General features: G+C 66.2%; 51 protein-coding genes (1 of these 51 running past the window's edge). 25 read left to right on the top strand and 26 right to left on the bottom strand.

The features are described 5' to 3' along the window. The 6 genes from TF1_RS00245 to TF1_RS00220 form a co-directional block, all read left to right on the top strand. A protein-coding gene (locus tag TF1_RS00245) for a taurine ABC transporter substrate-binding protein (RefSeq protein ID WP_011291935.1) crosses the window boundary here: on the top strand, positions 1 to 678 show its 3' portion. It extends 372 nt beyond the left edge of the window; 678 of the gene's 1050 nt are visible here — the last part of the coding sequence; its start codon lies beyond the left edge, outside the window; it ends in the stop codon at positions 676 to 678. Beyond that, complete coding sequence (locus TF1_RS00240) at positions 662 to 1450, top strand: ABC transporter ATP-binding protein (protein WP_011291936.1); 789 nt, start codon at positions 662 to 664, stop codon at positions 1448 to 1450. Before TF1_RS00245 ends, TF1_RS00240 begins: the two co-directional genes overlap by 17 nt. 108 nt (positions 1451 to 1558) lie before the next feature. After that, complete coding sequence (locus TF1_RS00235) at positions 1559 to 2107, top strand: RNA polymerase sigma factor (RefSeq protein ID WP_227480866.1); 549 nt, start codon at positions 1559 to 1561, stop codon at positions 2105 to 2107. Next, positions 2100 to 2882, top strand: coding sequence for a methylated-DNA--[protein]-cysteine S-methyltransferase (locus tag TF1_RS00230; protein ID WP_011291938.1), 783 nt, complete (start codon positions 2100 to 2102; stop codon positions 2880 to 2882). Before TF1_RS00235 ends, TF1_RS00230 begins: the two co-directional genes overlap by 8 nt. Before the next feature lie 393 nt (positions 2883 to 3275). Next, a complete protein-coding gene (locus TF1_RS00225) occupies positions 3276 to 4532 on the top strand; it encodes an MFS transporter (protein WP_011291939.1) in 1257 nt (418 codons plus the stop codon). Positions 4533 to 4612: 80 nt separating this feature from the next. Then, positions 4613 to 5221 carry a phosphatase PAP2 family protein gene (locus TF1_RS00220; RefSeq protein ID WP_011291940.1) on the top strand — a complete coding sequence of 203 codons (609 nt, stop codon included), beginning with the start codon at positions 4613 to 4615 and terminating at the stop codon, positions 5219 to 5221. Positions 5222 to 5255: 34 nt separating this feature from the next. Here the strand turns inward: TF1_RS00220 and TF1_RS00215 are convergent, their stop codons facing one another. From TF1_RS00215 to TF1_RS00200, 4 genes are all read right to left on the bottom strand, one after another. Continuing rightward, on the bottom strand, positions 5256 to 6005 hold the full coding sequence (locus tag TF1_RS00215) for an HAD family hydrolase (RefSeq protein WP_011291941.1): 750 nt from the start codon (positions 6003 to 6005) through the stop codon (positions 5256 to 5258). Between the two features lie 102 nt (positions 6006 to 6107). After that, positions 6108 to 6644, bottom strand: coding sequence for a MerR family transcriptional regulator (locus TF1_RS00210; protein ID WP_011291942.1), 537 nt, complete (start codon positions 6642 to 6644; stop codon positions 6108 to 6110). Positions 6645 to 6771: 127 nt separating this feature from the next. Next, complete coding sequence (locus tag TF1_RS00205) at positions 6772 to 7920, bottom strand: acyl-CoA dehydrogenase family protein (RefSeq protein WP_011291943.1); 1149 nt, start codon at positions 7918 to 7920, stop codon at positions 6772 to 6774. 214 nt (positions 7921 to 8134) lie between these two features. Beyond that, positions 8135 to 8383, bottom strand: coding sequence for an acetyl-CoA carboxylase (locus TF1_RS00200; RefSeq protein WP_016188681.1), 249 nt, complete (start codon positions 8381 to 8383; stop codon positions 8135 to 8137). A gap of 228 nt (positions 8384 to 8611) precedes the next feature. On the opposite strand from TF1_RS00200, the gene TF1_RS00195 reads away from it, so the two are divergent. Further along, a complete protein-coding gene (locus tag TF1_RS00195) occupies positions 8612 to 10129 on the top strand; it encodes a serine/threonine-protein kinase (RefSeq protein ID WP_016188682.1) in 1518 nt (505 codons plus the stop codon). A gap of 47 nt (positions 10130 to 10176) precedes the next feature. Here TF1_RS00195 and TF1_RS00190 read toward each other — a convergent pair whose 3' ends face one another. Then, positions 10177 to 10482 (bottom strand): protease inhibitor I42 family protein, encoded by a 306-nt coding sequence (locus tag TF1_RS00190; protein ID WP_011291946.1) that lies wholly within the window; start codon positions 10480 to 10482, stop codon positions 10177 to 10179. A gap of 285 nt (positions 10483 to 10767) precedes the next feature. Then, positions 10768 to 11202, bottom strand: a complete 435-nt coding sequence (locus TF1_RS00185; protein ID WP_227480867.1) for a hypothetical protein — start codon at positions 11200 to 11202, stop codon at positions 10768 to 10770. Between the two features lie 294 nt (positions 11203 to 11496). On the opposite strand from TF1_RS00185, the gene TF1_RS00180 reads away from it, so the two are divergent. Beyond that, complete coding sequence (locus TF1_RS00180; protein ID WP_011291948.1) at positions 11497 to 11853, top strand: hypothetical protein; 357 nt, start codon at positions 11497 to 11499, stop codon at positions 11851 to 11853. A gap of 255 nt (positions 11854 to 12108) precedes the next feature. Here the strand turns inward: TF1_RS00180 and TF1_RS00175 are convergent, their stop codons facing one another. The 3 genes from TF1_RS00175 to TF1_RS16055 all read right to left on the bottom strand — a co-directional run bounded on the left by TF1_RS00175 (position 12109) and on the right by TF1_RS16055 (position 14945). Beyond that, positions 12109 to 13515: a uracil-xanthine permease family protein gene (locus TF1_RS00175; protein WP_061783495.1), complete on the bottom strand. Its 1407-nt coding sequence runs from the start codon at positions 13513 to 13515 to the stop codon at positions 12109 to 12111. 444 nt (positions 13516 to 13959) lie between these two features. Then, the gene (locus tag TF1_RS00170; RefSeq protein ID WP_011291950.1) at positions 13960 to 14685 is read right to left on the bottom strand and encodes a Mut7-C RNAse domain-containing protein; all 726 of its coding nucleotides are present in this window, start codon (positions 14683 to 14685) and stop codon (positions 13960 to 13962) included. Next, a complete protein-coding gene (locus TF1_RS16055; RefSeq protein ID WP_152436243.1) occupies positions 14667 to 14945 on the bottom strand; it encodes a hypothetical protein in 279 nt (92 codons plus the stop codon). Before TF1_RS16055 ends, TF1_RS00170 begins: the two co-directional genes overlap by 19 nt. Positions 14946 to 15092: 147 nt before the next feature. On the opposite strand from TF1_RS16055, the gene TF1_RS00165 reads away from it, so the two are divergent. From TF1_RS00165 to TF1_RS00150, 4 genes are all read left to right on the top strand, one after another. Beyond that, a complete protein-coding gene (locus TF1_RS00165) occupies positions 15093 to 16274 on the top strand; it encodes a thiolase family protein (protein WP_011291951.1) in 1182 nt (393 codons plus the stop codon). A 98-nt stretch (positions 16275 to 16372) separates the two neighbouring features. Beyond that, positions 16373 to 16741, top strand: coding sequence for an ArsC/Spx/MgsR family protein (locus TF1_RS00160; RefSeq protein ID WP_218016121.1), 369 nt, complete (start codon positions 16373 to 16375; stop codon positions 16739 to 16741). Between the two features lie 98 nt (positions 16742 to 16839). Next, a complete protein-coding gene (locus tag TF1_RS00155) occupies positions 16840 to 17697 on the top strand; it encodes a cytochrome c biogenesis CcdA family protein (RefSeq protein WP_011291953.1) in 858 nt (285 codons plus the stop codon). A gap of 285 nt (positions 17698 to 17982) precedes the next feature. Beyond that, on the top strand, positions 17983 to 18726 hold the full coding sequence (locus TF1_RS00150; RefSeq protein WP_016188687.1) for a DsbA family protein: 744 nt from the start codon (positions 17983 to 17985) through the stop codon (positions 18724 to 18726). An 11-nt stretch (positions 18727 to 18737) separates the two neighbouring features. Here TF1_RS00150 and TF1_RS00145 read toward each other — a convergent pair whose 3' ends face one another. Then, on the bottom strand, positions 18738 to 19073 hold the full coding sequence (locus tag TF1_RS00145; protein ID WP_011291955.1) for a hypothetical protein: 336 nt from the start codon (positions 19071 to 19073) through the stop codon (positions 18738 to 18740). A 649-nt stretch (positions 19074 to 19722) separates the two neighbouring features. On the opposite strand from TF1_RS00145, the gene TF1_RS00140 reads away from it, so the two are divergent. The 4 genes from TF1_RS00140 to TF1_RS00125 all read left to right on the top strand — a co-directional run bounded on the left by TF1_RS00140 (position 19723) and on the right by TF1_RS00125 (position 25642). Further along, positions 19723 to 20679, top strand: a complete 957-nt coding sequence (locus TF1_RS00140) for a ribonuclease Z (protein WP_011291957.1) — start codon at positions 19723 to 19725, stop codon at positions 20677 to 20679. Between the two features lie 106 nt (positions 20680 to 20785). Beyond that, positions 20786 to 21355 carry a septal ring lytic transglycosylase RlpA family protein gene (locus TF1_RS16410; RefSeq protein ID WP_255266118.1) on the top strand — a complete coding sequence of 190 codons (570 nt, stop codon included), beginning with the start codon at positions 20786 to 20788 and terminating at the stop codon, positions 21353 to 21355. 156 nt (positions 21356 to 21511) lie between these two features. Beyond that, a complete protein-coding gene (locus tag TF1_RS00130) occupies positions 21512 to 21973 on the top strand; it encodes an Hsp20/alpha crystallin family protein (protein WP_011291959.1) in 462 nt (153 codons plus the stop codon). A 141-nt stretch (positions 21974 to 22114) separates the two neighbouring features. Next, positions 22115 to 25642, top strand: a complete 3528-nt coding sequence (locus tag TF1_RS00125) for a TM0106 family RecB-like putative nuclease (protein ID WP_016188689.1) — start codon at positions 22115 to 22117, stop codon at positions 25640 to 25642. 139 nt (positions 25643 to 25781) lie between these two features. Here TF1_RS00125 and TF1_RS00120 read toward each other — a convergent pair whose 3' ends face one another. Together TF1_RS00120 and TF1_RS00115 are read right to left on the bottom strand one after the other, a co-directional pair. Further along, entirely contained in the window at positions 25782 to 31235 is a 5454-nt protein-coding gene (locus TF1_RS00120) for an ATP-binding protein (RefSeq protein WP_061783493.1), read from the bottom strand. 204 nt (positions 31236 to 31439) lie between these two features. Continuing rightward, positions 31440 to 31955: a hypothetical protein gene (locus TF1_RS00115; RefSeq protein WP_011291962.1), complete on the bottom strand. Its 516-nt coding sequence runs from the start codon at positions 31953 to 31955 to the stop codon at positions 31440 to 31442. A 206-nt stretch (positions 31956 to 32161) separates the two neighbouring features. Here TF1_RS00115 and TF1_RS00110 point away from each other — a divergent pair, with 206 nt between their 5' ends. Together TF1_RS00110 and TF1_RS00105 are read left to right on the top strand one after the other, a co-directional pair. Then, the gene (locus TF1_RS00110) at positions 32162 to 32602 is read left to right on the top strand and encodes a hypothetical protein (RefSeq protein WP_016188691.1); all 441 of its coding nucleotides are present in this window, start codon (positions 32162 to 32164) and stop codon (positions 32600 to 32602) included. Between the two features lie 230 nt (positions 32603 to 32832). After that, positions 32833 to 34332, top strand: coding sequence for a hypothetical protein (locus tag TF1_RS00105; RefSeq protein WP_061783492.1), 1500 nt, complete (start codon positions 32833 to 32835; stop codon positions 34330 to 34332). A gap of 84 nt (positions 34333 to 34416) precedes the next feature. Here TF1_RS00105 and TF1_RS00100 read toward each other — a convergent pair whose 3' ends face one another. Next, positions 34417 to 34950, bottom strand: coding sequence for a hypothetical protein (locus tag TF1_RS00100; protein ID WP_011291965.1), 534 nt, complete (start codon positions 34948 to 34950; stop codon positions 34417 to 34419). Between the two features lie 159 nt (positions 34951 to 35109). On the opposite strand from TF1_RS00100, the gene TF1_RS00095 reads away from it, so the two are divergent. Continuing rightward, positions 35110 to 35523 carry an ankyrin repeat domain-containing protein gene (locus TF1_RS00095; RefSeq protein ID WP_011291966.1) on the top strand — a complete coding sequence of 138 codons (414 nt, stop codon included), beginning with the start codon at positions 35110 to 35112 and terminating at the stop codon, positions 35521 to 35523. Positions 35524 to 35916: 393 nt separating this feature from the next. Beyond that, on the top strand, positions 35917 to 36798 hold the full coding sequence (locus TF1_RS00090; protein WP_061783491.1) for a hypothetical protein: 882 nt from the start codon (positions 35917 to 35919) through the stop codon (positions 36796 to 36798). Position 36799: 1 nt separating this feature from the next. On the opposite strand, the gene TF1_RS00085 is transcribed toward TF1_RS00090, so the two are convergent. The 6 genes from TF1_RS00085 to TF1_RS00060 all read right to left on the bottom strand — a co-directional run bounded on the left by TF1_RS00085 (position 36800) and on the right by TF1_RS00060 (position 41394). Next, entirely contained in the window at positions 36800 to 37288 is a 489-nt protein-coding gene (locus tag TF1_RS00085) for an NUDIX domain-containing protein (protein ID WP_011291968.1), read from the bottom strand. A 69-nt stretch (positions 37289 to 37357) separates the two neighbouring features. Next, a complete protein-coding gene (locus TF1_RS00080) occupies positions 37358 to 37618 on the bottom strand; it encodes a hypothetical protein (RefSeq protein ID WP_146088119.1) in 261 nt (86 codons plus the stop codon). Then, positions 37615 to 38262, bottom strand: a complete 648-nt coding sequence (locus TF1_RS00075; RefSeq protein ID WP_152436244.1) for an anthrax toxin lethal factor-related metalloendopeptidase — start codon at positions 38260 to 38262, stop codon at positions 37615 to 37617. Before TF1_RS00075 ends, TF1_RS00080 begins: the two co-directional genes overlap by 4 nt. 169 nt (positions 38263 to 38431) lie before the next feature. Further along, positions 38432 to 39178, bottom strand: a complete 747-nt coding sequence (locus TF1_RS00070) for an alpha/beta fold hydrolase (RefSeq protein ID WP_016188696.1) — start codon at positions 39176 to 39178, stop codon at positions 38432 to 38434. A gap of 105 nt (positions 39179 to 39283) precedes the next feature. Further along, complete coding sequence (locus TF1_RS00065) at positions 39284 to 40087, bottom strand: exodeoxyribonuclease III (protein ID WP_011291972.1); 804 nt, start codon at positions 40085 to 40087, stop codon at positions 39284 to 39286. 158 nt (positions 40088 to 40245) lie between these two features. After that, complete coding sequence (locus TF1_RS00060) at positions 40246 to 41394, bottom strand: DUF418 domain-containing protein (protein ID WP_016188698.1); 1149 nt, start codon at positions 41392 to 41394, stop codon at positions 40246 to 40248. Positions 41395 to 42304: 910 nt separating this feature from the next. On the opposite strand from TF1_RS00060, the gene TF1_RS00055 reads away from it, so the two are divergent. Together TF1_RS00055 and TF1_RS00050 are read left to right on the top strand one after the other, a co-directional pair. Continuing rightward, positions 42305 to 43171 (top strand): arginase family protein, encoded by an 867-nt coding sequence (locus tag TF1_RS00055; RefSeq protein WP_061783490.1) that lies wholly within the window; start codon positions 42305 to 42307, stop codon positions 43169 to 43171. Positions 43172 to 43351: 180 nt separating this feature from the next. Beyond that, complete coding sequence (locus TF1_RS00050; RefSeq protein WP_011291975.1) at positions 43352 to 44023, top strand: enoyl-CoA hydratase-related protein; 672 nt, start codon at positions 43352 to 43354, stop codon at positions 44021 to 44023. Positions 44024 to 44146: 123 nt separating this feature from the next. On the opposite strand, the gene TF1_RS00045 is transcribed toward TF1_RS00050, so the two are convergent. Beyond that, positions 44147 to 45121, bottom strand: coding sequence for an acyltransferase domain-containing protein (locus tag TF1_RS00045; RefSeq protein WP_011291976.1), 975 nt, complete (start codon positions 45119 to 45121; stop codon positions 44147 to 44149). Between the two features lie 177 nt (positions 45122 to 45298). On the opposite strand from TF1_RS00045, the gene TF1_RS00040 reads away from it, so the two are divergent. Beyond that, positions 45299 to 46831, top strand: a complete 1533-nt coding sequence (locus tag TF1_RS00040; protein ID WP_011291977.1) for an AMP-binding protein — start codon at positions 45299 to 45301, stop codon at positions 46829 to 46831. A 10-nt stretch (positions 46832 to 46841) separates the two neighbouring features. Here TF1_RS00040 and TF1_RS00035 read toward each other — a convergent pair whose 3' ends face one another. Beyond that, on the bottom strand, positions 46842 to 47126 hold the full coding sequence (locus TF1_RS00035; RefSeq protein ID WP_011291978.1) for a 4a-hydroxytetrahydrobiopterin dehydratase: 285 nt from the start codon (positions 47124 to 47126) through the stop codon (positions 46842 to 46844). 1001 nt (positions 47127 to 48127) lie between these two features. Here TF1_RS00035 and TF1_RS00030 point away from each other — a divergent pair. Beyond that, the gene (locus tag TF1_RS00030) at positions 48128 to 48544 is read left to right on the top strand and encodes a pentapeptide repeat-containing protein (RefSeq protein WP_016188700.1); all 417 of its coding nucleotides are present in this window, start codon (positions 48128 to 48130) and stop codon (positions 48542 to 48544) included. Positions 48545 to 48821: 277 nt separating this feature from the next. On the opposite strand, the gene TF1_RS16050 is transcribed toward TF1_RS00030, so the two are convergent. After that, a complete protein-coding gene (locus TF1_RS16050; RefSeq protein WP_156482476.1) occupies positions 48822 to 50006 on the bottom strand; it encodes a hypothetical protein in 1185 nt (394 codons plus the stop codon). A gap of 833 nt (positions 50007 to 50839) precedes the next feature. Between TF1_RS16050 and TF1_RS00020 the strand changes: the two genes are divergently transcribed. Next, entirely contained in the window at positions 50840 to 51154 is a 315-nt protein-coding gene (locus TF1_RS00020; protein WP_011291982.1) for a VOC family protein, read from the top strand. Between the two features lie 400 nt (positions 51155 to 51554). Here TF1_RS00020 and TF1_RS00015 read toward each other — a convergent pair whose 3' ends face one another. The 4 genes from TF1_RS00015 to TF1_RS00005 form a co-directional block, all read right to left on the bottom strand. Continuing rightward, a complete protein-coding gene (locus TF1_RS00015; protein ID WP_255266117.1) occupies positions 51555 to 53375 on the bottom strand; it encodes a SpoIIE family protein phosphatase in 1821 nt (606 codons plus the stop codon). A gap of 203 nt (positions 53376 to 53578) precedes the next feature. After that, positions 53579 to 54610, bottom strand: a complete 1032-nt coding sequence (locus TF1_RS15655) for a tyrosine-type recombinase/integrase (RefSeq protein WP_082797675.1) — start codon at positions 54608 to 54610, stop codon at positions 53579 to 53581. A 415-nt stretch (positions 54611 to 55025) separates the two neighbouring features. Then, a complete protein-coding gene (locus TF1_RS00010) occupies positions 55026 to 55673 on the bottom strand; it encodes an FMN-binding negative transcriptional regulator (protein ID WP_061783488.1) in 648 nt (215 codons plus the stop codon). A 180-nt stretch (positions 55674 to 55853) separates the two neighbouring features. Further along, on the bottom strand, positions 55854 to 56486 hold the full coding sequence (locus tag TF1_RS00005) for a hypothetical protein (RefSeq protein WP_061783487.1): 633 nt from the start codon (positions 56484 to 56486) through the stop codon (positions 55854 to 55856). Between the last annotated feature and the right edge of the window lie 1185 nt (positions 56487 to 57671).

The following is a 57671-nucleotide window of genomic DNA, read 5'->3' as shown; positions in this document are numbered from 1 at the left end:
AACGAAGCCCTCGTCGCCGTCGAAGGCATCACCGAGGTCGCCGATCTGGCCGGCACAACGGTCGCCGTCCCCTTCGCCAGCACTACCCACTACCACCTCATCGCCGCCCTCGACGAAGCCGGCCTCACCGTCGACGACGTCACACTCCTCGACCTGGAACCCCCAGACATCCTGGCTGCCTGGCAGCGCGGCGACATCGACGCGGCCTTCGTGTGGTACCCGGTGCTCGGGCAACTGCGCGCCGCGGGCGGCACGACCCTCATCACCAGCGGAGAACTCGCCGACCGCGGCAAGGTCACCGCAGACCTCGGCGTGGTCAGCACCGACTTCGCCACCGCCTACCCGGAAGCGCTCGCCACCTGGGTAGAGCAGCAGAACCGGGCCGTGGCCCTGATCCAGGAAGACAAGGCCGCCGCGGTCGAAGCCATCGCCGCCGAACTCAACCTGGACGCCGAGGAAGCCGAAAAGCAGATCGACCAGCTCATCTTCCTCAACGCCGCAGAACAAGCCTCCCCCGATTACCTCGGCACCCCCGACCACCCCGGCCGGCTGGCCGAATACCTCCGGCTGACCGCTGAGTTCCTCGCCGACCAAGGGGAGATCGACGCGGCACCCGCCTTGGCGGACTTCCAAACCGCCCTCGCGCCCCAAGGAGTCGCCCGTGTCCTGGAGCCCTAGCCCCACGACCGCCGCCCTGGAACTGCGAGAGGTCGGCCACGACTATCCGAGCCGCGACGGCACAGTCCCCGCACTCGACGGCATCACCCTCTCCCTCGACCAAGGACAGCACCTCGCTGTCGTGGGCCCCTCCGGGTCAGGGAAGAGCACCCTGCTACGCCTGATCGCCGGCTTCCAGCAACCCACCCGGGGCACGCTCACCGTCCACGGCACACCCGTGACCGGCCCCGGGCCTGATCGAGGCGTCGTCTTCCAACAGCCCACCCTGTTCCCCTGGCTGAGCGTGCTCGCCAACGTGGAGTTCGGCCTGCGCATGGCAGGCGTCCCGCGCAAAGAGCGCCGGGAGCGCGCCCTGCACCAGCTCGCACTGGTCGGGCTGGCCGACACTGCGCGGATGCGCCCCTACGAGCTGTCGGGCGGGATGCAGCAGCGGGTCGCCATCGCCCGCGCCCTCGCCCCGGACCCCGGCATCGTGCTCATGGACGAACCGTTCGGCGCACTCGACGCGCTCACCCGAGAACGCATGCAAGAAGAACTGCGCCTGCTGTGGCGGCACACCCGCAAAACCCTCGTGTTCATCACCCACGACGTGGAGGAGGCGGTCTTCCTCGGCACCCGGATCATCGTCCTCAGCGCCCGCCCCGGCCGGATCATCCTCGAGGAGAGCTCAGACCTGCCCTACGAGGAGAATCCCCGGGCAGCACCCGGTTTCGCGCGGCTAAGGGAACGCATCACCGAGGCGGTGCGCCACGCCGCCCACCAGGCCCACTGAACACCGACACGAGCAGAGAAAACACCCGCGCACCGGGGAGAGCGCACGACCGCGCCGGGAACCGATGTGCGGGTGCAACCTTTCCGGCGTGCCCGGGGTTACCAGAGTGTGAGCACCATCGCGGAGACCGCCGACGACGCCGACCGCTGGTTCATCGAGCTGTACGACCAGCATCGCAGTGCAGTGTTCTCGGCCGCGCTGCGGCTCTGCGCCCGCTGGGCGGATGCCGAGGACCTGGCTGCTGAGACATTCGTGCGGGCATACCGGGCTGCCGGAAGCTACGGCCCGGAACGCCGCTCCCAGATGCGACCCCGGGCCTGGTTGATGACCATCCTGTGGAACGTGTGGCGCAACCGGGCCCGCACTGCTGCCCGCAAACCCCCGCCAGCACCCCTCACCGACGACGTCGACCTCGCTGATCCCCGGCAGGACGTCGCTGAAATCGCCGAACACCACGAGACCAGCGGGGCGCTTGCCACACTGCTCAACCAGCTCTCCACCATGCAGCGGGAAGCGATCGTGCTGCGGTATGTGGCCGACCTGTCCCTGAGCGAGGTTGCCGCGGTCCTCGGTATCCCCGAGGGCACCGCGAAATCCCACATCTTTCGCGGGCTCGCCAAGCTCCGCGCACTCACCCGGGGAGGTAGCTATGCGTGAAGAACCATTGGAACAGCAGCTCGCAGACCTGGCCGTCGACGCCCCCGCCGACTTGATCGACCGGATCGTGGCCCGCTGGGTCACCGTGGAGAGCCCGATCGGGGAGCTTTTCGTCGCCTACACCGACCACGGCATCGCCTATGTCCGGCGGCACGGAGCCGAAGCAGCCGAAGAGTTCCGCCGCCGCTTCCAGCGGCCGCTGGTGCGCGCCCCCCGGCCCCCGGCTGGACTGGTGTCGGCGCTGCGGCGCGGACGCAGCAGCACGCTCACTTTTGACTTGCGGGGCCTGTCCGACTTCCAGGTTGCGGTGCTGCGCGCCACTCGGACCATCCCGCGGGGTGAAGTGCGCCCCTATGCCTGGATCGCCCAGAAGATCAACCGGCCTAGAGCAGTGCGCGCGGTGGGCACGGCGCTGGCCACCAATCCGGTCCCCGTGCTGATCCCCTGCCACCGTGTGGTCCGCTCCGACGGTTCCCCCGGCGAGTACATTTTCGGGGCTGAAGTCAAGCACCGCCTGCTGCACGACGAGGGCACCAATCTCGAGGAGCTGCATACGCTGGCCCGGCGCGGCATCTTCTACGTGGCTAGTGACACCACCGGAATCGTGTGCCATCCGACGTGCCGCCACGCCCGCCGAATCACCCCGCCCCACCGGAAAGGGTTCCGTACCTTCGCCGAGGCCGCTGCCGCGGGATACCGCCCTTGCCAGCACTGCCAGCCCGCTCCCACGGTAGCGACGCCAGCCCCAGGGCTGTCCCGCGACGAAGAGCGGTGACACGGCGGGAAGCGCTTCCGTTCCGGAGACCGACCTTGTTGGGGGAAGGGCGAACGGGAAGAACGGGGGATTTTCCACCGGGATCCACGCTGGCGGCGGGCGGAAAACGCGGGTGTTCCCGGTGAAGCCGACACAACAGACAGGAACGAACAGAATAGAACAGCGAATTGGTGGCCCTACCTCTCCTTGGTGTGGTAGAGCTGTGTCCCACGGGGATCCTGCTGAATGCTTTGCTGTCGCCGGTGAAGCACCCCTAGGCGTGGGAGCGCTCCCAAATAAGGGATCATCATTCGCCTAGGCCGTACGCCCCGACTACATCAGGACTGATTCCGGCCAGACCACCACCGGTCTGCCGCCGCAACAGAAGCCCGACCCGGGAACGGGGGAATTCGTGTGGGAATTGCGCGGGAAACATCCGGCATAGGCCGGCTCATCCTCGGTGTCTTCAACGCCGCTGCCTTCGCCGGCCTCTCCACGGTGGTCCTGCCACTACTGCTCGACCAGCGCGGCGCCACCAAACCAGAGATCGTCATCTTCTACGTGCTGTTCGCCCTCGCCGCCATGGCGGCCAGCCTCCTCGGAGGCGGATGGTGCCGCCGACACGGGCGGTACCGGACCGGGATCGCCCTCGGCGCCACCCTCGGCCTCGCCGGAACGGCCTTCCTCGCCGCCCCCACCCCCGGGTGGGCGATCTACCCTGCCGCCTGCGGCATCGCTGTCGGCAGCCTCATCTACCCGTCCTTCGTGGCGCTACTCGACAACGGAACCCGCTCCGAAGCCCGCGTCATGAGCCTGGTACGCACCGTATTCATCATCGGCTACATTGCCGGGCTCGGCCTCGCCTCCGCCATGTTCCTCGCCGAACAAACCCTGGGCCCGCTCTTCCACCCCATCTACGGAGGCATGGCCCTCTACGGGCTCATCCTGCTGATAAGCGTCACCCTCCCCGCGGTCGCCCACCCCAAGCCGACCACACCCGAAGACCCGGCAGCCCGCGGCCGCAAGAAAGAATGGTGGCTGGTGGCCCTGGCCGTGGCCGCGGTCTTCCTGCTCCGCGGCGCCGACAACCTTCGTCAGGTCTACCTGCCGCTCTACGCCCTGAGCGCAGGCATCGCGGAATCCGTCATCCCCAGCCTGTTCGCCCTCACCGCCTTCGTGGAGATCCTCGTCCTGGTCCCCCTCGCCACCGCCGCCGAAAGATACGGCAGCGTGCGCACCCTCGTCGGGGTCTGCGTGATCGGCACCCTGTCGTTCCTCCTCGTCGCGGTGGGCACCGGATACGGCGGACTCCTCACCGCCCAGGTGCTCTACGCCGTGTTCACCGCCGGATTCCAAAGCATCGCCGTGGTCATGCTTGGCCAGGTCACCCGTGCAGGCGTCTCCGGCGGAATCGGCGCATTCGTGGCCATCTTCCACCTCGGCTCCGTGATCGGTGTGACCGTGCCCCTCGTCGTCCCCGGCTACTCCGCGGCGATCTTCTGGATCGGCTGCGGACTGTGCCTCTTGGCGGCCGCAGCCGTGGTCGCAGTAGGCGGAGACCTCGACCCCGCCCACCGCGAAACCGCGAAACAGCCATCCCCCGCAGCGCACAGGAGCGTGGAGAAAACCGTCTCAGCGCCCGACTGGCACGATGGTCCTGCGACCCAGTGACACCGGCCCCAATGGCAGCACAATTGCGTCTAGGGTGCCCAGTGTCCCACCACCCCTGAACCACAAGAACAGGACCGAACGTGACCGGAATCACCCCAGCTCCGTTGCGCGCCTTGCGGCGCCGCGTAGCAGTACTCGTCGGCGAAGTACTCTCCCCTGGAGTTCTGGTCACGGTTGCCCTGCCCTTAGTCGGCTGGACCGGCACCCGCAGCCTCACCGGTGTCGGCTGGGGGCTCTTTGCTGCCCTCTGCTGCGTGGCCGTCCCCTACATCGTGCTGTTCCTCGGAGTCCGACGCGGCTACTGGCAGGACCACCACTTGAGAGACCGCCGGCAGCGCACGGTGCCGTTCCTCATCGCCACCGGCTGTGCCCTCACCGGCTGCGCCGTACTGCTCCTGCTGGACGCCCCCCGCATCGTCCTGGCCCTGGTCGTCGCCATCCTGGCCGGACTCGTCAGCACCAGTGTGGTGAACAGGTGGTGGAAGATCTCCGTGCACACGACAAGCGCTGCCGGGGTCGCCACTGCGCTCGCGTTCACCTACGGGCTCATGTGGGGAGTGGCCGCTCCCGCGGTCGCGCTCGTCGCCTGGTCGCGGGTCGAACTCGATCACCACACGGTCGCCCAAGTCGTTGCGGGCGCACTCCAAGGGGCGGTGGTGTGCGGCACAGTCTTCGCGCTCCTGCATTGACCACGAAATCCCGCAGCGCGCCTGTTCCCCCGGATCAAGGGAGCCGCAGCTCCCCGGTCCCGGTGAGAAGCCGGACGACCGCGGCCGTGTCCGTCAGGTCATCGAGCACGGCGTCCGCTCCCGCAGCAGCAAGATCAGCGCGGCTGCTGCGCCCGGTCGCCACCCCGACCGCCCGCACGCCCGCGTCGTGGGCGCCGCGGATGTCGTGCGGGGTGTCGCCGACCACCACCACGCTCGCAGAATCGAACGGCCCGTGCCGTTCCCCGGCCCGGGCCATCGCCCAACGCACCAGGTCCGCCCGGTCGACACTCTGGTCCCCGTAGCCGCCGAGAGACAAGTCGAGATACCCGGCCAAACCGAACGCAGCGAGCTTCGCTGCAGCCAGATCCCGGATATTGCCTGTGACCACCGTCTGCACAGCGCCAAGCCGGTGCAGGGCCTGAAGCGCCGCATCAGCACCAGGCAACGCACGTCCCACTTCGCGCATCCGCGGACGCAGTTTCTCCGCCGCCTGGACGAGCGCTGCAGAGAACCGGGAGACCAGGTCGGGGCACGGCCTGATCCCGTTGCGCTGCAGCGTCTCCGTGATGATGGCGAGCTCGGTGCGTCCCGCCATCTCCGCCACCGCCTCCGGGAAACGGCCCACGACGGAAGCGAAGGCGTGCGCATACAGCTCCTGACTGACCGTGCCCACGGTGAGGAGGGTGCGGTCGATATCCCACAGGACAAGACAAGGGGAGGGGATGGTGGTCACGGTGCCGATGGTCTCATACCGCCCCACCATGGCGGGGGAGAGGGCAGCCTACCCCCCACGTAGCCGCAGTGTCGGAGACGTTCCCCGCCCAGCTCTGGGCGCGGACCGCTCCCCATGCCTGAGGGAGCGGTATTAACGCTGACCCGTGGGGGAGGAGGCGGAACCGGCGGCCTGGGCTTCCTCTCCCAGCAGGCGCAGCAGCTCCGCGGCACCGCTGTTCGCCTCCCCGCCGCCTTCAGCGGCTGCGCGAATGAGGTCGTGCAACCGGGAGAGCAGCCGAATCCGCTGTTCCAGCACGGCCATCTTGGTGGCGAGCATGGCATGGGTGCGCGCGGAAGCCTCACCGGTGCGCTCCTGCGTCCCCTGGCACAGCTCCCGCACCTCTTCCAGGGAGAAACCCAACTCCTTGAGGAGCAGCGCCCCCTGGACATAGGAGAGGTACTCCGGCGGATATCGGCGGCTCCCACCGGCCGTGCGTTGGGGCGTGGGAAGGATCCCCAGCTCCTCGTAGTAGCGGATCGTGCGGGGAGAAACCTGGGCGCGCCGTGCGAGCTCGCCGATACTGAGCAGGCTCCGGGCAGTACCGGACGACGGCGCAGAAGCGTCCTGCTGCTCAGGAGACGCAGACGAGGACGTCCGCGCCGCCCCGGAGGAGATGCGCGTGGACATCGGTGGACTCCCAAACACTCAGAGAATTAACGGATCACGTCAAACACCGTCCAACTTAGCGGGAGCACAGCGGCCACACGGCGGATGGCAGGTCTCACGTGCGCGGAACGCCGGATGATTCCCAGACTCAAAAACCGAGATCACGGCCGATGATCTCTTTCATGATCTCCGTCGTCCCCCCGAAGATCGTGTGCACCCGGGCATCCCGCCACAACCGGGAAATCGGATACTCGTCCATGTATCCGTAGCCCCCGTGCAGTTGCAGACACGTGTCAGCGGTCCGCTTCAGCAACTCAGTGGTCCACCATTTGGCTTTGGCCGCATCCACAGGGCTCAGCCTGCCCGCGTTGTGGGCGAGGACCGCCCGGTCGACATAGGTCTGGGCGATATCCACCTCGGTGGCCATTTCCGCCAACTGGAACTTGTTGTGCTGAAAACGGCCGATCTCCTGGCCGAACGCTGTACGCTCCCGACAGTACCGGATCGTCCACTCCACAGCGGCGCGTGCCGCAGCGACCGCGATCACCGCGATCGACAGCCGCTCTTGCGGCAGATTACGCATCAGATAGCCGAACCCCTGGTTCTCCTCACCGAGAAGATTGGCCGCGGGAACCCGCACATCCTCGAAAACAAGTTCGGCAGTGTCCTGGGCGTGCAGCCCCACCTTGGCGAGGTTACGACCCCGGCGGAACCCCGGCATGCCGCGTTCCACCACCACAAGGCTGATGCCGCGGGCCTGGGCCGACGGATCAGTCTTCGCGACGACGATCACCAAATCCGCGTGGATCCCATTGGTGATGAACGTCTTCGTGCCGTTGAGCACATACGAATCGCCGTCCCGGACCGCGGTAGTGCGCACCGCTTTGAGGTCGCTGCCCGCCCCCGGCTCGGTCATCGCAATCGCGGTCACCAGGTCCCCGGAACACAGTCCGGGAAGCCAACGCTGCTTCTGCTCCTCGGAAGCCAGCGACAGCAGATAGGGGGTGACCACATCGTTGTGAACCCCGAAACCGGAGCTCAGCGAGAGCATCCCGGCACGCGCACACTCCTCGGTGAGAATCGCGTTGTAGCGGAAATCCGGTTCACCCCCGCCACCGTACGCGGCAGGGATAGCCGTCCCCAGAAAACCGGCACGACCCGCCTGCCGCCACAGCTCCCGGTCAACGATGCCTTCCGCCTCCCACCGTGCATAGTGGGGGACAGCGTGACGCCGGAGAAACTCCCGCACCGCATCCCGGAACTCGACGTGAGCGGGTTCGAAGAGTGTGCGTTCCATCGCAGCTTTCCCAGGCCGTGGACTACCGTCCGATCCATTCTTCCCTGCCCTCCTGCTGCGGACGGTCTCGCCCCACCCTTGGCCCAACCGCTACGCCCTTGAACGCTGCCGGCCGGTGCGGGCATGACCCGCCGACAGGGGAAGGGCTGTCCCGGCCCAGCACAACAGCCCAGCGCCCCCTGCTGGACGGACCAGCGCGGAGCCGGCTTAAACCCTACGGTTCAGCAATACGCGCGATAGTGTCCCCTTCCGCCAGCTTCTGGCGGTCATGCACCGCGAATTCAGCGAGTGTCCCGGAAGAAACCGACTTGACCTCAGTGAACTGCTTTGCTGCTTCCACCATTCCGATGGTCTGTCCAGCCTCAACCCGCTGGCCTTCCTCCACAAAGGGCGGCGCATCGGGCTTAGGGCGCCGGTAGAAGTGACCGGAGACCGGGGATGTGATCACCCGGGTCGCTGGCATGCCTGCTCCTTGCATCGACCGTCGGATGCCCGTTGCGCTACCCGGCCTGCCGGTACCCTGTCCGCCAGAGCCGTAAAATTTCCGCTCAACTACCCGTTCCCCGAAAAGCCCCATGAACCGGAACGGTTACGGCATTCCCGCATGGCGTTCTCCCAGAAAGAAACGTCCCGGTTTGTCGCATACGGTGTAACTTTGCCCCCAAGTACGGGCGTGCAGGAAGGTTGCGTGGTGGCGGAACAGACGGTCATCGACGACCGGTACGAACTGGAATCGATGCCGATCGGTGAAGGCGGAATGGGGGAGGTCTACCGCGCCCACGACCGAAGACTGGACCGCAAGGTCGCCGTCAAACTCATCCGCTTCCCCTTCGGCCAGCACGATGAGACGCTGGTGAAGCGTTTCCTCCACGAGTCGCGCATCATGGCCCGACTCGAACACCCAGGTGCACCCGCCATCCACGATGTCGGCGTCTTCGACGACCCCCGCGTCGGCTCTCGCCCGTTCATGGTGATGCAGTTCGTTGAAGGAATCTCCCTCGACTACATCATCGATGAACACGAAGACATCCCGGTCTCCTGGGTGGCATCCGCTGCCGCGCAAGTCGCCGCGGTACTCGCCGCAGCACACAAACGCGGCATCTTCCACCGCGACCTCAAACCGTCCAACCTCATGCTGTGCCACGACGGCACCATCAAAGTCCTGGACTTCGGGCTAGCGATGTTCCACGACCCGGACGTCTCACGCCTCACCCGGACTGGAACCCTCCTCGGCACCCCCTCCTACATGTCCCCCGAACAGGTCCAAGGAGCCACTCTCGGGCCGCAAAGCGACCTGTACACGCTCGGACTAGTCATGCACGAACTGCTCACCGGCCAGCGCCTGTTCGACGGGCGCACCGAGTACGAAGTCTTCCACCGCCAAGTCAACGAGCCTGCCCCGTCGGTGCGCACGACACGCCCCGAGGTGCCAGAGGAAATAGACCGGCTCGTGCTGCGTCTGCTGGAGAAACACCCCGCGGACCGGCCCGCAGACGCCGTCGAAGTATGCCGCGCCCTACTGCCGTTCACCCAGGGCGCAGGCTTCCTCCCCGGCACGGTGGCCGAAGGCAGCAACCCGATCCACCTCTACTCCGCCGTAGTCGGCTCTATGACCGACACGGTTGGCCCCACTATCCCGCGAAAGACCCGCGGCGGCCCCGTCGACTTGGACCAGGTCCGCCAAGTGGCCGTGGCGTTCGCTCACGAAGCGCGCTACAACCAAGCGGCGACACTGCTGGAAGCAGTGCTCTCCGCAGTGGTTCCCGCTCTCGCCCCAGACGACCCGCAGGTACTCACTCTGCGCGGGGAGCTTGCTGAAGTGCTGTTCAAAGACAGCGACTACCGCAAAGCAGCCCCCATATTCGCCGAACTCCACCAGGTTCTCGCGCACCACCGCGGTCCCGACGACGAACAGGTGCTGCACTACCGGCACAGAGAAGCCACTTGCCATGCCCTCATGGGACAGACCACAGAAGCGTTGCGCCTGCTCCGTGCACTGCTCGCCGACCAGCAGGCCAGCTACGGCCCCTACGACCAGCGCACCCTGAATCTGCGCCGCCAGATCGGACTCATGGAGCTCGGGGCAGGGGACACCGGGGGAGCCCGGCGTACACTCCTGGAGCTACTCGACGACCTGGAGCAGCACTACGGTCCGGACCACCCCGACACAGTGAAGGTGCGGGAAAGCCTGCAGCGGATCAGTGGATGAGCGCGGCCGCGGCGGTGCCCCTCGCAGGCACGCCCTAGCGGCGAAGCTCACGACACTTCGACCGTGATGCGCTTCTCCTCGGCCGGCCCCGCCTCCCAACCGCGGGCCAACTGCAGGTCGATATGCCACGTCCCCGGTTCTTCAGCCTGGACGCGCACCACATGCTCCCCGGGAGCACCACCGGAAAGGCTGCCCACGGGCGAGCCGCTGTCTTCTTCCAACAACAGTCCGTCCCCCAGGCTCGCCACTGACCAGACGTACCCCGTGGCGGCATTCTCCGGAAGCCGGACCACCACAGTGTCTCCCACGCGAGAGGTCACTCGCCCGCTGTCCGTCACTTGAACCTCAGCCATAACCGCACCTTACGAGCCCTCCCCCTCAAGGAACCATCCCCGCCAGCTCTACATTCGTCCTCTTTTCAGTAAGAAAAAGAAATTCATCCCGTTCACCCCTTGTGAGAAGAAACTCTCGTGTGTGGGAGCGGAGCACCGGTATTGGCCGTGCCGCACAAAGCGGAAACATGCCGGGCAAGGGCCGTGGGAACGCGCCACGGGAGGAGTGCGGGGCGGCACCGCGGTGAGCCGACGCCTGCCCCGCACACTCACCAAGGCAGCCCGCGGACCAGGGCACGACACCCCTCACTGGGAGTGCGAAACAGAGCCCGAACCGTCGGAAGGACCGCCCCGGTAGACAATCCCGCCGTAGAACGTGTGTCCCTGGAAAGCCGTCCCGGTGACATTGCCGTAGATCTGGTTGGTCACCTGGCTGGACGCTGGCTCCTCGTATTTCAACTCGTTGAGGATCACCCGCAGCTCGGCGGCCGCCTCCGGGTTGTTGCGGAGTAGACGGCGCAGCCGGTTACGCCATTCTGTGCGGGCGTCTTCGTCTGGCAGGGTCTTCTCGAGGACATCGCTGCGAGTCTGATCGAGTTCGGCTGCCACCCCCTGGTCTCCGCCGAATAGTGCGGCCACTCGGTCGCGCACTGTTGACCAAAGATCAGTGGTCATGGCCTGCACCAGCGCTGCGGCCCCGCTGGTCGCTAAAGACGTCAGTTCCTGGGAGATTTCCGTCACGTTTCCTCATCTCTGCGGCGATAGGACGAGAACTCTACGACAAAGACTCCCGAAGACCTGCCGCGGTTCCGCGCTACCCGATGACACATCTTTTCTTTTGTGCTGTTTGCTCTGCAATGTCTGCTCTGTCGTGCAAAGCAAACCATAAATGGATAATCGAGAAACGCGGTTTTTCTGAAACGTCAAAATTAGGGAAAGTGGCTTCGAAGAACGGCTCCGCTCTCTAGGTTGGATGGTGGCGCCGTTGGAAAGGCGGCGGCACAGCAGAGGATCCGGCGGTCCCGGAGGAGTGGATTGAGCACAATGAAGCACGGCGGGATAGCGGCATTCGTCGCTGCCATTGCTGCCGCCCTAAGTGCAGTGCCCGCAGCAGCAACCCGCGTCATCGCCATCAGTCTCATGGACTCCTGGGGCCGCGGGGGAATCGGCTGGGACCGCACCAGGCACACCGTCGTGCACCGCACAGCACACGGCGGACCGGAACACATGTCCACCTCGTACGTGACGGTGGCCGCCACAGAGCGGGACGGCGGCACACAGCATGCCCCAGGCAACTTCCTCACCGTCAACAACGGGGAAACCAAGGGGCGCTTCTGTTCCTCGCCCCGTCAAAGATGTGCGGGTCCGTCTCTGTTCCCGCATCTGCGCTGACACGTACTGCGCTGAATGGAGATGACCCCGGAGCGCGGCTGGACCGGTTCCTCCCCGGCCCAGCCGGGAATCGACGGCACAGGAGAGCACCGGTGCAAGGGCGTTCGTAGGGGACGAGCCCTCTACCGGGACGCCCGCAATACCCGACCACTCTCCTGCGTGGGAACCGTCCGGGAGCGGGAATGGTGTCTCGCAGGTTGCCCACAGCCGTCGAAGTGCGGGCCGGACTCTTTCCGGCCCGCACCACACATTCCGCTAGTCCTGCACAGCGTCCTGTTCTGCTTTTCCGCCCTCTGCACCGGAACCGGCAGGAGCACCGGGGGAAGGAGCCGCATGTGTCTTCGACCGTGGCGCTAGCGCGTGGAGCAGGTGGTAGCCCGCGAGGATGACGATCGTGCCCAGCGCAATACCGCTGATCTGGAATCCGTCGGTGAAGACGAGAGAGACATTGCCGATTCCAGCGATCAATCCGGCCGCAATCGGCACCAATACCAGCGGGTCAGCGAAATTGACCTGGTTTTCCACCCAGATCTTCGCGCCGAGCAGGCCGATCATGCCGTACAGGATGACGGTGATCCCACCGATCACCCCTTGCGGGATGGCATAGACCAGGGCACCGAACTTGGGGCACAGGCCGATCAGGATCGCGATTACTGCAGCCACATAGTAGGGGGCGGTGGAGTAGACGCGGGTGATCGCCATAACCCCGATGTTTTCGGCGTAGGTCGTGGTGGGTGCGCCTCCCACCGAGGACGCCAGCGCTGTGGCCACACCGTCGGCGAAGATCGCCCGACCCATGTAGGGGTTGAGGTCGTTGCCGGTCATCTCCTGCACCGCTTTGACGTGGCCGGCGTTCTCCGCGATGAGGGCGATCACGGCGGGCAGCGCCACCAGGATGGCGGAGAGGTGGAATTCCGGGGCGTGGAACTCCGGCAGGCCGAACCAGGGAGCGTCAGCAACACCGGACAGGTCGACGCGGAAGGCGTCTTTGACGCTGCCGTCCTCCTGCGGGGTCGGGGTCATACCGAAGAACCGGTCGAAGACCCAGGAGAGGACGAAGCCGAACACCAACCCGAGCAGAACGGTGATCCTGCTGAGGAAGCCGCGCAGCACGACCGTCGCCAGGATCACGAAGGCCATGGTGAGCAGCGCAGTCCACTGGTCGTACGGCCAGTAGGACTCGGAGACTACGGGGGCCAGGTTGAACCCGATGAGCATGACGACCCCGCCGGTGACTGCGGGTGGGAACGCGCGGACGATGGCGTTGGGGCCGAGCAGGTGGATGACGAAACCGGCGAGTGCGAGCACCACACCGGTGACGAGAACCGCTCCGGTGATCGTGGCGGGGCCGCCACCGTCGGCGGCGATGATGACGGCTGCGGCGACGAAGGAAGCGCTGCTGCCGAGATAGCTGGGGACTTTACCGTTGACGATCAGCAGGAAGAGGATGGTGCAAATCCCCGACATCATGATGGCCAGGTTGGGGTCCAGGCCCATGAGGAGGGGGAAGACGAAGGTGGCCCCGAACATAGCGACGACGTGCTGGATGCCGAGGCTGAGGGTGGTGAGTCCCGCGGACAGCCCGTTCCTGGGTCCGGTTGCTGGGGCGGGGGAGGGGACATCGGTGTCCCCTTGGGGGTTCTGATGCGAGCCGGGCTGCATACCGCCTCCCTATTGAGATGGCAAGGACAGGAGTGAGGGCTCCCGGCAGGCCTGTTCCGTGAACGGAGCAGCAAACGCCCACGAACAGGAGGTCTCTCGCGGGGGAGGTGGTGCCTCGGGGAGCGGGAGCCCAGACGCGGTGCCGCTCCGTTGCGGCAACGCGGGCGAGCTCCCGCAAGGGGAGAAGCTCACCCTCCCACAGTTCGACATGGCCGCGTGTCAGCGGGATCGCGGTGAGGTATCGACACGGTCACCCTACGGGGGATGATCGGTTGTTTTCAGTCTGTAGTCCCGGGGTGGGGAGGGCGGACAGCGCTGAGCATGAGGTTCCCCGCCAGGGGTGGGGTGGTAGGCGGTCATATCTATAAATCTACGATGTAAAGGTGGCGGTTAAGAACTATACAAACAGCAACAACTCCAAACACAAACAACAAGACCAACTCATCAAATCGCGGCAACACGTTTCTGAGCTGCTTCGATGATCTGGGTGAGCCGTGCGTGATGGGCTCCTGGCCAATAAATTTGGCGGCATTCGGTGCATTGGACAAAGGTGTCGTAGGTGGCTCGTGTGCCTGCAGGGAGCTGGTCGGCGATGTTGTCTTTGTCGACTTGGGCTAGGGGGCCGTTGCAGGTGAGGCATCGGGTCCAGGGGGCAAGCGGGGGTGCGTAGCGGTCGAGTACTTCGAAGAGCTGCTCGTCGGGGTTGCTGGCGTAGATGTGCCCGCCGGCACGCAGGTTTTTGCGGTACAGGATGCCGCGGTCGCGGGTGAGGAGGATTCGTTGCTCTTCGTTGGCCTGCTGGACGAGTGCAGGGTCGTCACGGTGGGTGTAGTAGACGGTGTCCACGCCGAGGAGGCGTAGCCGCCGGGCCAGGGTGCCGAGGTGGACGTCGAGGATGAACCGGATGGGGGAGAAAGGCACCGGTTGGGGCTTCGGGACGGTGAGTACTTCGATGAGGTCGCCGGGTTGAGGGTGCTGGGAGGGGGAGGCAGTGGTGCCGTTGATGCGCAGTTCACCGATTTCGGTGAGGGGTACGCCCAGTGATTCCACCACGTGGCTCAGGGATGCGGCCGGGTCGTGGTTGACGTGGAGGAGGTCGGTGCGGTTGCGGGGGGCGAGGAGCGGCCGCAGTGTGGGGTCAAACCGTAGCGTTATCGATGCGTGTTGCATGTTGTCAGCATGCCATTGCGTGTGGGGTGGGCGAATGGTTTGGCGGTTTTCGATTTAGCTGACCGGTGGCGGGGCTGGGGCGTGGTGAAGCGGCCGCCGTAGGCAAGGTGCTCGTCAGTTCTTGCGGCTTCGGCTGAGTAGAGCAGGGGAAGGTCGGAGTGGTCGGCGGCGGCCAGGGTGAGGGCGGCGACGTTGTCGGCGTGGGGTTTCTGTTGCGGTGGTGGGTTTGAGGTTGTGGGGGTGTCGGGAGTGCGGGACATGGGGGTTTCTGGTTGCGGGATTTCTGAGATTTCTGAGGGTGCAGGGTTGTTGGGCTTGTGAGGGTGGGACTTGGTCTGGGTGGTCTGCCATTCACCTAATATGTTCATCATTAGAAGCATTTTTGGTGGGATGAGGAGACCTGCACTATGAGCTCCCCCGAACGGATCATTGTGGTTGACGGTGCGCGGACGCCAGTCGGCAGTTTTGGCGGCGCGTTCAAGGATGTGCCCGCCCACGAACTCGGTGCGGTGGCGGCCCGGGCAGCGCTCCAGCGGTCCGGGATCGCGGCGTCCGACATCGACGAGGTGGTCATGGGCTGCATTGGCCAGGTTGGCCCGGACGCTTACAACGCGCGGCGGGTCGCTATCGCCGCTGGGCTTCCGGAGAGTGTCCCCGCCTATACCGTCAACCGGTTGTGCGGTAGCGGTCTGCAGGCGGTGTGGTCTGGGGCGATGCAGATCCGCTGGGGTGCGGCCGACATTGTCCTGGCCGGCGGTGACGAGAACATGAGCCGGATGCCGTTCTACGATTTCGGGGCGCGTTCCGGTTATCGGCTGGGGGACCGCACGCTGGTGGACGGCACGGTGGCGATGCTGACGGACCCGTTCTCCAACGTGCACATGGGGTGCACGGCTGAGGCGGTGGCCCGAAAGTACGGGGTGAGCCGTGCTGAGCAGGATGAGTTTGCGTTGGAGTCGCAGCGTCGCGCGGCTGCTGATGCGGCGCGTGCCGCGTTCGCTGAGGAGATCACCCCGGTGGAGGTGGGGGGCCGTAAGCCGGTGGTGGTTGAGGTGGATGAGCATCCTCGGCCGGACACCACGTTGGAGGGGTTGGCGCGGCTCCGTCCGGTTTTTGAGAAGGACGGTACGGTGACGGCGGGGAACGCGTCGGGGATCAATGATGGTGCGGCCGCGTTGGTCCTGGCTCGTGAGTCGGTGGTGCGTGAGCGGGGCCTGAAGGGTCTGGCTGTGGTGGAGTCGGTGGCGACCGCGGCGATGGATCCGCAGCTGATGGGGTATGCGCCGGTGCTTGCGTTGCGCAAGCTGTTTGAGCAGACGGGGACGAGCCCGGCTGTGGTTGATGTGGTGGAGTTGAATGAGGCGTTTGCGGCGCAGGCGGTTGCGGTGATCCGGGACGCTGGTCTGGATCCGGAGAAGACCAACCCCTATGGTGGGGCGATTGCGTTGGGTCATCCGGTGGGGGCGACCGGGGCGATTCTTACGTTGCGGGTGGCCCGGGATTTGGTGCGGCGTGATCTTGAGCTTGGTGTCGTCACGATGTGCATTGGTGGCGGACAGGCTTTGGCCGCTTTGTTGCGTCGGGTGTGAGTGTTCGTTCGTGGATGCGCGGGTCTGCGGTGGGGTTTGGCTGCAGGCCCGCGTTTTTGTCTGGGTGTGCGGGTCCTGCTGGGGTGGTGGGGGTGGGCATGATGGTGGGCATGGAGATTTGGGTTAATCCGGCTTGTTCGAAGTGCCGTTCCGCGTTGTCGCTGCTGGATGCCGAAGGGGTGCGCTACACGGTGCGCCGGTATTTGGAGGATCTGCCTACGGCGGCGGAGGTGGAGGAGGTGTTGGGCAAGCTCGGGTTGGAGCCGTGGGATATCACTCGGTTGGGTGAGCGGCAGGCTCGAGAGTTGGGGATGGCTGAGTGGCCGCGGACGGTGGAAGAGCGGGGGCGGTGGATTTCGGCGTTGGTGGCTCACCCGGTGTTGATTCAGCGTCCCATTATTACGGCGGAGGAGCGGGCTGTGGTGGGGCGTAGTGAGGAGGCGGTCCGCCAGATGTTAGAGGAGTAGTCCGAGAAGCTGGTGGGTGTGGATTGTGGGTCGCAGCCTTTGGGGTGTTGGTCTCCGCTGTGGGGGATGGGGTCGCCGTAGCTGAGGAGTGACCGGGGTTGGGTATCGGATATGTGGCTGCGTTTGCGGGTGGAGCGCTGGCGCTTTTCAGTCCGTGTAGTGCGCTGCTGCTGCCCTCGTTCTTCGCGTACGCTTTCCGTTCTCCGGTTCGTCTCCTCGCGCGGACCGGGGTTTTCTTTTGTGGGCTGTGTGCCACGCTGGTGCCTTTGGGGTCGGGGTCGGCGTTGGTGAGCACGCTTTTTTACGGGCACCGGGATCTGCTCATCACGGTTGCGGGTGCTGTCATCATCGCGTTCGGGGTCGTCCACGTCGTTGGTGGCGGGTGGTCGTTGCCGTTTTTTGGCCGGTGGCAGAGCCGGGTGGCGGGGCGGACGGATGTCGTGTCGGTTTTCGGGCTCGGTGCGGTCTACGGGTTGGCGGGGTTTTGTTCTGGGCCGGTGCTGGGGGCGGTCCTGACTGTTGCGGCGACTGGGACGGTTGTGCAGGGGGCCATGGTGTTGGCCTGTTATGCCCTGGGTATGGCAGCGCCGCTTTTTGTGTTGGCTGTGGTGTGGGAGCGGTGCGGTGTGGCGCGCAAGTCGTGGCTTCGAGGTCGTGCTTTTACGGTGGGGCCGCTGCAGTTGCACAGCAGCAGTGTGGTGTCCGGGGTGTTGTTCATCGCTATCGGGGTGCTGTTTGTGGTCTATGACGGGACCGCGTCGCTTTCTGGGCTTGCTGGCATGGCGTGGTGGGAGGAGGTTGCCTATCGGGCCCAGGGGCCGTTGCTGGAGTGGGATTCCCGTGTGGACGCGGGGGTTGCCGTGATCGCGGTGTTGGTCAGCGGTGTCCTTCTGCTGCGGGCTTGGGTCCGTGGGAAGGAGAAGGAGTCGGGGGGAAGTCGGAGGCTGCGCCGCTGATGTGTGCTGCAGGGTGCGGTCGAGGGCGGGTGGGAGCGGTGTCCGGGGGCGGTGGGGGCGTCGTGGGGCGGGTGGATGGGTGGGTGAGATGGCGGAGAGGGTGTGGTTCCGCTTCCATCGCGGGGGTGGTCGACTGGGGGCAGGTCGGCTGTCTGTGGTTGTACGGTCCCTTTCAGGGTTGGGCGGTGCATGCGGCCAGCCTTGTGGCGGAGGCGTTGGCGGCCTGTCGTGGTGGTGCGCCCGTCATGCTGCTGCGGCTGGTCGAGGCGATGCGTGGAGTGGAGGGTGAGCCAGGTCGTGGGTGAGGTGCGTGGCGAGTCGGGCCGCGGGTGGGGGCGCGGTTACGTGGTGGTGGCGGTTGTGCTGCTGCTGGTTGCGGTCGCTGCTGGGGTGTGGGTTGGCTGGGGTGGGAGGGGAGCAGAGTCGGATTCCCGGCCGGGAGATGGGGCGGTGGCGGGGAGTGCGTCTCCGCCGGTGGTGGCGGGGCCGGTGCCTCCGCAGGTGGATCCGGAGCTGGTTTTGGGGCGCAGCGATGCTCCGGTGACCATGGTGGTGTTCAGCGATTACCAGTGTCCGTACTGTGCGAGGTTTGCGTTAGAGCAGCAGCCGGTGCTGGTGGAGCGTTACGTGGAGACCGGGCAGGTGCGTCTGGTTTGGCGGGACTATCCGTATTTGGGGGAGGAGTCGGTGCGGGCGGCGGTTGCGGCCCGCGCGGCTGGACGCCAAGGCCGTTATTGGGACTACCACGAGGCTTTGTATGAGTCCTCGGAGGTGTGGCGTGCTGCGGGGGCGTCCCGGGAGAGCCTGGTGGAGGTGGCTGCCACGATCGGGTTGGATACGGACCAGTTCGCTGTTGATTTGGCGGATCCGGTGTTGCGGGAGGCGGTCGAGGAGGATTTTGCTTTTGCGCTCGGTTTGGGAGTGCCGGGTACTCCAGCGTTCCTCATCGACGGGGAGGCGTTTTTCGGGGCGCAGCCGGTGGAGAGGTTTGCGGAGCGTCTCGATGAGGCGCTGGGGAAGCGGGGCTAGTCGGGGTGGCTTCACCGTTCCTCGTTGTTGCCGAAGGAACGGCCGGTGTTGAGGTGGGTTTCGTAGTCGTCGAGCAGGTCGTCGAGGTTGCGGTGTTGGGCTTGGGCCAGGGCGGTGAGGCTGGCCAGCGCGAGTCGTGCGAGCGCGGTGGTGAGCATGAGGAGTCCTTCGTGTCCGTGGTCGGCGGCACGGTCGTAGCGGAGTCGGATGACTTCGTCGGAGGGCGCTCGGGCGGCGAGCCGGTCGGCGCCTAGGGCCTCAGCCATGTCGGCGTCGGCGTCTCCGACGCGGATCGCGCGCACGATGTCGAACGCGGCGCGTTCAGCTTCGGAGTAGCGGTACCGCATGTCGAATCCTTACCGAAGTGTGCTTGCAATTGTGGTCCTAGTGGGATACTTCCCGGACATTGCGGGTGCATCCGTAGCGGGGCGTGTGGTTTGTCTGGCATTAGTCCAGGAGTGTGCCACGGGCGGGTGAGGTGGGGGTCGGGTTGGTCGTGGCGTGGCGGGGTGTTGTTGTGGTGTCATGCCGGGTCGTGCGGTGAGGGCGCCGAGGGGCGGGGAGGGCCGGGGCGGTTGGTCTTTCCGGGCCACCGAAGGGTGAGGTGGGGTGGTGGCGGGTCTGTTTCTCCCCTTTTTTGGGCCGTCGGCAGCCTACTGGGCGGTGTGGGGTTCTTCAACGGCGCCGGGGTGGGGCTAGTGGGTGGGGCGTTCCGCTGCTGATTCTGTGTGCGGTACTCCGGGTGTCCTGTGTGGCTCGCAAAGCTCTTGTCCGGGTTGAAGGGTGTCGGGGAGCAGGGTTATGGACACCGGTGCCGCGGTGTCCGAAAATCCTGTCGGACCGTCAAACCTCGCACGTACACCGCTGTGACCTGGGGAAACGTGGAGGGGTGGTGTCCGAAACCCTTTCCGTGGGGGTGTGGGCGGGGCGGGGTGGGAGGGTGGGGACCGAAATTCGGGTCCGGCTTGAGCGGTAGGGCTTGGCAGAATCGGCGGCATGTCGACGCGGGAGCTCATTGTTTTGGGGACGTCCAGCGCGGTCCCCACCAAGCGGCGCGCCCACAACGGGTACTTTCTGCGGTGGGATGGGCACGGCATCCTGTTCGACCCGGGGGAAGGCACCCAGCGGCAGATGCGGTATGCGGGAATCTCGGCGCATGACATCACCCGCGTGTGTGTGACGCACTTCCACGGTGACCACAGCCTGGGCTTGCCGGGGGTCATCCAGCGGATTGCTCGGGACGGGGTCACCCACCCGGTGCGGGTGGCCTACCCTGCGGCGGGCCAAGAGTATTGGGAGCGGCTGCGTTATGCCACCTCGTTTGTGGACACTGAGGTCATTGAAGCGCAGCCGCTGGCCGGTGACGAGGTGGTCGTCTCCGGTGAGGACGAGTTCACGGTGACCGCGCTGCCGTTGGACCATTCGATCCCCACTTACGGGTACCGGATTGCTGAACCGGATCGGGTGCACATGCTCGCTGACCGGCTCGCGGCGCGGGGGATCCGCGGGCCAGCGGTCGGCAGGCTGAAAGCTGAAGGGTTCCTCATTGACGCTGCGGGGAACCGGGTGGAGCTTGCTGACTACAGTGTGGTGCGGCCCGGGCAGGTGTTCGCGTTTGTCATGGACACGGGGGTGTGCGACACCGCGGTTCGGTTGGCGGAGCGGGCTGATCTGCTGGTGATCGAGGCGACGTTTCTGAACGCTGAAGCGGAGCTGGCTGCCCGCTACCGGCATTTGACTGCTGGTCAGGCGGGGATGATCGCTGCGCAGGCCGGGGTGCGGCGTCTGGTGCTCACTCATTTCTCTGAACGCTACGGCCGTGAAGAGGAGGACCGGTTTATTGCTGAGGCGGCCGCCTGTTTTTCTGGGGAGATTGTGCTGGCCCAGGATGTGATGCGGGTGGCGGTGCCGTCTCGCCGGTCGGAGGGTGGCGGAACCGTGGCGGGTGCTTGACCAGGGTGGATCATGGCGGGTAGACACGGGTGCGGCCCTGGACAGCGGGGGTGGGTCGGGTGCGGGGCCGGCAGACCAGTGGTTGGTGGAACGCAAGGGGCAATGCGTGACAGGTCGATTCGTGGGGTTGAAGCCTGCCGTGGGGGTGGCTGCGGCGGCCGGGGTTGTGGCGGCTGTGGGTGTTGGGGTGGTTGTGGCGGTTCACGGAGACGAGGGTGGGGGGTCGGCGGATGTGGGGGTGGTAAGCCCGCTGCCGCGGCATGCCCCCGCGGCCGGGGTGGAGGCGGGTGGGGAGGCGGCCCGCGCCAGGCAGCAGCGGGCGGTGGCTGAAGGGGTGCGGAGTCGCACGGTGGAGGTGGCGGCATCCCGCCTTCCCGAACACCCCGATGCGGGGCAATCTGGACAGTGTTTGGCCTCAATGTATGGGGATCCGCAGCCGACCGCGTCCGGGGAGATCTTCGATCCCACACAGTTGACCGCGGCACACCCCACTTTGCCGTTTCACACCATGGTGGAAGTCACCAACACGGCTACCGGGCGGAGCGTGACCGTGCGGATCAACGACCGGGGCCCTTATGTGGCGGGGCGGTGTCTGGATTTGAGCACTGCAGCGTTTTCCGCGATCGCTTCCCTCGACCAGGGGGTGGTCCGCGTGTCGTGGCGGGTCGTGGGCTGAATTCCTGTACCGCCATCACCACCAAGATCACTGGTAAAGGCCGGGATGTGGGGCGTGTAACGGGTGCGGTACGTGGTAGACGCGTCCACCGCGGGCCCGCAGTGGGCTGCCCGCAGCTCAAGGATTCTTTCGGCACCGAACAGGAAGGTGATCGCGATGGCGCTTCCCGTGACCCGCCGTCGGGAACGGCTGATTCCCACCCAGTGGGGCGCGTTCCCCGAGTTTGAGGAACTCTACGACCGGATGGGGCGGCTGTTGGAGTCCGCGTTCGGTGAGCCGATCATCTCTCCCACCACGTGGACACCGTTTGCGGACCTGTTGGAAGACGACAAGTCCTACATTGTGGAAGCTGAAGTCCCGGGGATGTCCAAGGACGACATCAACATTCAGGTCAGCGGGAACGAGCTGATCATCTCCGGGAAGGTGGAGGAGCAAGAAAAAGAAGGGGTGCGCGCCCACCGGCGGATGCGCCGCTACGGGGAGTTCGAATACCGCACGGTGCTGCCCGGGGAGATCGACGCTGAAGGGGTGCGCGCCAAACTCGACAACGGTGTGCTGACGGTGACCGCTCCGAAGAGTGCGCATGAGCGGCCCCGCCACGTCGCCATCGAAAGCTGACCTGTTCTCGCCAGGGCTGTCGCGTTCCTCCTGTCGTGGGGACGGCGACAGCCCTGTTCGTCTTCGGCTGCGGGGCCGAGCCGACCGGGCGGGGCGTGGCAGAATGCCCGCGAGCAGGACTTTGCTTGCGGGGAGGGGCCAGTGTTCCGTGCCGGACCAGTGTGGGTGGTTTCCCCTGCCGACCTTGTGGATGTGGTGGAGTGCCCGCACCGCAGCGTGCTGCACCAGGCGCGGGCCGCGCATCAGGAGGGCGCTCCCACCCCTCAGATTGTTGACCCGCTCGCCGGGGAGGCCCGCGAAGAGCTGGTGGAGGCGGAGCTACGGCGGCTTCGCGCGCTCTTCGGCGGTGATGCGGTGGCCACCGTCGCACCGCCGCGCCCTGTCCTCGACGAGGTGCACGTCGCTGCTCAGGCGACCCGGGAAGCGATCCGGGACCGGGTTCCGGTCATCCACCACGGTGTGGTGGTCGCGCCGATCCAGCCGGGGGTGCTGTTGTTCGGGCAGGTCGACTTCCTCATCGCGACCACGGTGGACCCGGAAACCGGGGCCTGCCGGGAGGGTGTGCCTGCCGGGTATGAGCCGTGGCAGGCGGTGGGGCACGCCACCCCGCGAACCATTGTGGAGCTTGCGGCGTGCGCCACCATGCTGGCTGACACCCTCCCGCAGGCTCCCGAGTTTCTGCATGTGCGCTCAGAGAATGGGCATCATGCGCTGCGGGTCAGCGACTACGTTCCCCTGGTGGGGGTGGCGCAGGACCGGCTGATACGGCGGCTCGCCGCACCCCCCGAACTGCCTTCCCCGGTGTGGGGGGAGCCGTGCCCGGCCTGTGAAACGTGCGGGTTTGCGACGTGGTGTGCCCAAGGGCGGGCCCGGGACCGGCATGTGAGCTTGGTGGCGGGCATCCGTGGTGATCAGATCGTGAAACTTCAAGCCGTGGGAATCACCACGATTGACGCGCTTGCCCGCGCTGGGGAGGAGCAGCGGCCGCCGCTGTTGGCGCGCCGCACCTATACCCGGTTGCGGGAACAGGCGGCGCTGCAAGTCCGCCAGGACGCCACCCGCACCGCAGACAACCCGACGGGGCGCGTGTTCGCCACCGTGTATGCCGAGGACGGGCTGGTGCTGCTGCCTGCCCCCTCGGCTGGGGATGTGGTGTTCACCGTGGCCACCACCCCGGTGGGCGACGACGGGGAGTTGGCGTTCCTGTGGGGCGCGTACCTTCCCAGTGAGGAGCGGCACTGTGTGTGGTGGGCGCACGACCGTGCCGAAGAGCGGGTCGCGTTCGCTGCGTTCGTGGATTTTGTGAGCGGCCAGTTGCGCGCTGACGGGGAGGCTCACCTGTACTGTTACACCCCGCAGGGGGCGAGCCGGCTTGCCGCGTTCGCTGCTTCGCTGGGGGTGCGGGAAGCCGAAGTGGATGACCTGCTGCGGCAGCGCCGGTGTGTGGACTTGTCTGATGTGGTGAAGAAAAGCGTGCGGGTGTCCCAACGCTCCTATGCGTTGTCGGCGCTTGAACCCCTCTACTTGGGTGACGATGCTCAACGGTGGGGTGGGGGCGAGTCGCAGCCCGACGGGTATGCCGCCTACCGTCGCGCCTGCCGGGCGGGGGATTCCCGGCAGGCGCAGGCTGTGCAGGAGGCGCTTGCTGCCCAGGTGCGCCGCGAGTGCGTGTCGGTGGCGCGGCTGCGTGACTGGTTGGAAAAACTCCGGGTCGACCATGGGATCGTGGCTCGACCTGCACCCCCCGAAACGGTGGGGGTGGACCCCGGCCAGCAGGAGCAGGCTGCGGCCCGGCGGGCCGCAGTGGAGGAGCGGATCCGGTCTTTGACTGAAGCGTTGGCGGGGCCCGCGGCAGGGGAAGGGCGGGGTGAGGACCAGGACGCCTGGGATGTGCTGAGTGCGCTGCTCGGCTATTACCGGCGGGAAGAAGCCCCGTTGTGGTGGGATTTTTTCCGCCGCCTGTCCGCCCCGGTCGAAGAGTTGGAAGCGGATGCGGACTGTGTGGTGCCGTTGTGGGTGCGCGCTCATGCGTGGGTGCCCCCGCAGGGGCGGCAGCGTAAAGCGGCGCGGCACGTGGAGGTGGGCGCGGATCCCCGCCGGCTGCATCCTTTTGGGGTGGGTGACCAGGTGCGACTGTTGTACCCGGGGGTGGCCGGCCAGGGGGCGGAGGCGGTGCCGGCAACGGTGGTGGAGGCTGCGGCCGACCGGCTGGTGGTGGTGGAGAAAGCAGACGTGGGTGCGGAGCATGACCGGCAGCCGCTGGCGGTGCTGCCGGGGGCCCCGGTGCGGTCTACACCGAAAGACGAAGCGTTGTGGGAGGTAGCGGAACGTGTCGCCGCGGCTCTTCCCCGTCCGCCTCAGATGGCGGGGGTGGATCTGCTGCGCCGGGTTCCGCCGCGGCTGCGCGGCGGGGGTGCGCTGCCGGATCCGGGCGACTTCGGTGGGGACACGGTTGCTGCGGTTCTTGCCGCGGTGGACGCGTTGGACGACTCCTATCTGGCGGTGCAGGGCCCGCCGGGAGCGGGGAAAACCTATCTTGCTGCGCGGCTGATCACCCACTTGGTGGGTCGTGGCCTCCGGGTGGGGGTGTGTGCGACCAGCCATCAGGCGATCGAGAACGTGCTGCGCGCGGCGGTGCGTGCCGCAGCGGAGGCCGGGGTGGGGGTGCCGTGTGCGAAACGCCCATCAGGAGTGTCTCCTGATAGACGTGTGCCGTGGGAGCAGCCCAGGCAGGTGCGGGACTTGGTGCAGTGGTGCCACCGCCAGGAGGGTGGATACCTGGTGGGGGGAACCGCGTGGAACTTTACGCACCCGCAGATGCGTGGCCTGGGGGTGGATGTGCTGCTCATCGACGAGGCCGGGCAGTTTGCGCTTGCGGATGCGGTCGCGGTGTCGGCTGCGGCTCGTTCGCTGGTGCTGTTGGGGGATCCTCAACAGTTGCCGCACGTGGTGCAGGGGGTACACGCGGCGGGCGCGGACCGGTCCGCGTTGGAACACGTGGTGGGGGACGCCGACATTATCGACCCCGCCTACGGCTATTTTCTGGCGCACACCCGTCGCATGCATCCGGGGGTGTGCACGGTGGTGTCCCACTTGGCCTACCAGGGGCGGCTCAGTGCCCACCCTGATGCGGCGTTGCGTGGCCTAGCCGGGGTGGAGGCGGGCGTGTACCGCAAGGTGGTGGCGCACCAGGGGCGCAGCACGCACAGCCCTGAGGAGGTGCGGGCTGTGGTTGAGGTGGTCGCGCAGTTGGTGGGGCGGGAGTGGTGTGAGCCGGGGCGGCCGCCGCGGCCGTTGCAGGGCAGCGACATTATGGTGGTGGCCCCGTTTAATGTGCAGGTGCGTGCGTTGCGGGCAGCGTTGGCGGAAGCCGGGCTGGAAGCGGTGCGTGTGGGCACGGTGGACCGGTTTCAGGGCCAGGAAGCGCCCGTGGTGGTGTGTTCGATGACGGTGTCGAGTGCGCGGGAAGCACCTCGGGGCATGGAGTTTGTGCTGTCCCGCAACCGGTTGACGGTGGCGTTGTCGCGGGCCCAAGCGGTGGCTGTGGTGGTGTGTGCGCCGTCGCTGGTGGAGTCTGCGGCTCGCACGATGGCTGAGCTGCGGGCCTTGGCGGGGTTTGCGCACGTGTGGGCCCAGGCCCGCGACTGGCCTGACCCGGCCCCAGGGTAGGGCTGGGCGGGGAACCGTGGATCTGCCGGGACGGTTCGTCGTTGACGCAGGGGTTTGTTGCCGCCTGCGACCAGGCCCCTGGCAGAGAAAGGTGGGGGGTGGACAGGTGCCGTGTCCACCCCCCTACGAGGGTGTGCGGCTAGGAGAGTCGGGCTTCGATCGCTGCGATGATGCGGGGCCGCAACTCGGCGGCGGGAATCACCTCGTCGACCGAACCGACTCGCACCGCGCGTTGAATGTCGTGGATGCGGTCGAACTCTGCGGCCACTTCCCCGAGTTTTTCGGTGCGGACCGTGGCGCGCAGCTCCTCCAACTCGGCGGTGAGCGTGGCCCGCAGGGTGCCGGACGCTGCCGCCACTTGGGCTTCCAAGTCGCGGACCCGCGGGTCGGCTGCGGTGCGGGCGTCCACTTCGCGGGAGAACACCACCGCGGCCGCCGGGGCGCCGCCGAGCACGGACGCGAACGAGCCTTCCACGGCCAGCACGGTCATGTTCGGGTTGAGGGCCTTGGAGAACACCACGAACGCGCCACCGTGGTAGCGGGAGATCACGCAGAACACGATGGGGCCGCGGAAGTTCACGATGGCGCGGCCGATCTCCGCCCCATACTCCAGTTGGAGTTTCCGCATCGACTCGGGAGAGCCGTCGAACCCGGACAGGTTCGCCAACACCACGAGAGGACGGTTGCCGCTGGCCGCGTTGATGGCGCGGGCCACCTTCTTCGACGACTGCGGAAACAGGGTGCCCGCAGTGTAGGTGTCGGGACCGTCGGTGGGGGGGAAGCCGCGCCGCGGAATCGAACGGGATTCAATCCCGATCAAGCAGACCGGGATGCCGCCGAGACGCGCGTCGTAGACCACAGCGGTTTCCGCGTCCGCCATGCCCGCCCAGCGTTCCAGCACCGGGTGGTCTTGGTCGCAGACCGCGCGCATGACCGTGCGAATGTCGAACGGTTTCTTACGGTCCGGGTTGGTTTCCGCGGAGAAGATGTCGCCCACCGTGGCGAAGTCGCTGCCGTCCACCTGGTGCGGGAAGGTGCGGATGTCCCGGTCCACGGGGTCGCTGGTGGGGGCGCGGCGCGGTGTTGTCTCCCCGGGCGCGATGTAGGTGTGGGCGTAGTGTTCCATGAGGATGTCGCGGGCCGCCAGCAGGTTCGGCGCCCAGTATTGGGCTTGCCCGTTGGGGCCCATCACCCGGTCGTATCCGCCGATCCCGAAGTTGTCTTCCGCGGACACGCCGCCGGAGAAGTCCAGCGACTGTTTGCCGGTGAGGACCATCGCCGAGTCCGGGGTCATCACCAGGATGCCTTTGGTGTGCATGAGCATCGTCGCTTCGGCGTTCCAATACGGTTGGGCGCCGACGTTGATGCCCGCAACCACGATGTTGATTTCCCCGCCGGCTTGGGTGAATTCCACGATCCGTTTGAGGGCCGCAGCCACCCAGTCCATGTTTTCGGTGCCGGATTCCATGGAGATGCGCGCCCCCGAGGACAGGGCATACCACTCCACGGGCACCTGCATGCGTTCCGCCAGGTCGAGGGCAGCGATCACGCGGCGGCATTCGGGTTCCGCCAACGCGCCCAGCGACTTGGTGGGATCCCCCAGCAGCACGACGCGGGTCACCCCTTGCGGGTGCAGCGCGGTGGGGGTGGTGACCACGCCGACCACCATGCCCGCCGTGTTGCGGCCTTTCGGCCGGTCCACGGGCACCAGGGTGTGGGTGTCGTCCAGGTCGTATTCCTGGAATTCGCCGAGCAGGTCGGTCAGCTCGTAAGGGTAGACGGTGTTGCGGCTGCTGGCACGCAGCACTTTCTGCCGGTAGTCGTCGATCGGTTCGATCGGCTCGGTGGGGGGTTCACCCACGGTCAGCGTGGTGCCGCCCGCCGCGTCAAAGGTGATGCGGACCGCGATCGGGGTGAGCGCTCCAGTGTGCGGGTGGCGTTGCCGGGCCAGGAACAGGATTTCTTCCAGTCCGGCGCCCGCTGTGGTGGGCAGGACCCGTTCCACGAGCGTTTCCAGTTCAGCGCGGGTCAGGTCGCTGGGCGGCCACACATACAGGGTGATCCGGTTGGTGGGGAACCGTTGGGGTGCGGCCTGGCGGGAGCGGGCGCGGCGGATCGAATCCAGGCAGGTCGCCACCACGTCCTCGGCGGTGGGGAGCGCGACCAGGCGTCCGTCGTGGTCACGCAGCGCGGTCAGGTCCCGGATTTGCGCGAACGCGACCAGCCGCCGATCGGCGGGGTTGTCGCGGGCCACGCACTCAAACAGGTACACCTCTTCGTCTGCGGACGGCAGCCGGGTCAGGTGGAATTTGCTCAACCGTTCCAGTTGCAGCCGGTGCGCGATCTGCGGGTGCAGGCCGCGGATCAGCCGCTCCTCAGCGAACCCGGAGTCGGTGGGGCGGAATGTGAAGTGGTGGTGCATGACCGCGCCGTCCCGGCCCGCCACGGTGGTGGTCACCCGCCGCACCTGCGGGGGCAGCACGTGCGCGTTGATGCGGGCGCTGAGTTCCTCCGCCATCGCGTCGAACGTGTCCGGCTGTTCCTGCCAGGCCAGGTAGATGTCGACGTCGACGGTGGCGTGCCCGTCGGCGAGGCGGGCGAGTTCCCGCAGCGCGTCGTCGACCGTGTCAAACCGGGCCGCGGCTGAGATCACACACGAGTCGGTGCGCTGGGCCACCACGAACGCGCACCCGGGGGTCCGGTGGGTGTGGACGTCACGCAGCGCCCGGTTGCCGTAGTAGCGGCGAGCCAGCACTTCCAGCATGACCGTGTTGTCGCGGTCGTCGCGGACGAGTCGTTGGCCGAGCAGCCGCACCAACGGTTCGGTGCTGCGCACCATGTCCGCGATCCGTTCGGCCCGGTCTGGGGCGTTGGGGTGGGCGTCCAAATACCGCAGGTGTTGACGGACGTTGGCGTAGACGCGGGCGCGGTTGCGGCGCAGCAGCGGCTGGGCGAACCAGGCGAACACGACGCCGCGGGCCAGGTCGGCGATGGCGGGGAAGCGAACCTGGGTGGCTGCCACCAGCCGTTCCAACGCCAAGCCGACGGGTTCGTGCAACGCGGCGGGCGGGGGTGGTTCCTGCAGCCAGGTGCGCAGCAGCGCGGTGATGATCGCCGCGTCGTGGGAGGCGCGCTGCTGGGCGAGGAAGATCCGGAACACGGCGGCTTCCAGCTCGGGAGAGCGTTCCAGATCCGTGACTCCGTAATGGGCGAGAGCGGTCGCGAGTTTGGTTTGGAACGTGTCGGGCAGGCCGGCGCGTTCCACGTCCAGGCTTTGCAGGTAGGTGTGGAAGTGTTCGCGGGCGCTGGGCACGTGGCTGTGGCTGTCGTCGCTGGCAGGCCGGTTGCGGCTGAGTTCCGCCAGGTCCGCGAACACGGTGAGGAGACGCAGTTCGTCGGCGAGCAGCGAATGGCCTTCAGCGAGCGCCTCAGCGCGGGCCGTCAGATAGTTGTTGAGGGTGTGCTGGTCGTCGCACAGGTCCGGGTCGAAACCCAAAAGCCGGTTACGCAGGTCGGTGATGCTGCGTTGGGCTCGCACGTGCGCGGGGACCGGTTCGAGGGCTTCCGGCAGGTCCACGTTCACGGGCGGGGCGGCATCCTGGTCGGCTGTGGTGGTGTCGCTGAGCGGTTCCAGCCGCATCAAGGGTGCGCCGGACTCCACCTGGGTGCCCACGGTGACCAGGCATTCTTTGACGCGGGCTTTGAACGGTGCGCGCAGCACCGTTTCCATTTTCATGCTTTCCACGACCAGCACGGGGTCGCCGGCCTCCACCTCCGCGTCCACGGCGACCGGGGTGGCGACCACCAGGGCGGGTGTGGGGGAGCGCAGCACGCCGCCTTCGTCCCGGCTGACCCGGTGGGTGACCCCGTTGACTTCGACGAGGAACGTGGGCCCGTGGGTGCCGGTCAGGAGCCGGTAGCGGGTGCCGTTGACGGTGATACGTCCACTGTGCGGGCCGAACCGGTCCAGTTCCACATCAGCGGTGCGCACCACGCCACCGGTGTCAATGGCGGCGCGGAACCGGTGGGCGCCGACGCGGGCCACTCGCAGCCGGTAGGTGGTGCCGCGGAGTTTGAGGTCGAGTGGTTGGCCGCTGTCGTGCTGGACTTGGGGGCGGCCGCCGAACGCGGTGGTCAACAGCCGCTGCTGTTCGACGCGTTCCTCTTCTTCGTAGGCTTCGATCGCGGCGGCGATCAGGGCGATCGCGGAATGCGTGTGGCTGACCAGGCGGCCTTCGCTGCGGACCCGGTCGATCCAGCCGGTGTCTGCGGTGGCATTGACCACCTCCGGCTGGTTGAGCAGGTCGAGGACGAAGCTTTTGTTGGTGGTGCCGCCTTCGATGAGGACGGTGGTGTGGGCGAGGGCGCGGCGCAGGCGGCTCAACGCTTCCTCGCGGTCACGGCCGTGCGCGATGATCTTCGCGATCATCGAGTCGAAGTCGGAGGGGATGACGTCCCCTTCCGTGAACCCGGTGTCCACACGGATGCCTGGCCCGGTGGGGAGTTCCAGGTGCACGATCCGGCCGGGGGAGGGCGCGAAGTCCCGGTCGGGGTCTTCCGCGTTCAGCCGTGCTTCGATGGCATGCCCCTGCTCGATGGGGGGTTCCCCTTCGAGTTTGCCGCCGCTGGCCACCCACAGTTGGGCTTTGACCAGGTCGAATCCGGTGGTGGCTTCGGTGATGGGGTGTTCGACCTGCAGGCGGGTGTTGACTTCCAGGAACGCGAAGAGTTTGTCGTCGGGCCGGTAGAGGAATTCGACGGTGGCGGCACCCCGGTAGCCGACAGCAAGAGCGAGGCGTTCCGCGGCGGCTTTCAGGTCGGCGGCCTGCACAGGGCTGAGCACGGGGGACGCGGATTCTTCGATGATTTTCTGGTTGCGGCGCTGCACAGAGCAGTCGCGCACCCCCAGTGCCCAGGCGGTGCCTTGGCCGTCGGCGATCACCTGCACTTCCACGTGGCGGGCGCCGGTGACCAGGCTTTCCAAGAACACGGTGTCGCTGCCGAAGGCGCGGGCTGCTTCCTGGCGGGCCCGCTCATAGGTGTCGACAAGCTCGGCTTCGGTGGTGATGATGCGGATGCCGCGCCCGCCCCCGCCGGCGGCGGCTTTCAGCATCAGCGGATAGCCGATGGTGCGGGCCGCAGCGATGGCCTCATCGAGGGTGGTGACGGGGCCGCGGCTCCACGGGGCCACGGGCACTCCGACTTGTTCGGCGAGGAGTTTCGCGCCGATCTTGTCGCCGAGCTGCCGCATCGCGTGCGGGCTGGGGCCGATAAAGGTGACTCCGAGCTGTTCGCACAGTTCCGCGAAAGCGGGGTCTTCCGCGACAAACCCCCAGCCGACCCAGGCGGCATCAGCGCCGGTGTCGACGAGCGCACGCTGCAGCACTTCCAAGTTGAGGTAGGGACGTGCGGACGCGGGACCGAGGTCGTAGGCGATGTCGGCTTCACGGACGAAGGCGGCGGTGCGGTCAACATCGGTGTACAGGGCGACCGTTTCGATCCGCGTCCCGGTCTCTGCGGCGATGTCCCGTACGGCATGGATAAGCCGCATAGCGGCTTCACCACGGTTGACGATGGCGATACGGTTGAACACCCCACCGGGCCCTTCTGGTCGATCAACGGTGTACCTGCCGCGGCACCACGGCCCCGGCAGTGTTCCACCCTCCCGTATACCGGACGGCAATGCCATGGTGCGCCTAGCTGAGGCTGCGCCCCCGCAGTTTGTGGGAAACAACCAAAAACCCCGCCGCGGCCCGGGGGGGGGAGCCTGCGGCGGGGTGCGGGTGGTCGATGAAGATCACAGTGGGGAGGGGTCGTCGACGAGCCACGCCCCACCCGTGTTGACGAGGGTGAGCGTGGTGGTGTCCGGGGTGCCGGTGGAGGTCACGTGCACGGTCGCGGTGGTGCCGTCCGCGGAGAGCTCCACGGTGTCCACGTGGGCGGTGGTGGCGGGGTTGGCGAGGATGGTGTGGAACGCGGTGGCGCAGTCCACGGGGCTGTCGTCGGAGGCGGCGAGTTCCGCGGTGGCGGATTCGATGAGGGCGGCGCGGGCGTCTTCGGTGAGCACAAAGCAGCCGACTTGGCCGTCTCCGGTGCGCACGGCTTCCAGGTAGGTGTCGGCGGCTGAGCGGGCCCCTTCTGCGGCGTCCCCTTCCAGTACGGGGTTTTCCAGGGGGTTCACTGATGCTGTGGAGCTGGGGGAAGGCTCGGACGGTGGGGCAGGTTCCGGGGAGGACGTGCCGCATCCGGCGGTGAAGACGAGACTGCTGGCAGCCAGTACGACGGCGGGCCGCAGACACTGTTGCACGACCATGGGTGCTCTCTTTCGTTGTGGGGATCCCCGGGGCCGTCCCGGGGTGGTCAATTTCCTATCGCACTGCGTGCCCCGGCCGCTACAGCAGGGGAGGTTTCGTGCCTGGGCCTGGGGCGGTGTGTTCGTGCCCGCACGCGTATCCCGTTTAGGGTGGCCAACCGCAAGACACCCACGCCCCGCGTGTTTGTTGTGGCCGGAGGATCCGCATGGCACCGAAGAAACGCAAGAAAACCCGGGCCCGCCGCCCTGCCGCGTCGCGCACCCACGCCACGCCTCCCCTCAAGGTGAGCCGCACCCCGCTGCGGGTGGACGAGCCGCCGCGCTGGCCGATGCTGGTGTGGAGTCTGCTGGTCGTGGTGTGGGTGCTGGGCTCGTTGACCGCGTTGATGGGGGTGATGGCATCGGTGACGGTCCTGTTGGACGACGTGACCGATCAGGCGCGGCGGCAAGGAGCGTGGGCTCTTGTCTGGCTGCTGGGGTGCGGTCTTGGGGTGCCGCTGGTCGGCACTGTGTGGGCGGCCCTGCTGCGCCGCCGGGTGGCTGCGGCCCTGTTCGGGTGCGCGTTCGTGGGATCAGCCGTGCTGTTGGGGCTGTTGGCTTCCCCCGGGGAGATCTGGGCGGCGCTGCGCACCGGCCTGGCTTTGTGAGGCATAGCGTTTCCGGGGGCCGTATGCGATCATCCGGTCACCAGGACGGCTCACCGCCCTGACGGGAGGGTGAGTCATGATGGGGATCAGGACCACGGGATGCACACCGGTGCGTGGCAGATCGGTGGCACGCGCACCTTGCGCATCCTGCCGCACACCGGTGGCTGACACCACCGCGATCGGATGGGGGCTGTGACCGTACCGTGCCCGAAATGTGGAAAAATGCCCAGGTGATCGATGCTTTTCGTGCCGCCTTTCAGGAACTGATCGACGCTTCCCTCCTGGGTGACCCGCAGCGTTTCGGCCCTGCGGTGGGTCGGGTCTATGAGCTCGCCTCCCACGTTCCGGTCTCCGAACGGGAGATTGCCCTGGAGGCGTTGGGGCCGATCTTTTCTGGACACCACGTTGGTCCGGGAATCGAAGCCGACCTGACCGTTGTGGCGGGCGCCCTGGTGGAAATGGGAACCCCGCCGGGGAACACGGGGATCGAAGTACTGCGTCTGCTACGTGAAACCGGGCGAGCCGCAGGCATGTTCCTGCACGCCTGGGACAAGGTGGGGGACGGCGACCCACCCGATCCCGACCAGGTCACCGCAGCCGACGAAACCAGGGTCGCCGCCGTGCTGGGGGACTCTGCCCCTGTAGCGACCCTGTGCTGGTGGACGGCACGCCGCTACGGGCTGTCCGCGAAAACCATGCTGAGCTCCGCGCAGGTGCGCGCCGCCGTGCGCAGCGACCCCGAGCTCCACGGTGACTTGTTGGCGATCGCTGCGCAACTGTCAGCCCACCTTGCCGAGTTCAGCGAGGTTGTGGCTTTGCTGCGCATGGACGAGGTGTCGTCAGCGCTCGTGTTGGACCGGGGCACCCGCCGCGGTTTTCGGGTGCGGTTCGAAGGGATCGCCGACAACTTCCAACTGCACACCCTGCTCGCGGATGCGCTGATCGGGGAGGAGGGCCGCGGACTGCCTGGGCGGCGACCGGATCCGCGGTGGGTGGCGGCCTTCCGCGACTCCGACCCTGATCCGCAAGCAAAAATCGTCCACGGCTGGTGGAACCTGGTGGGTTCTGACGGCAGCTGGGTGTGGAACGAAGGGGTTCCCGCCGACATTCCCCTGCTGAACGGGGAACGCGTCCTCATCCTCGAAGAGCAAACCTATCCGCGCTCCTGGAACGCGGGACGCATCTACCCGCTGGTGAAAGCAGACCTGTGGGTGGTGGAGGAACTCGACCCTGCGGAGGCCGCCCACTGGTGGTCGCTCGTGGAACCCGAGGACGACACCCCCGCACTGCCAGCGGCAGCGGACACCCCTGGGGAAGAGGCTGCCCCCGCCCCGTCGCCGTGGTGGCAGGAGACCGAGCCTGCTGCCCCCCGCCCCGCTGAACCCCAGCCGGCAGCTGACGCCCCGGCCAGCGTCGACCCCCTCGCTGACCGCGGAGAGGACACCGACCACCCCACCGCATCCTCTCCCACAGCCGTCGAAACCCCACCCCTGCAGGATTCACCCGCCGACAACGAGCAGGCCGCACACGACCAGCTACCCCAAACCGAGCACATCCCGGTCCTCACCGACGAGCTGCTCGCCGCCTACGACGCGGCCCGCACCACTAGTGACCCGGACGAAGACGGCGAGGACGACACGTCCCACCGCGACGCGCCCGGCTCCACCCTGCTGCCGCCCCTCCCACCCGGGGTGTCCGACAGTTCCGGGTGGGGGCCCAGTTGGCGGTAACCCTTCGCGGTCACACGCAGGCTCCCGCCCGCCCTCCTAGGCCACCACGTTGAGGGTGGACGGGAGCCCGCAGACTTGCTGGGGTCAGACCGGCCGGGAGATCGGCTCGTCGTCCCTGTCGTCCAACAGGGCCGCGAACCCCTCGTCGTCTTCGTCTGCCTCGGCCGCGTGCGCGCCACGCGGCCGATAGCTCCGCCACCGCGACGGGAAAAACAGCGGAATGAGGAACGCGACCGCTAACGGCAGCACCAATCCAGCCTCCAATAGGGCCCGCACCCCTTCTTCCCCGGGAAGCTGGACCACGCCCAAGCCCGGCACAGTCAGCGGGGCAAACACCTGATCCGCCCACTTCGGCTGCAAAACGTGGGCGACTGTCGCCCCCGTTAATACCACTCCCGCCATTCCCGGAATCAGCGGAGTCAGTTTCGGGGGCACCAACACCAGCGCAACCACCAGCGCCAACACCATCAGCGCGGCGAGAGTGAGGAATTCACTGGGACCAAAAAACCCTCGCGTGGAGTTCACCAGCGCGCCTACCCGCGGCGTCACCCATCCGCCCGCCACGAGAAGCACCGGTCCCAACAACAACCCGAAGACAAAACCAAAGAAATGTCGCACGGGGGAGGTCTCCTCTCAAAAATCACGAGCACTTTACCGACAAAACACCTTTAATGGGTCGATCGTGGATGCCGTGTTTTTCCCCCGGCTGCTGCGGCACCCGCCCGGCCCGGCTGTGGTTGCGCCCACCGGTGCCCTCCCGCGTTCTAGGCTGGACCTATGGAGAGTCCGCACGCTGCCGACCCGGAGGGCATCGACCCCCAGGTCGTGGAACTCGCGACGACGATCTTCGCGTTGGCGCGCGCCGGCGACACCGCGTCCCTCGACGCCTACATTCGCGCTGGAGTTCCCGCCAACCTCACCAACGACCAGGGCGACACCCTCGTGATGCTGGCCGCCTACTACGGTCACGCCGACACGGTGGAGTGCCTGTGCCGACACGGGGCCGACGTCAACCGGCTCAACGACCGCGGTCAATCCCCACTCGCCGGGGCCGTGTTCAAAGACGAAGACGCCGTGGTGAAAACCCTGCTCGCCCACGGCGCCGACCCCACCCTCGGACAGCCTTCCGCCATCGACACGGCCCGCATGTTCGGCAAAGAGCACTACCTGGAACTGTTCGACAACGCCTAACCCATCCGCACCGGACGAGTGCCCGCAGCGGCTGACCAACCCCGCCCCGCAGCCCCCTGCTGTGACCGGGTGGTGGACGGCCGCTGCGCGCCCCGCGCAGCCATCCACCACCCGCGAAGGACGCGGCCACGGGGCGGGCGTGCCATACCCACGCGCGCACGTGAGGGGAAACCAGCCACGCCGCTGAGAGGAAGGACCGTGCCACACCACCACACCCTTCCGGCAGCAGACGCAGCGTCTTCAGCAAAAAAAGGGGGCCTGCTGCCCGTGCCGCAGCGTGACGCTCTCCCGCATGCCCCCTTCCGCTCCGCCGCGGTCCACCATGCTGCGGCGCCCGCCCATCACCCGGGGGAAGAATAGGAGTTACCCGACCCCATCACGGAAAGAGTCCACGTGAACGACGTGTCCCGCCCACACCCGGTCATCGACCCCGACCTGCCTGAGAAGGCACGCACCCAGCTTGAAACCGCGCTCCACCCACCCCAGGACACCCCACCGGCGGAACACCGCCGAACCCTGCTGCCCCAGCCCATCGCCGACCACCCGGTGGCCACCGTCGTCATCACCCTGCTCGTGCTGCTGGTAGGCATGCGTCTCCTGGCGCGCGTGTTCGTGTTCGTGGCCGCCGCCGTCCTCCTCATCGGAGCAGGCATCCTGCTCATCGCCCTCCTCGCCCCCCGACGCGACCCCCAGCGCGCTGCGCGTCAGCTCCGCGACCGCTACCGCGACCACTATGTGACCGCCGACGATCTTGACGAAGAAGCAGCCGCACTCCTCGCGCGTGCCCAACGCGCCGTGGCCACGATCACCAGCGCGCACGTCGTCCGCGACGACATCCTCGACGTCGCCCTCAACACCGCGGTGCTGCCCCGTCAACTGTGGGAGACTGCTCGCGCCCTGCGCAGCCTCACCGAGCTGCGGTCCCGCCCCACCCCCAGCCACGGCGACGACACCACGATCGCCATGCTGCTGGACGACCGGAAACGCGCCCTGCAGGCCATCCACCAGTCCGTGGCCGACCGGGTGGCTGCCCTCGAGGACTACGCCACCCGGGTCAGTGAAGCCGAGCAGGCGTGGCAGCGTGTGGCGACCCTGCGCCGCCTGATCGCGGAACAGGAAGAACTGCGGGACCTGTTGGCTGCGACCGCCGCTGACGAGGTCGCGGTCCGCGAGCTTGCCGAACTGACGGAACGGGCCCGTGCCGCAGAAGCCCACCTGCAGAACGCGGCCCACCAGGCCGCACAGGCCGCCCTGCGCCTCCCCGGCGTGGACTAGGTCACGCCCACTGCACCGGATGCCCGTATTCCAAGTAGCGGACCGTGGAGCCAGTGCCCGCCACACACGCCGCGACCCGGCGCGCCTGCGGCTCGGGAAGATAGTCGCCGATCCGCTCCGGCTCCACTAAATGCGCGTCGCTGAGTTCGTCGGGGGGCAGCCGCACCGCCTCAAACTGGCCGGGACGCAGCAGACCACCGAACACGAACACGGTCGCTGGCCGCCGGTCCGGGCTCGCCTGGGCAGGTAGCCAGTCCACACACACCAGCCCACTCAATTGGGGGGTGAACCCGAGCTCTTCGGAGCATTCCCGCAAACACGCCTCCCGCGGAGACTCCCCCATCTCAATCACCCCGCCCGGCAGCCCCCACCCGGGCCGGTAGGTGGGCTTGACCAGCAGGACCCGCCCCGCCTCGTCGCGCAGCAACGCACTCGCCGCACCCCGGGTCCGCGGCAGGCTGTCGAAAAACTCCAACTCGCTGTCGGCCATGACTTGACCCTAGTCACGGCCTGCCGCGCCCGGCAGCGGTCCCGGCGGGGTTCCCCACTCGGCCACCACTCAGTCAGACGAACCACCGTGGTCGCGGGCATACCGCCGCTGAAAGTCAGCGCGCAACCGCGCCGAGGAAGCAGGATCGTCCCGGTGCAGCGCCTCATACTCGTCCACCGAGATAGCGTGCCGCGCATAGTCGTCGTAGGCAGCATCCCCTGGGCGCAGCACCGTTGTCCCACAGCCCAATGCCGGTTCGGAACGGTCCACGTAGCTGACCGGAACCCGCAGGCTGCCATCCGGGTAGCGGACCGCTTTCACGCGATTCACGCCATCACCCCATAAACCCCGTAGTAGGTGTGGAAATATTCCACGATCGCGTACGCCAGATCCACCTGGCCGCCCAGCATGGTCACGAGCACGTGCTCCTTGCGGGCCAGCGTGATCGCGAAGCACTCCGCCCACCATTCGTGGCGCCGGTGCCAGTACTCCTCCACCAGGTGGGGGACGCACGCGTCGTGCAGGTCCCGCCACTGGCGGGTCTCCGACATCATGCGGTCGGCCACATCCAACGCGTGCCCGATCTCGTGGAACACCAGGGACACCGACGTGTGCGGGCTACTACCCAACACCAGGAAACCGAAACGGTAGATCCCGGCAAGCCGGTCGAACGTGGGGGCCTGCGGGTCGTCGGGATCAGTCGACACCCCACGCAAATGGTTGAAACAATTCAGGTCAGCAACGGACCCTTCCCCGATGTAGATCCCGTTGACCTCTTCCACCACCCGGTCAACGATGGCGGGAGGAAGCCGCGACAACGCGTCCATATGGTCGAGAATGCGCGGAGAGGGGATAGTCCCGGCAGGCCAGCGGCGATGCAACACCGCTTCCAGCCGCCCCAGATGCCGCCGCCCGTCATCAGGGAACGGACGCACCCCCTGAGGATGCGGGCCACATTCCAGGATTTCGTTCACGAGTAAGCAACATAGAGCGTCTCCAGACCTCTCGGAGCCATCCACCGCCCCGCTGCCCCGGCCCGACACCGGCAACCCCACGGGAACACGGCACGCCTCCCGCCCCAGCACACCCCCGTTGTCCCAATCAGCGTCCAACCACCCCAGGGCAAGGTCCACAACGATTGCGTCACATCCCCGATTCCGTGGCGTTGCCCTGCGCGGCCGTGCGGCACGCCACCGCATCCGCCGCATCCATCACCAACCGGGTAAACAGCGTGGGCTGCTCCAAGTTCACCATGTGGCCGGCACGCGGCACCACCAGCAGCCGCCCGTCCACGCACGCGTCCACAAACAGCTTCTCGTGGATACGGAAATGGTCCCGCGCCCCGTTGATCAGCCACACCGTCCCCGGGTAAGAGGACAACAACGTCAACACGTCCAAGTCGGTGATCTCGTCGATCACCGCACGCCCCACCTCCATCGCCAGCCCGCCGTCCAACACTGCTTCAGCAGCCTCCGCAGGCAGCGTCCACCGGTGGAAACGCTCATTGACCGACTGTCCCCGGTCCGGAAGCCGCTCCAACAAGACGGCAGGAATCCGGTACATGTTCGCCCACCCGTGCACGGGACGCGCCGAACACCCCGCTGCCACCAGTCCAGCGACCCGCTCCGGGGACGCCGCAGCCGCCGCAATGGACACAAACCCGCCCAGGCTCAACCCCACCACCAAGGCGGGACGCCCCACCGCATCCACCGCCTCGTGCACCGTCTCCACCGCGCCGCGCAAGGTGAACGTCTCCCCACGCCGGTCCCCGTGGCCCGGCAAATCCACCGCGACCACCGTGCGCCCTTGCGCGCCGAGCATCTCCAGCTGCGGACGCCACATGGTTTTCGACGTGCGCAGGCCGTGCACGAACACGATCGGCACGTGCATCAGCCACCCCCTTTTTTCCCCGGCACCGCCACCGCCCTCACCCCTCATTCTCCCCGCCCCGCCGTCCCTCCTCATTCTCCCCGCCCCGCCGCCCCTCCTCGGGGACTAGCCGGCATACACCACCGTGACAGGGGCGTGATCCGACCACCGCTGGTCATGGGACGGCGCCCGCTCCACCCACGCCTCCTGGGCGCGCGCAGCCAAACCCGGCGTAGCGACCTGCAAGTCGATGCGCCACCCCGCGTCATTGTCGAACGCCCGCCCCCGATACGACCACCACGTGTACGGGCCGTCCTGATCAGGGTGCAACGCCCGCACCACGTCGACGTATCCCGCCTCCTCATACACCCGGGAAAGCCACTGCCGCTCTTCCGGAAGGAAACCCGAGTTCTTGCGGTTGCCCCGCCAGTTCTTCAAGTCAGCCTCCTGGTGCGCGATATTCCAGTCGCCGCACACCGCAAGCTCCCGCCCCTGGGCCTCCACTTCGGTGCGCCGACGCACCAGATAGGGCAGGAATTCCGCCATGAACCGCTCTTTCTCCTCCTGCAACGGCGTGCCCACCTGTCCGGAAGGCAGATACAGGCTGGCCACGCTCACCGGCCCGAAGTCCGCCTCCACGTAACGCCCCGAATCCGCGAACTCCGCAGAACCGAATCCGATCCGCACCGCATCCGGTTTCATCCGCGAATACACGGCCACTCCGGCACGACCCTTGGTTGCGGCAGGCACCAGCACCACATGCCAGCCGTCCGGCTCAGCCACCTCGGGGGGAAGCTGATCGAGTTCCGCGCGGGTCTCCTGCAGACACACCACGTCCGCTTTGGTGCCCGCCAGCCACTCCACGAACCCTTTCCGCGCTGCCGCGCGCAGCCCGTTGACGTTGACCGTCGCAATGACCAGAGAAGACATGGCCAGCAGCCTAGCCCGCACCCACTACTGCCTTCTCCCCGCGAAAGCCTCCCCCTCAAAGAGGCGAGGGCGTGAAACCGACGGCGGGGAGAAGGCGGGGAATACACAACGGTGGGCGAGCCGCCCCCACGCGGCCCGCCCACCAGACCATCCCCGCCTCAGGGGATGCGTTTCGCTACCCAGGTGGACACCACGTGCAGCGGACCCTCCAACGGGCCGCGCCGTTTCACCAGCCGATGCCACAGGGTGGCGAAAATCAGCGAGCCCAGCAGAACCGACAGGCTCAACCATTCCGAGAGGAACGACAGCGGGGTGCCGTCCAGCATGTCGTTCTCATCCAGCCAGATCAGCAGGATGTGCCCCACATACGTGGTCAGCGACAGCGACCCCACAGCGATCAGCGGGTAGACCAGCCAGCGTGCCCGGCCCAGAGCATCAGTGACGATCAGGCACAGGCCCAGCAGTGCGATCGCCACACCACCCGCACCGTAGACGTCCATGAAGGTTCCACTGTGCGGAGCAGTCACCAGCAGCCACGCCCAGTCGGTGGCGGGCACGGTGCCCCCCATGCCTTCGGCATACAGTTGGTTGAACCCGTCGATGCCGAAGGGAATACCCGTGTCCGGGTCGAGGGTGGCAGCCAACCGTTCGTCAAGCCCCAGCCCGCGGATCGCCAGCCACGACAGGGTGTAGGCCGCGGCCGCCATTCCCGCGCCTACCGCGACCAGCCGCCAGCGCACACGCGGCTGCCGCAGGTCAAGACGGCCGATCGCCAATCCCGCGAACACGAACGGCAGCCAAGTGATCGCGGGATAGGAGCCGGTGAGCAGGAAGTTCACCACTCCGTCGTCCGCCAACGCGACGAGCGGGTCGTAGGCGTTGACGGTCTCCACGATCCTCGCCATGGTGCCCCCTCGGTCGATCCGGGAGCGGATCCAAAACGACACGATGGGGCCGATGAAACCCAGCGTGGCGGCCGCACCGGCGATGACGGTCCACCGCTCGGTCAGCAGCATGCAGGCGAACACGAAGAACACGGCGTAGTAGGCGAGGATCACCGACACCGGGGTGCCCAGCATGGTCAGCGCCGTGCCGAGAATCAGCAGGATCACGGCACGCACCACCACACGCCACAGCGCCACGCCGAGGTCTTTGTTGACTTTGCGGTCGTGCCCCCCGGACAGCAGCGCAATGGACACTCCCGCCAGGAGTGCGAACAGTGCGGCGGAGCGTCCCGCGGCAAGGGGCTGCAGGGGGTTGGTGCCATCAGCGAGCGTCCACCCCACCCCCACGTGCACGACGAACATGCCGAGGATCGCCACACCTCGGGCAACGTCGACCCCGAGAAGACGCGGGACCGGTGGTTTGACTGGCGGGGAGGACCCCTCCTGGGGAGTGGGAGCGCGATGCTGGGTGCGTGTTTCGACAGAAGAGTCGGTCTCAGGTGGAGACATGGGACCGGGAAAAGAAGTGGATCGGCTGGAACTGTTCGACACGCATATGAGGATCCCTCGACTGCCCCGAGGATCCCAGTCTTTTAACCCACTTGTGACCGGTTGTGGCCAACTCCGTTCGCGGCGGGGAGGGGAAAGCCGCCGCGCGCGTGGGACGCCGCTAGGGGAGTAGCCCACGGGGTAGTCATGCCCTCCGTGCGGGGAGGGGGAAAGTGTGTCGAACAGTTCCAGACGCGGGGGATCGTCGAAGGAACCGTAGCTGGGGAGTCACGGAACATCAAGGGACCTGCCGGAAACGCCCCCATGAATCACGGTTGTTCCACTGTGATGGGGTGCCAGCGGTAGGGGGTCTGCTTCCAGCGCCGCCGAAAAGTCCTCCCGCGAGCCTTGTGCTGTCTGTGAAGCGAGAAAGTGCGGGCCGACGTGGTCGCGCAGCATGGCTGGGGAAGGGTGTCTTGCGGCAGGGGAGGCCCTCCACCCTGTCTACTTGACATAATATTTATTATCGGCGATCAGGGGAGGTGGGGGAGTGTCGCGGGTGGAGCCCGCACGATACACCGTGATCCCCGACCACCGCGTTCCCCCGCCCGGCGCTCCCCGCCTTGCCCTGCGCCCGCCGACACCTCGAGCCGGGTAAGAGCCAGCGTGCCACGTCGCGCCGGCGGTTCCTCCCAGTCCGCGCCACCCGGCTGGCCTTAGGCGGCCGCCTTCGAAAGCCTGAACTTCCGTAAGACGGGTTCTCTTTCCCCTTAGGGTGGTCGCCATGTGGCAGCGTGATGTGGACCTTGTGGTGCCCCTGTGGCAAGGGTGCGACGATATGCGGGTCGCGGCTGGGGCGAGCGCGCTGGCGCGGCTGGTGGCCACGGCAAACCCCAGAATGCACATAGCGGTCTCTGACGGTCGGCGCGGCGCTGTCGACGGCGTGCACCACCTGGAATTGATCGCCCGCACCATGCGGCAGGTGCGCACCCGGATGGCCCGCCGAAACCCGGCCCGAGTCCTCACCCTGGGCGGGGACTGCGTCTCCGACCTGGCGGCTCTCGAGCATTTATCCCGCCGCTATCCCGGCATGGCCGTCTACTGGGTGGACGCCTACCCCGACCTGCACACCCCGCAGTCGTCCCCCACCGGCCTAGTGCAGGGCATGGCGCTGCGGCTCCTGCTCGGTGAAGGACACCCCCACCTGCTGGGGGCCAGCCGTCTCGTACCTTCCCAAGTGAAGCTGATAGGCGCCCGGGTGGCAGCCCCGGAAGAAGTGGAGTTTGTCCGCAGCCGACGGATCGAGGTGGTGGACACCACCCGGCTCACCGTGGACGCACGATCAGTAGTGGCCGGCCAGCAGCCGGGCTCCCCCGCCTACATCCACCTCAACCTCGGCGCCTGCGACCCCCAGGATTTCCCGGCAGTGGCGTTCCCCGCGCCCGTGGGCCCGCGGGCAGCGTTGCTCACAGCGGCCGTGGCGGCGATCACCGCCCACCACACCGTGGTGGGTGTAGGAGTGTGCGAATACACGCCCGCCGTCGCCCACGATGTGACCGTGCTGCAGTCCTTGCTGCAGGCGCTCAGACTCGTGGATCCAGCCCCACCACCACCGCAGGAAGGAGCGCGGGAAGTCCCCGGCGTGCTGTAGCAGCGGCGAGCAGGCATCGCCCCGTCCTGGTGCGCCGCTTGCAGCGGTCGTCCGGTGGCGGGGCTGTCGGGGCGTGGGCGAAAGCTGTGCGGGCAGGGATGGGGTAGCATGCCACCCACAATTGTTACCGACTAGTAGTTATGGGGGTGGGTGCCCCCGGGCCCGTGCAGAGGAGCAGCCATGCCGACACTCGACCGCCACGGCGACGTCTACGTCCTCGACCTCGGCGACACCGAAAACCGCTTCCACCCCGACTGGATCGCCTCCGTCAACGCCGCCCTCGACGAAGTCGAACACACCCAAGGCCCCTGCGCCCTCGTCACCGCAGCCACCGGCAAATTCTTCTCCAACGGCCTCGACCTGGAATGGCTGGCCGCCCACCCCGAACAACGCCACGACTACGTCGTCAGCGTCCACCGCCTCTTCGCGCGCGTCCTCACCCTGCCCATGGTCACCGTCGCCGCCCTACAAGGACACACCTTCGCCGCCGGCGCCATGCTCTCCCTCTCCCACGACTTCCGCGTCATGCGCGCAGACCGCGGTTTTTGGTGCCTGCCCGAAGCCGACATCAAAATCCCCTTCACCCCAGGCATGTCCGCGCTCATCCAAGCCCGCCTCAGCCCGCAAACCGCGCACGAAGCCATGGTCACCGCCCGCCGCTACGGCGGACACGACGCGTTCGCCGCAGGAATCGTCGACTCTGCCGTCGCCGAAGACGAAGTACGCGCCACCGCGCTGGACATCGCCGCCGCCCACACCACCAAAGCCGGCCCCACGCTCGCCACCATCAAAACCCGCATGTACCGCCAGGCTTTGGACGCGCTCGCTGAAACCCCGATCCCCCTGTCCTGAACCGGCGAGCCTGCCACCCCTCCCTGAACTCCTCCGGCGGCAGGCCCCGTTACCCGCCCTGTTGTTGTCCCACTCCAGGCGGCAACAACAGGGATTTCTCGTTTGATGCGCGCAAACCCCGTCTTACGGCAAGCGCAACCATCCCGTGCGCACCCGCCACGAACCGCCGCGCTTCAACAAGTCGAGCACAGCATGCTGCAGGCGGGTCACCGGAGTCACCCGGTCAGGCGCCACCTCGGGACACTCGAAAACAAACCGGAACATATCCGCGTCCCCAGGGCCCTCGTGGTCCGACAGCACGAAACGATCCTGGAAAGCCCGGATATTGGACTCCGGCGGCAGATAGTCCCGCAACTGCGGATCCAGCAGCCACGACGTGCACACCGCCACACGCACCCGCTCCCCGGTCACCGCGGACAGCACCTCACCCGCCCGGGCCAGCGAAGCATCCACCGCATCAGCAGACAGCGGCTCCCCAGCAGGAATATGCAGCCGAGCCACCAGGCGCTCGTCCACCACTCCCACCAGCTCCGGAAAATCACCGCTGTCCAGGTAGGCCGTCTCATACTGCAAACGCCCCACCTCATACAGCGAACCCCGGTAGTGCAACGCGATCCACACCGGCAGGTCCAGCCCCACCCGGCCGTACATGCGGCGAGTCTTCGCCACATGCCGCCCCAGATCCGCAAGCGTGGCCGCGGTGACATCCTCCGGCACGCCGCGGCTGCGGTGGCGCTCCCGCAGCACATCCACCGCGGCAAGGAACGCGTAAATGGGGGCGCAGCGCACGCGAGGGTCGTCAGCAGAGATCACATCGGGCCAATCCACCCAACCCGGGCGGCCCACATCCGCGAGGATGCGCGCATAACAGGCATCCACCAGCCACCGAGCCGCTGCAGGCCAGTCCTGGTCCGGCCACAATGCACGCAGATCAGCGCGATCCGCACCCTCCACCGCGGCCGCATCCAGCAGCTCATCCGCAGCCTCTCGACCAGGCAGCGGAGCAGGGGGCGGGTCAGGGAAATCAGCAAGGGAGGACAAAGTGGCAGCAGCCTCAGAGGCAAGCCCCAAGGCGCGCGCTTTCGATGTGAGATCCATACTGCCATGCTGACAGGAACCCGGAGAAAATGCCCAATGTTAATCGTGAACTACTCCAGGTAGGCAGATCATGCCAATTTTTCTTTCTAGTGAGGCACACGTCACACACGGCGCATAGTCTTTAAGTTCAAACACACCTCATCAACCGTGAAAGCTCGCGAAAGGGGACAGACAGCGATGGCCGACCCCGAACAGCAGGTCCGCGAATGGCTCACCGCCTACACCGCACCCACCATGAGCGTGGCCCACCTGCTGTGCGATCGGCACGACCCGACCCGCACGGCCGTCACCGAAGTCCAACCCGACCTGTCGTCCACCACCCTCACCTTCGGTGACCTCTCCCGCCGTGCCGCACACCTGTCCGCTGTCCTGGCCTCCCACGGAGTCACCCCCGGCGACCGGGTCGCCACCCTGCTGCCCCTCGGCATCGACCTGACCATCAGCGCCGTCGCAGTGTGGCGGCTAGGCGCCGTCCTCGTCCCCCTCCCCCCGGTGCTGGCCGCCTCCGCCATCGACTGGAGACTGCGCCAAGTCAACGCCACAGCCGTCCTCGCCCCCGCCGACCAGACCAGCAAACTCACCACCGGCTCCTGGACCGTGATCGACCCGCACAAGGAAGCCGCCACACCCCCACCCGACCCCGCCACCGTGGGACCCGACGACCCCCTGCTCATCAGCCACACCCCCGGCATATCCGGGCCCCCGCGGCAAATCACCGTCCCCGTGCGCGCCCTGGCCGCCTTCCACATCCACCACCACTACGGCCTGCACATCAGCGACGACGACATCTACTGGTGCTTCAGCGAACCCGGCGACCCCCACGGCCTGTACTACGGCCTGGTCTCCCCCCTCCTTGCCGGACACACCTGCCTGCACCTGCGCGCCGGCTTCGACCCGGAACTCACCTTGGACGTCATGGAAACATTCCAGGTGACCCGCCTCGCCGCCGCGCCCACCATCTACCGGGCCCTGCGCACCGCCACGAAAACCCTGCCCCCCGGCATCATGGTGCAAGGACTCGCCACCAACGGCGACGAGTTCCGCACCGACCTGTCCGAATGGGCGCTCGGCACCTTCGGCGTCGGCATCAGCGACCACTACGGCCACCCCGAATCAGGGATCGTCGCCGTCAACGACGGGCACGGCGGCCCCCTGACCGCCCTCCCAGGATTCCGGCTGACAGTCCTCGAGCCGCTCAGCGACACCCCGGCCGAAACAGGAGTCCCCGGACGCGTAGCAATCGACACCCACAACAGCCCCGCCTGGTGGTTCGCGGGCTACCCGGACGACCCCCTGGCCACAGCCCAGCACTTCAGCCCTGACGGACGCTGGTACCTGACCGGAGACACCGGCACCGTGGACGACACCGGCGCCGTCCACCTCACCCGCCACAACGGTGAAGTGATCATCACCTCCGGCTACCGGATCGGCCCCTACGACGTGGAATCAGTACTGCTGGAACACGACGCCGTCGACGAAGTCGCCGTCTACGGAATCCCCGACCCGCTCCGCGGCGCACTGGTAGCAGCCAACGTCGTCCTCACCCCGGACGCCTCCCCCAGCGACGAACTCGCCGAGGAGCTCAAACGCCTCGTCGCTGAACGGTTCGCAGAAACCGCGGCCCCCCACCAGGTGACGTTCGTGCCGCACCTGCCGAAAACCGCGAGCGGCAAACTACGCCGCAACCGGCTGCGCGCCAGCGCTGCCTAGCCTTTCTCGGCTAGTCGACGAGCGTGTCGATCCGGGCAGCCATCTTCAAATCGCGTTCGGTCACATGGCCGACATCGTGGCTGGTGAGCGTGAACGTGAGCGTCGTGTAGCGGATGTCGATATCGGGGTGGTGCTGGGCTTCCTCAGCAGCCTGGGCAACCCGGTTGACCAGCTCGATGCCGTCCAGGAAGCTCGGCACGGTCACGGTGCGGGTAATAGCCTGCCCTTCCCGCCGCCACGCGGGCAGCCGGTGCATCGCCGACTCCAACGCGGCCTCGTTCTTTGTGTCCACCATGGTTTCCTCCCTGCCTCGAGCTTGCCTCTGCGGTCCAGGGCAGTGCCCGGCGCCGTCTTTCCTCTACCCGCAATCACCCCGCCCCACCAGCACCCCGCCGGTCCAGGGCAGGCCCGGGTGATGCAGGAGACAGGCGTGGAAAGGGCAGCAACAAGACCGCTGAACAGCTCCACCAAAAGCTCATCAAGACCGGACAGCGTCGTCGGCGCCTGTTTTCTCTACTGGTGGAACCCACAAACGCCACGCCTTGGCCCAACAATCAACGGCCTCCACCACCAACGACACACCGCTCCAGACCCGAAGAAACGAGCGCGCCCAACCGACAAACACCAAGACTCACACCACACACGGCACGTCCCAGCCACCAAGCCTTCGAAAATTGGGATAGTCCACGCCAAAGGTGCATGTTGGATAATTTTGCACCGTGTGCCACTTTGGTCGGTTTGGTGTGGCGTCCAAAAATTAAAACCGCATCCCCAAACCTGCTTTTGCGGGGGCCGAGCTGGTGGAAGGCAGTGAGGAGCAGTTCTGTCTGCGGTGATCGTCTTCTGCTGGCGGATGCTGCGCACACGCCGCGCCCAGCAAGCCCCGGTCTGGTTGGGCTGGCTCATTCTCGCCTCCTAGGGCGCGGCAGCACTGTTGGCCGCTGGTCTTCTCGCTGCCGTATGGCTGCTGCTCGGCTCTCCTGGTCTTGAGGTTCCTCAACAACTCACCCCGAAGGATCTGGACTCGATTGCTACCCGATCCTTCGGGGTGGTCGCAGGAATGGGCGCCGTGGCCGCGCTGGTGATCAACTACCGGCGCCAACGATTGTCTGAAGCGGAAAACAGCCGCAAAGAAACCCGCCTGTTTACCGAACGCTTTGAAGGAGCCAGCGAAAAACTCGGCAGCGAATACGCCGCAGTCCGTCTGGCTGGAGTCCATGCTCTGGCGCATGTGGCCGATGGTGCTCCCAGCCGCGAGTTACGACAGATGTGTATCGATGTGTTGTGCGCCTACCTGTGCCTGAAGACGCCAGCAAAGAGGAACACGTCGAGCATCAGCAACGCACCCTCCGGTTCGCCTCGTTTCGGGAGGTGCGTCACACCATCATCCGCATCATCGGTAGACGGCTCCGCAAGGATGCCCCTGTCTCCTGGCAGGGCTGCGACTTCGACTTCACCGGGGTCGTTTTTGACGGCGGCGACCTCTCCGATGCCCATGTCACCGGAGGTCGCATCAGCTTCCGCGAAGCACAATTCACCAACAGCAGGATGGACTTCACCGGCGCGACGTTCTCCGGAGGCACAGTGGACTTCACCGACGTTCGTGATCTTTCGGTGATGCCGCAAGGCTTGCGGGAAGCCACGGTGAAGGCTGCGCCGGAAGCGAAGGTGCTGCTGCCAGAAGAGTGGCTTTCGTCTTCCCCTGCGGATTAAGTCAGTAGAGCTCTGACTGGTTTCCTGGTTGCCGTCTTGGCGACGACCGTTCAGACAAGGCCCCTTACGTCGCCTGCACCGCTACGATGCACCCTCCCCTTACCCGGACACGTCCCAGCCGCTTTGGCTTTCACCGTGATGAAAACAGCCCGCTCGAGAACTAAAGGCTATTGACGGTGGCCCACCCTCACTGCTCGATCCTCAACCGGCCTTGAGCAGGAGCCAGGCCGGTTAAGGATCGCGTTGCCCAACCCGTGTCAGGCGCTACACCCGGTGGTTAAGGCCAATCCACGCCAGGGCTGAGGGTTCCGCTAAAGCTTGGGGACGACCAACCGGGGGGATAAACCTCATCGTCTTTTTTGACGGTGGTTGCGGTCGTGTAGCGTCCCGGCTCGGCGGGTTCAACGAAAAAAGGTCCGCATTCGCGCGCCTGGTGAGTGTCGAGGGTGACCCGGCAGGAGTTCAGGGTCGATGGGTCCCGTGTCAAGTGATACTGCTGACTGTCGATCAAGTCGGGATCGAGGTCCATCAACCAGACCCACACGGTGACGTCTGTACCAGCTATCTCGGCGCTGAACGCTTTGACTTCTGCGGAAACAGCAATCTGCCCGTTTTCTTTCTTGATACAAGGGCGCACCTGCACGGTGTCGTTGATCATGCTCGCCCACGACCGGCAGTTTTTTGTGGCTACGGAAAGCTGTTCTCTCGGTTCTCGTGGTTCTTCTGTTTCTTCCACAGTCGCGGGAAGGTCCGCAGAGGAGGAGGGCTCTGGGCTCGCTGAGGGTGAAACAGAAGCCGAGGGGGAAGGCTCTGCGGTGGCTGAAGGTAACGCTGATGGGGAGGACAGTGCAGCTACCGACGGTGAAGAAGACGTCGACGAATCCTTTGAAGACAGAAAATAAACAACTGCAGCAATCGAACAGACCGCACCGATCGCGGCGAACAGTGAGTGGACCAGGAGCCGTCGGGGGACGGCCGCAGCATTTTTCGCCGGGGAGCTGGACTCTGACCCTCCGGAATTCGCTGGTTCTTCCTGCCCCTTCTTCTCTGCAGGAGAACTGTACTGCTGGGCTTCCAGGCAGCGCGCGGCTTGGCTTCCCCAACTGCGGGGATACCGTTCTGAAAGCCGGGCAGCCAGGTCCTCCACCTGCCTAGTGATTTCGCTCAGCCTTCGCGCCTGGGAGGGGTTCTTTTCTTGAAGGCCAGTGTGGTTGATGAGGGCGTCCACTTCGGCCGTGCCGGGAAGTCGCCGACTCTTGATCTGGTGGATCTGTTCGTGGCCTTGCATCCACCCTGATAAATCGGACTGGTCCACGCCCATTGCCTGAACCAGAGCTTTACGGCCTGCCCCATAGTGTTCGAGGACTGTGCTGAGCTCTTCAGCGAACTCATCCAGGGCCTTGGCTAGCGCGACGGCATCCCGCTCAAAATCAGTGTCAGGAGTCGTGTCCCGCTCCGCCATCCCACCTCCTTCACCATTCCTTGTCACACCTCAACGGTGTTTCTCCTGCTCATAACCGCACTCGGTTGCGGTGCCGCTACACGCCATTCCTCTCCTCTTTCTCACCTGGCTGCGAGGCGACGCGGCTTCTACCAAGGCCGCAGCCACCACAGTCAGGAAGGCCCCCATACCGAGGAAGGAAAAATGCGGAGTTTCACGACATATTCTCAAAAAATGTCGTCATTCTCTTCGAAGTTATCGGACTGTTGAGGTTCTCTTGATCTGCCGTGTCCGTTGGTGTGACAACCACGAGATGTTCTGCTCGTTCTTCCAGCACGGCAGGACCCGACTCGAGGAGAGAAATCCACGCTGGCCGCACAGCAGTGGCCGAGGAACGTGACGAAAGTCGTGGGACACAGGTTTTCCGCTGATCAAGGAGGACGAGGGCCCATCCAGGGAACAAATCTTCCCGGGTAGAGCTTGGGGGATTGCTCTCCAGCGCGACCCTTTCCACCGCAAGGAAGCCCTACGTTATCCCGCAATCACCTACTGCAAGGAAAGACTGGCATGCGGTCGTGGACACTCGCCGCATGCAGATACGCGGCACAAACCCACGTCTCCGGCCCTCCGCTGCCACGAATCTCGCGCTCCCCACCAGCGCAATGACCACGAGTCAAGTCATGCGAACGCACCAATCGGCGACGAGACGCTGCAGCGACCCATTCCGGCCACCCCTATAAGCCGCCACGCCACCCGCAACGACACTGTTCTCCCGAAGCTCAGCCCCATGCCGAAAAAACCGAACCGGACTAAGTTGCTGGAGACGAACAACCACGCAACGCAAAGGAGACTCCATGACGGCAGCAGAAAGCGCACGCCTTACCCTTCTCGTCCTCTACAGCGACCGCATGGAAGAGTGCCGCGCCTTCTACAGTGCCCTGGGACTGTGTTTTGCCCGTGAACAACACGGTCAAGGACCACAGCACTACGCGGCCGTACTCGACGACGGTTCCGTATTCGAGATCTACCCCGCCTCCCCCGAACGCCGCACGGGTATCACACGACTCGGCTTCCGCGTTGACAAGACTTTGCTTCAAACACCCCTGGAAGCCGGACACCATATCTTGACCGACCCGGACGGCCGCAAAGTCGACCTTCACGTGGTCTGAAACCCTCCCCCCCCCGGAAAAAGGGCTCGTGACCGCACCACCCTCCACGAAACCCGCCCCGCAGCGAGCACCGTGAAGTCGTCACCCGACCGCACAAACACGCGGCCTCTAAGGTTCACCACTGTCAGGCACCGCGCCGGGAGCACCGCTCCCCCGCGGGCCCACTCACCCAATATCCGGTCACATACTGGCGGGGATCATTGCCAACACCCACAAAGCCACCCGCCGCCACGGCCACACCCCTGGAATAGCCCACCTTCCCCGAACACACCCCCGTAGCAGGCACCCAGTCGTGCCTGCACCAAACCCTGCGGCCCCACCCCGGAAACACGCCACCGGCATCATGCGCAGCTCACTCCATGCCTGCCCCTGGGGTTTGGAAAACCCCGAACCACGGGGGTTAAAGCGTGTGGGAGGAAGGCCGGCTTGGCGGAATCACGGGGGATTCAGGAACCCGGATCACGATCACAGCGACATCGTCATCGTTGTCCTCAGGGCGGACGCGCTCAATGAGCAGGTCACAAAAGTCGTCGAGCTCGTGGTGGACGAGCTCGGCAGCATGCTGACGCAGCTGCGCCATACCCTCGTCCAGACCGTGGCGGGTGGATTCGATAAGCCCGTCGGTATAGAACACGACCGTACTCGCCACCGGCAGTTCAACAGCGGAGTCGGTGCGCGGAATATCCGTCTCAGCACCCAACAACAGGTCGTGGTGCTCGTCGAGGAAACGGGCCTGCCCGTCCCGCAACACCAGCAACGGCGGCAGGTGGCCAGCGTTCGTCCACCGCAAAACCCGCCGCCCTTCAGAACCGTCTTCTTCAAGCCGCGCAAAAACCATGGTGGCCATGGAGACTTCACTGATGTGCCCCAACGCGTGGTCCAACCGGCTGACGATACTGCTGGGCGGCTCGTCACGGTCCCACGCCAACGCCCGCAGCATGTTGCGGATCTGCGCCATGTGAGACGCGGCCTGCAAGTCGTGGCCCGCCACATCCCCGATAACCAGAGCAGGGGTGCCGTCTTGAAGACGAAAAGCGTCATACCAGTCCCCACCCACGTGGGAGGCATCAGGCGCAGGATGGTAGCGCACCGCCATCTTCACCAAAACCGTTTCGGGAAGCGGCGACAGCAGATACCGCTGCATGGTTTCGGTGACCCGCTGCTGACGCTCATACAGTCGCGCATTGTCGATAGCCAGCCCGGCCTGACGGGCCAAGTCGTCGACCAACGCCAACTCGGTGCTGGTGAAATCGTGGAGCTGATCGGCACGCCCCAAAGTGAGCGCCCCCAGAATGGCGCCGCGCGGCCCCCGCAGCGGCGCGGTGATGGCCGCGTGAATCCGGGTGCGTTCAAACAGCGTCCGCTGAGCCATGGCCAAACCCGTGTCGGGGGGACGCTGGTAGTCGCGGAGACTGACCCGAGTCGTCGACGCCCCGCGCAGCACCCGCGACAGCGGCATCAAAGAGGTTTCTGAAACGGGTGGCAGCGGCCCCTGCATCTCTTCCCGACGGATATGCCGCCCGTTTTCGTGGTGGACCACAAGCGCCCGCTCCAGTTCCCCTATCTCGTTGAGCAGGTCAATAACGACCCAGTCCGCAAGACGAGGCGTGACCTGCCGCGCCAGCAGCCACAGCGCTTCCCTGACCTGCAAAGTAGACGTCAGCACCGAAGTGACCTCGGCGATCAGGGAAAGACTGTCAGCAAGGTCGGTCAGCGTTGTCATCTGGTCGACAGGAACCTCCTCAGAAGAGGGGTCACCCCGCGGGTCACGGGGATGGAACAACACCAGCGCCCCCGTAGTGTCCCTGTTAATGCGGTACGGGGCGGTCAACCAGATCACGGGCAGCAGGGCGCCGTCACCACGCAGGAACCACTTGTTGCCACCGTAGGCGCTCTGTCCTTGCAGGAAGGCTTTCATCAGCGGGCATTGGGAACGAGGCAGCAGAGCCCCGCCTTCAGCCCGATGCAGCAGGTCATGGGCGTTACGCCCTATCATGGCGGACTCAGAGCGACCGAGAAGTTTCTCCCCACGAGGGTTGACCGCAATGATCTGTTCGCGGTCATTAGTCACGTACACCCCGATTTTGAGCCCGGACAGGACTTTACGCGGCAAGTCCTGCTCCGATGCGGAAAACGAGACTGGATGCGGCTGATGGTCGCTAGGCACGGCGCTGCCTTCTTTCCACGCGCAAGGCTGCTTACCCGAGTCGAAACCGGTCACAGACTCCAGGTGTTCCCATAGGCCTCCCCTCCCCACCCAGGGCACTACCCCCACACAGCGTTCTGTTTCAGGGAAGCCCAGACCGCTCCTCCCGGACTGCCCGCAGCCCACAGGAAAAGAACAGCAGACGGTCCACCGCGCGCCAACTCACCCCACGAAACCCGCGCTGCCTTCCAGGCCAGGGCTAGGCGCAGCCGCAGTGCTCAAAGGCCCACGTGACGCATGGGGTTGTCGTGCCACGCATCCGCGGGACGAATATAGGTATCGACAACGGACGAGTTCGGCGACCAGCGCCCCTGCCGGGCAATATAAGCACGAGGCACCCGAGCCTCAGCGGCCGCAGTCGCCGCACCCGCCCGCAGAGAATGCGCAGTGATCGGCGCATCGATCCCCGCGCGACGAGCGAGAGTCTTGATGATGTGATTGATCCCGGCACCGCTCATCCGCCCTGAACCACGCAAAGCAGCCCCCGGGCTTCCCGCAGGCCGCCCATACCGGTCCACCGCACGCAGCAGCGGACCGTCAGTGATACCACGTTCCCGCAGCGCATCAATCCACGCCAGCGTGGTACGCACCGGGCAAGTGCGCGCCAGAGAACCATAGGGAACAGCAACAATCGCGCCAGCCGACTCCCGGTCAGTTTTAGAGGTGCGCACCCGCACCTGAAGCCCTTCGGAAACCGCGCGCACATCAGCGATATCCAAGCCAGCCAGCTCGCTACGGCGGGCCATCATCGCAAAACCCAACAGGCAAAGAGTGCGGTCCCGCAGCCCAGCAAGGTCGTCGCTAGTGGCCTCAACCATGGCACGCAACTGTTCCACCGTGAGCGCAGGAGCGCGACGCGGCTCATATCCGGCTTGCGCACGCTCCCTGCGATAGGCGCGCAGCACCATGCGGGCAGGTTTAGTGTCGAGCGGCAGGCCAAGCGCGGTGTGGTGGGACTGGATAGTGCCCAGCATCCGGTCAAGGGTGGCAGGAGCAGGCGGCGGAACAGCGTGGGTAAGCGCGTCAAGATAGGTGGCGAGCGTGGCAGCAGACGCGGGAAGCGGACTGCGGTTTTCGCGGGCGCACCACTCTTGGAAAGCAGCCCAGTCCCGCCGATAGGCAGCACGCGTGTTCGGCGTCCAGCTTTCGGCGATACGCGCGGCCGCAGTAGCACTCAGTTCCCCGCTGCTGGTGATCGGAGCGGGAGCATGGGCGGGTATGAGCGGGCCGTCAGCGCGGGAAGCGGTCATCGACAGTCCTTCCTCGCAATGCCGCCAAAGAATCGTTTCCCCTGAATCTTGAGACACCTGGCGGACACGCAGGCACAAACCCGACCGTTGCGGAGTGTCCCAGCCATTCCTGTCCACCACGCACGTCCCACCCGGCACATCTTATGCAAGAAAACCGGGACACGACGCGGATTCCGTACACGGCGGCCGAGCGCACTGCTTTCAGGCAGCCCCCGGTGAGCCATGCCCAGAACACGCCCCTGACCCAGGCAGCAGGATGGGACGATTACACACCCATACGCGGCGGGCAGGCCGCGCTGCAGGTGGGGATAGCCGTCGACAGCCCATCCGCACAGCGCCACCAGAGAATGACTCCCCTAGCGACTGCGGGCACGCGGGCACAACCTGGGACAGCAGAGTGCCGCGGGCCAGGGGGTCAGGATTTCCAAGGGCCGATACGGTCCAGCCGGCGCCGCTGCTGGCGGGCAGCAGCCGCATCCAAGCCCCGGCCGCGTGCGACAAGCCGATCAGCAGCCATAGTGCGGTGCGCCACAGGCTTATGGTCGTCGTACTTGAACTTGGCCCGCACCTGCGTGACCTGCAGGCGCAAACCGCGAATACCGGACAGCATCCGACCGTAGGGAGGCTGGCCGACGACGACGTCAGCAGAATTGCCGTCAGGCTGGAAGTAGTCCATTTGGCGGCGCAACAGTTCAGCCTTCCCCTCGGCGTCGTCGACGATGTCGGCCCGGCAGATGAACTGAACGGCCGCATAGTAGCTGGTGGGAACCCCCTCCTGCGGCGGGGATCCTGCCGCGGCACGCCACGTGCCGGGCACAAAGGCATAATCACCGACGACAGTGACGACAACGTTGGGGTCGCGTTCAAGCGCCGCCCAGACCGGGTTAGCGCGAGCAAGGTGGACCAGTAAAGCGTCCCCGTCGCGAACGAAATGGGTAGGCACAACGAAAGGCGGCTGGCCCGGCAATCCATTAACACAGAGCTGGCCGAAGTCATGGCCTTCAGCGAGCCAGGCCTGCCACTCGGCGTCGTCCAAGGCGGCATCCCAGGGGTGGATGAGCACGTCAAACCTCCTCAAAAGGCGGGCAGAGCGCACCCGGTCGAGGAACGGTACCGCAGCAGAACCTCCCACGCCACGCCTTTTCGGACCGTAGCCTTCAACGACAACGCTGCAGGCCACTGGTGGACGCTGCCGGTGCCAACTCCTCGCCCTGACTTCGACAAACCGGTCCCGGCGGAGAGTTCACTCACCACCGTCACCGTCGTCCTCCGCATCACCACTGCCTCTCCTACCGGAGATGAGGAATGCCAGCACTGCCACGGCCAACATGCTGATCGCGAACCACTCACCTCCTTCAAAGTAGAAGCCGAGGATCACAGCGGAGAGCGCACCGGGAAACAAACCGGATCCGATGGTGTCCAGCAACCCTCGGAATTTTCTCCACCCCGTTTGCGCCTCTCCCTCACCGGTGCTCGCGCTCCTCCTCAGACTGACCTCGCCAACGAGCATCATGAAGAAACCGACAACCCCCACACCTGTCGCGCTGAGGATGAGCGGGCCGGACCCTTGAGCGAGATCGATCACTGTCATGGCAGGGAACATGCACAACCACAACACGGCGCCAAGGACAGACAAGAGCTGCCACGACGTTTCGTTCTCCTCGCCGCTGCCCTCACCCGCCTCACCACCGGTCTTGGTTTTGCTGAAGAGAATCAGCGGGGCCAAGCCGGAAACCCCTGCGCCTACCACGCCGAGCTCAAACCGTTCAGTTTCTCCGAGATCACCGCTGATCATCAGGGCAGGGACAGGGACAATGCCAAGAAACAAGAGGATCCCGACCACGCTCAGGAGTTTCCGAAAGCCCACCAATCCCATCCGGACACCTCTGTTTCCAGTGAGAGGGATGCGCTGAAAAGTGGGGAGTTCTGGTTCTAACGGGGTGGATGCGGATGGGATTTCCTCGGTTTTTGAAATCCTGTCCTTCCGTCCACAGGCAGATCAGTCAAGCTCTTCGTTCAACAGGGTGCGACAAGACAGAACCAGCACCGTCTTCCCTGAGACACCGACTGCCGGTCTCCTTCTCAAGGGTGCGCAGGTCCACCCGCAGATGCCGTGGGCATTGCGGGAGCCGAGGTCCCCTCGTTGAAACGTGGCTTCCCGACGTCAAGAGAAGGTTACGGGCATGAGGTCCATTGGGAATTCCAAGCACCAGCGTTCTATGCAGTCGTCTGGGGTTGGGACCAGCGCGGGGGACTACCACGTGCCCAGGTGATGGGTGCGCCGTACATGAACTCACTGCTAGGGAAGCTGACGAGGGCTGCTCCGACCTGGGTGCCGCCACACACAGTGGAGTCAGGTGTTGTTGTCGTCTGGTGCTGCACTGGAATTACAGCTTGCGGAGCAGCGCGAACGTCCTGACGTGTGGCTGTCGGCTACTGATTCGCCTTCATGGGCGCGCGTTTACCCAGACCGCGTCGAGTAGGGCGGCCCTCGCAGGCTGTGGGGGGAACTCGAGCAGGCCCACGCCTGGTGGGTCCAGCGCGGCCGCCCGGAAGTGTCAGAGTTCGGGCTGACGGTGGGACCGCAGGGCCATGTGGTGTGGTTCGAATCCCCCGACGGCCCCTCATGGCGCCATTGAGGGGACGATGCTCGGGAAAACGGTTTAGAGTGTCGTGTATGGCGAAGCTGCCCACAATCCAGATAACGAGGAGATAACGCCTCGCGAAATTGCAGGTCAGCTTCGGTGAGCCCCACGCACGTGGGGATGGACCGCGCGCGCTCCTGGTCCTCCTCGGCGGCGCCCTGTGAGCCCCACGCACGTGGGGATGGACCAAACAGCGGCGCGCTGGACCGGATCATCGACGAGTGAGCCCCACGCACGTGGGGATGGACCGCACGCGGCGGTGCTCCGCCTCCAGACGGGCACGTGAGCCCCACGCACGTGGGGATGGACCGGCAGGGCCATACTCATCGTTCTTCTGGCGCGGAGACCCCGGGCTTCAGCCCTGGGGAGGAAGCGCCATCCTCCCATCACAGATCGTTCTTAACTGATCTTCTAGC

This window comes from Thermobifida fusca NBRC 14071 = JCM 3263, from assembly GCF_001592045.1.
GTDB classification, from domain to species: domain Bacteria; phylum Actinomycetota; class Actinomycetes; order Streptosporangiales; family Streptosporangiaceae; genus Thermobifida; species Thermobifida fusca.
The sequence above is the reverse complement of the archived record's forward strand: the minus strand, read 5'-3'. Positions and strand labels throughout refer to the sequence as shown.

What these genes read in the sequence shown, in the direction of transcription:
- TF1_RS00005 (WP_061783487.1), bottom strand. Translation starts at nt 56,486, where the DNA reads ATGGGATTGGTGGGCTTTCGGAAACTCCTGAGCGTGGTCGGGATCCTC.
- TF1_RS00210 (WP_011291942.1), bottom strand. Translation starts at nt 6,644, where the DNA reads ATGTCCACGCGCATCTCCTCCGGGGCGGCGCGGACGTCCTCGTCTGCG.
- TF1_RS00145 (WP_011291955.1), bottom strand. Translation starts at nt 19,073, where the DNA reads ATGCGGTACCGCTACTCCGAAGCTGAACGCGCCGCGTTCGACATCGTG.
- TF1_RS16050 (WP_156482476.1), bottom strand. Translation starts at nt 50,006, where the DNA reads ATGGCGGAGCGGGACACGACTCCTGACACTGATTTTGAGCGGGATGCC.
- TF1_RS00170 (WP_011291950.1), bottom strand. Translation starts at nt 14,685, where the DNA reads ATGCAACACGCATCGATAACGCTACGGTTTGACCCCACACTGCGGCCG.
- TF1_RS16055 (WP_152436243.1), bottom strand. Translation starts at nt 14,945, where the DNA reads ATGTCCCGCACTCCCGACACCCCCACAACCTCAAACCCACCACCGCAA.
- TF1_RS15655 (WP_082797675.1), bottom strand. Translation starts at nt 54,610, where the DNA reads ATGACCGCTTCCCGCGCTGACGGCCCGCTCATACCCGCCCATGCTCCC.
- TF1_RS00230 (WP_011291938.1), top strand. Translation starts at nt 2,100, where the DNA reads ATGCGTGAAGAACCATTGGAACAGCAGCTCGCAGACCTGGCCGTCGAC.
- TF1_RS00085 (WP_011291968.1), bottom strand. Translation starts at nt 37,288, where the DNA reads ATGGCCGACAGCGAGTTGGAGTTTTTCGACAGCCTGCCGCGGACCCGG.
- TF1_RS00065 (WP_011291972.1), bottom strand. Translation starts at nt 40,087, where the DNA reads ATGTCTTCTCTGGTCATTGCGACGGTCAACGTCAACGGGCTGCGCGCG.
- TF1_RS00140 (WP_011291957.1), top strand. Translation starts at nt 19,723, where the DNA reads ATGTCGACGCGGGAGCTCATTGTTTTGGGGACGTCCAGCGCGGTCCCC.
- TF1_RS00050 (WP_011291975.1), top strand. Translation starts at nt 43,352, where the DNA reads ATGCCGACACTCGACCGCCACGGCGACGTCTACGTCCTCGACCTCGGC.
- TF1_RS00070 (WP_016188696.1), bottom strand. Translation starts at nt 39,178, where the DNA reads ATGCACGTGCCGATCGTGTTCGTGCACGGCCTGCGCACGTCGAAAACC.
- TF1_RS00035 (WP_011291978.1), bottom strand. Translation starts at nt 47,126, where the DNA reads ATGGTGGACACAAAGAACGAGGCCGCGTTGGAGTCGGCGATGCACCGG.
- TF1_RS00175 (WP_061783495.1), bottom strand. Translation starts at nt 13,515, where the DNA reads ATGCAGCCCGGCTCGCATCAGAACCCCCAAGGGGACACCGATGTCCCC.
- TF1_RS00165 (WP_011291951.1), top strand. Translation starts at nt 15,093, where the DNA reads ATGAGCTCCCCCGAACGGATCATTGTGGTTGACGGTGCGCGGACGCCA.
- TF1_RS00115 (WP_011291962.1), bottom strand. Translation starts at nt 31,955, where the DNA reads ATGGTCGTGCAACAGTGTCTGCGGCCCGCCGTCGTACTGGCTGCCAGC.
- TF1_RS00215 (WP_011291941.1), bottom strand. Translation starts at nt 6,005, where the DNA reads ATGGTGGGGCGGTATGAGACCATCGGCACCGTGACCACCATCCCCTCC.
- TF1_RS00200 (WP_016188681.1), bottom strand. Translation starts at nt 8,383, where the DNA reads ATGCCAGCGACCCGGGTGATCACATCCCCGGTCTCCGGTCACTTCTAC.
- TF1_RS00040 (WP_011291977.1), top strand. Translation starts at nt 45,299, where the DNA reads ATGGCCGACCCCGAACAGCAGGTCCGCGAATGGCTCACCGCCTACACC.
- TF1_RS00130 (WP_011291959.1), top strand. Translation starts at nt 21,512, where the DNA reads ATGGCGCTTCCCGTGACCCGCCGTCGGGAACGGCTGATTCCCACCCAG.
- TF1_RS00095 (WP_011291966.1), top strand. Translation starts at nt 35,110, where the DNA reads ATGGAGAGTCCGCACGCTGCCGACCCGGAGGGCATCGACCCCCAGGTC.
- TF1_RS00110 (WP_016188691.1), top strand. Translation starts at nt 32,162, where the DNA reads ATGGCACCGAAGAAACGCAAGAAAACCCGGGCCCGCCGCCCTGCCGCG.
- TF1_RS00060 (WP_016188698.1), bottom strand. Translation starts at nt 41,394, where the DNA reads ATGTTCGTCGTGCACGTGGGGGTGGGGTGGACGCTCGCTGATGGCACC.
- TF1_RS00055 (WP_061783490.1), top strand. Translation starts at nt 42,305, where the DNA reads ATGTGGCAGCGTGATGTGGACCTTGTGGTGCCCCTGTGGCAAGGGTGC.
- TF1_RS00190 (WP_011291946.1), bottom strand. Translation starts at nt 10,482, where the DNA reads ATGGCTGAGGTTCAAGTGACGGACAGCGGGCGAGTGACCTCTCGCGTG.
- TF1_RS00045 (WP_011291976.1), bottom strand. Translation starts at nt 45,121, where the DNA reads ATGGATCTCACATCGAAAGCGCGCGCCTTGGGGCTTGCCTCTGAGGCT.
- TF1_RS00160 (WP_218016121.1), top strand. Translation starts at nt 16,373, where the DNA reads ATGATGGTGGGCATGGAGATTTGGGTTAATCCGGCTTGTTCGAAGTGC.
- TF1_RS00205 (WP_011291943.1), bottom strand. Translation starts at nt 7,920, where the DNA reads ATGGAACGCACACTCTTCGAACCCGCTCACGTCGAGTTCCGGGATGCG.
- TF1_RS00020 (WP_011291982.1), top strand. Translation starts at nt 50,840, where the DNA reads ATGACGGCAGCAGAAAGCGCACGCCTTACCCTTCTCGTCCTCTACAGC.